Source organism: Ancylobacter sp. Lp-2 (assembly GCF_020523795.1).
GTDB lineage: Bacteria > Pseudomonadota > Alphaproteobacteria > Rhizobiales > Xanthobacteraceae > Ancylobacter.
Map to the genome: position 1 here is coordinate 1 of NZ_JAJALI010000001.1, position 56,277 is coordinate 56,277.

The following is a 56,277-nucleotide window of genomic DNA, read 5'->3' on the forward strand; positions in this document are numbered from 1 at the left end:
TTCTCTTTCTTCCGTTTTACCTGTCAAACAGCACGAGGTTCGAAAACCTCAGGACCCGAAAGTCCGTGACCCGAAGGTCTCGCCTCTCACCAGACCGACTTGCTCGTCGGCGGGAGCGGCTCTATATTCGCTGGCCTTTCGGCCGTCAAGTCCGCGTCCAAGTTATCCACTCGAACCCGAACCCCTCAACCTAAGGGCTCACACCCTTAGACCGTCGACAGTTTACCCTCCGGCGACTGCCGGTCCGAAGACCTCGTCTCTGTCGGGATCAACCAGAGGAGCGTCAGCACCGCGTCAGCGGCGCGCCCCGTCGATGAACGGGGTTATAGGGGGAGCCCCTCAGAGTGTCAACACCGATTTGGCAGGCCCTTCGAAAAAACGACATCGGTCTGTCGCCGGACCGACATGGAACCAGGCCGAAGCCTTGCGGTGCAAGGCTTCGGCCTGGGGATAAAAATCAGAGCAGGTAACCACGGGCCGTCAGATAGGCCACGATCTCGTCGGCCAGGGCCTCCGGCGCGCGCTCTCCCGCGGCCAGATGGATCTCCGGTTCCTCCGGCGCCTCATAGGGGCTGTCGATGCCGGTGAAGTTCTTGATCTCGCCGCGCCGTGCCCGGGCATAGAGCCCCTTGGGATCGCGCCGCTCGGCCACCTCCAGCGGCGTGTCGACGAAGATCTCGACGAATTCGCCCGGCTCCAGGATCTCGCGCGCCATCTGCCGCTCGGCACGGAACGGCGAGATGAACGAGGTCAGCACGATCAACCCGGCATCGACGAAGAGTTTCGCGGTCTCGCCGACACGGCGGATGTTCTCCACCCGGTCGGCGGCGGTGAAGCCGAGATCCCTGTTGAGCCCGTGCCGGACATTGTCGCCGTCGAGCAGATAGGTATGCCGGCCGATGGCGTTGAGCTTCTTCTCGACCAGGTTGGCCACCGTCGACTTGCCCGATCCCGACAGCCCGGTGAACCACAGCACCACCGGCTTCTGCAGCTTCATCGCCGCCCGCGACGCCTTGTCGACCTCCAGCGCCTGCCAATGCACATTGGTCGCCCGCCGCAGCCCGAAATCGATCATCCCGGCACCGACGGTGAGATTGCTCATCCGGTCGATGACGATGAAGGCACCGGTCTCAGGCACGTCGGCGAACGCATCGAAGGCGATCGGCTGCTGGGTGGCGAGATTGACCACCCCTACCTCGTTGAGCGCCAACTGTTTGGCCGCCAGCTTCTGGAAGCTGTTCACGTCGACCTTGTGCTTGATCTCGGTGACGCTGGCGCTCACCGTGCGGGTGCCGATCTTGATGAGATAGGGCCGCCCCGGCAGCAGCGCCTCGTCATGCATCCAGATCAGATGCGCAGCGAACTGGTCGGAGACTTCCGGACGGGCGGTGGCAGCGGCGATGATGTCGCCGCGCGAGATATCGACCTCATCCTCCAGCGTCAGCGTCACCGCCTCGCCGGCATCGGCGCGCGGCCGCGTCCCGTCCTTGGTGACGATCGCCTTCACCTTGCTGGTCCGCCCCGAGCTCGCCACCACGATGGCGTCGCCCGGCCGCACCGAGCCGCTCGCCACCGTGCCGGAGAAGCCGCGGAAATCGAGATTGGGCCGGTTCACCCATTGGACGGGCATGCGGAACGGCCGCGCCAGCGCATCGTCGGCCACCGGCACGCTCTCCAGATGCTCGACCAGCGTCGGGCCGTCATACCAGGGCGTGCGCGCGCTCCGCTCCAGCATGTTGTCGCCATAGCGGGCGGAGAGCGGCACCGCGACGAGGCTCTCAAAGCCGAAGCCGGCGGAGAATTCGCGATAGGCGGCGACGATGTCGTCGAACGCCTTCTGCGAGAAGTCGACCAGGTCGATCTTGTTCACCGCCAGCACCACATGGCGGATGCCGAGCAGCGACACGATGAAGGAATGCCGGCGCGTCTGGGTGAGGATGCCCTGCCGGGCATCGACGAGGATCACCGCGAGGTCGGAGTTGGAGGCACCCGTCGCCATGTTGCGCGTGTACTGCTCATGGCCGGGCGTATCCGCGACGATGAACTTGCGCTTGTCGGTGGCGAAGAAGCGATAGGCGACGTCGATGGTGATGCCCTGCTCGCGCTCGGCGGCGAGGCCATCGACCAGAAGGGCGAAATCGAGATCGTCGCCGGTAGTGCCGTGCTTGCGGGAATCGTTCGACAGCGTCGCGAGCTGGTCCTCGAACAGCAGCTTGGTGTCGTAGAGCAACCGACCGATCAGCGTCGACTTGCCGTCGTCGACGCTGCCGCAGGTCAGGAAGCGCAGCAGGCTCTTGTTCTCCTGCGCGGAAAGATAATCAGCGACCGATGTCGCCTCGGCGGCCAGGCTCATCTCAGAAATACCCTTCGCGCTTCTTCTTTTCCATCGAGGCGGCCTCGTCGTGATCGATGAGGCGGCCCGCCCGCTCCGAGGTGCGGGCGATGAGCATCTCCTGCACGATGCCCTCCAGCGTCGTCGCCTCGCTGTCGATGGCGGCGGTGAGCGGGTAGCAGCCGAGCGTGCGGAACCGCACCAGTCGTTCCTCGGGCGTCTCGCCGGGCTTGAGCGGCAGGCGGGTGTCGTCGACCATGATCATCTGCCCGTCGCGCCACACCACCGGGCGGCGGGCGGCGAAATACAGCGGCACGATCGGGATGCGCTCGGCGAGGATGTATTGCCAGATGTCGAGCTCGGTCCAGTTGGACAGCGGGAAGACGCGGATCGATTCCCCCGGCCGCACCCGCGTATTGTAGAGGTTCCACAGCTCGGGACGCTGGCTCTTCGGGTCCCAGGCATGGGTCTCGGTGCGGAAGGAGAAGATGCGCTCCTTGGCGCGGCTCTTCTCCTCGTCGCGCCGGGCGCCGCCGAACGCCGCGTCGAAGCCGTACTGGGTCAGCGCCTCCTTCAGCGCCTCGGTCTTCATCACATTGGTGTAGAGCGAGGAGCCGTGGTCGAAGGGGTTGATGCCCTGCTCGACGCCGGCCTGATTGGTGTGGACGATCAGGTCGAAGCCGAGCTCCTCCGCCATCCGGTCGCGGAAGGCGATCATCTCGCGGAACTTCCACGTGGTGTCGATGTGCATCAGCGGGAAGGGCGGCCGCGAGGGATAGAAGGCCTTCACCGCCAGATGCAGCATCACCGCCGAATCCTTGCCGATGGAATAGAGCATCACCGGCTTTTTGAACTCGGCCGCGACCTCGCGGATGATGTGGATCGACTCGGCCTCGAGGCGCCGCAAATGGGTCATGCGATCTGACGACACGACACTGTCCTTTCAAGATGCGCGCCCGGTGCGCTTCGAGGGAGCCGACCGAGCCGCGCCGAATTCATGACGTCGCCGCGTCCGGCAGCCGGGCGAGCCCCACTGCGAGCGCCGGATCGCCGAAGGCAACGAAATAGGGATTGGCGAAATCGGTATCCTCGGCCTGCGCGCGCTTGCCATAGCGCAGCGGCGCGCCGTCGAATGTCAGCACGGTGCCGCCGGCGGCGCGCAGGATCGCGTCCCCTGCCGCAGTATCCCATTCCATGGTGCGGCCATGGCGCGGATAGACGTCCGCCGCGCCTTCGGCGAGCAGGCAGAACTTCAGCGACGAGCCGGCCGAGACAAAGCCGTGGCCGGGAAAGCGCCGCAGCCATTCCGCCGTCTGCGGCGAGCCGTGCGAGCGGCTGCCGACCACCTGGAGAGGGGGAGCCGCGGCGCGCGCCGAGATCGCGACCGTGTCGGCCAGAGTCTCGCCATCGACCTTCGCCTTGAAGACGTGGCCCGGCTGGCCGGCATAGAGCAGCTCGAGCGCCGGGGCATGAACGACGCCGACGGTCGGCAGCCCGTTCTCTACCAGCGCGATGTTGACGGTGAACTCGCCGTTGCGCGCCAGGAACTCGCGGGTGCCGTCGAGCGGATCGACCAAGAAGAACCAACCGCCGATCTCCGGCACCCGGCCGGCGGCGTATTCCTCTTCGGCGACGACCGGGATCTCCGGCGCCAGGACCTGCAAGCCCTCGAGGATCACCGCTTCGGCGCGCCGGTCGGCCTCGGTTACCGGCGAGCGGTCGCCCTTCTCGGAAACGGCGAACTCCGTCGCATAGACGTCCATCACCACCCGTCCGGCTCGCAGGGCGAGGCGCACGAGAGCAGAAAGAAATTCTTCGTTCCGAGAAAAAACCGCTGCATTCATGTTGAGCTCTATAACTTACACAGAGGTTCAATGGAATATTTTTAATTACATCAAAAACACGTATTTATATCTCCCCGACCGCTCTCCGGAACCTGCGCCCGCACGCCCGGCGCTCGCTGGCCCCCGCGAGATGTGCTAGGCAGCGGGCCGATCGCAAAAGCCCGGCTTCACCGCCGACAAAAGCAAGAAAGGACAAGGCCGTGAGCAGCAACGCCAACCTTTATGCCGCGATTGAGGCGAGCGCCCGGCGTGCCGGCGATGCCATCGCGTTCTCACAGCCGGACGGGTCGACGCTCAGCTATGCCGAACTGCTCGCGCTGGTTGGCCGCTATGCCGATGCCTTGACCCAGCTCGGCGTCGGGCGCGGGGACCGGGTCACCGTGCAGGTGGAGAAATCGCTCGGCAATGTCGCGCTCTATCTCGCCACGCTGAAGATCGGCGCGGTCTACCAGCCGCTCAACACCGCCTACACGGCTGCCGAGCTCGACTATTTCCTCGGCGATGCCGAGCCGGTGCTGCTGGTCGCGGATCCGCGCAAAGCGGAGACACTGCGCCCCATCGCCGCCGCTCGCGGGGTGCGCCATGTCGAAACGCTCGATGCCGACGGGAAAGGTTCGCTCGCCGACCTCGCGGCCACCCTGCCGGGCACAGCGGAAACCGTCCTCTGCGCTCCCGACGATCTCGCGGCGCTGCTCTACACCTCTGGCACCACCGGCCGCTCCAAGGGCGCGATGATCACCCATCGCAACCTGTCCTCCAATGCCAAGGCCCTGCTGGAGATCTGGGCCTTCCAGCCCGGCGACGTGCTGCTGCATGCCCTGCCGATCTTCCACGTCCACGGATTGTTCGTGGCGCTGAATACCGCGCTGCTCAACGGTTCCGCGATCCTCTGGCTTGCGAAGTTCGATGTCGACACCGTCATCGCCCATCTGCCCCGCGCGACGGTGATGATGGGCGTGCCGACCTTCTATACCCGCCTGCTCGCCCATCCCGGTTTCACCTGCGAACTTGTCCGGGGCATGCGGCTGTTCATCGCCGGCTCGGCGCCGCTGCTGGCCGAGACTCATCGCGAGTTCGAGGCCGCGACGGGCCATGCCATCCTCGAGCGCTACGGCATGACCGAATGCGGCATGATCACCTCCAACCCCTATGACGGCGCCCGGCTGCCCGGCTCGGTCGGCTATGCGCTGCCCGACATATCCGTGCGCATCGTCGGCGAGGACGGCGCGGAGCTGTCGCGCGGCGAGGTGGGCATGCTGGAAACCAACGGCCCCAACCGTTTCCTCGGCTATTGGCGCATGCCGGAGAAGACCGCCGCCGAAATCCGGCCGGATGGCTTCTTCATCACCGGCGACCTCGCCAGCATGGCGCCGGATGGGCGGGTGACCATCGTCGGGCGCGGCAAGGACCTCATCATCTCCGGGGGATTGAACATCTATCCCAAGGAGATCGAGATGGAGATCGACCAGTTCCCCGGCGTAGTGGAATCGGCGGTCATCGGCGTGCCGCATGCCGATTTCGGCGAGGCGGTGGTCGCCGTGGTGGTAGCGCGGGCGGCGAATTCGCTCGACGACAAGGCGCTCGGTGCCTGGCTCGGCGACCGGTTGGCGCGCTTCAAGCTGCCCAAGCACATCGCCACCGTCGAGGAGCTGCCGCGCAACACCATGGGCAAGGTGCAGAAGGCAGCGCTGCGCGAGCGTTACAAGGGGCTGTTTCCCGCCGGCTGACGAGCGGGATGACGGTGGCCGGCCACCGGGTGCGACGAAAGTCGAAAAACCTTGGAACGACGGGGGTTCCACGGCGTTTTGCTGTCATCACCAATCCAAGAACGGGCCGCCTTGAACGCCCGAAAGGGAGATGCGCGCCATGGGTCTGCTGTCCAGGGATATCAAGTCGCTCGGCGATCTGCTGGTGCAGGGACTGGGCGAAGCACTCTACGCCGAACGACGCTGCGCCCGCGTCCTGCCGTCGCTGGTCGCCAAAGCCTCCGACCCACAGCTGAAAAGCGAGCTAAATGCGATACTTACGGCGAATCCGGCCTGCGTCGGCCGGCTGGAATCAGTGTTCCGCCTGCTGGCGCGGGCGCCGAAGGCGGCGGAAAGCCCGGCCATAGACGGGCTGTTCATCGGCGCCGAGGAGATCAATGGCGAGATCGACGATCCGCATGTGCTCGACGCGGCCATCGCCGCCGCGATCCAGGACGTCGCCGTCTTCAAGACCGCCCGCTACGCGACGCTGATCAGCTGGCTACAGCAGATCGGCCGCCCGGATGCGGCGCAGGTGCTGCAACCCAACCAGGCCGGCTGCCGGCGGCTCGCCGACGCCCTGTGCCTGCTCGCGGAGCGGCAGCTGACCCCGCGCGCCGGGGGCCACCCATCCGCCCCTCGCCTCGCCGGCTGAGGCCGGTGGGGTGGACGATGTGGCCAATGCCGGCCCGATAGACCGAGACCGGCCGATCGGCCGCCGCACACGGGTGCGCGACGGCCGGAAGGCAAAATGGCGGGCTCAGCCCCAGCCGACGATGCCCTTGATCTCCAGGAAATCGTGGATCGCCCAATCGGCATATTCGCGGCCGTTGCCGGACTGCTTGTAGCCGCCGAACGGCGCCATCGTGTCCCATTCCGGGTAGTTGAGATACACCGAGCCGGCGCGCATGCGGGCCGCCACCGCGCGGGCGTGCTCGATCTCCTGCGACTGGATGTAGGCGGCGAGGCCGTACACCGTGTCGTTGGCGATCTCCACCGCCTGATCCTCGCTGTCATAGGACAGCACGGAGAGCACCGGGCCGAAGATCTCCTCGCGCGCCACCGTCATGTCATTGGTGACATGGCCGAACACCGTCGGGCGGATGTAATAGCCGCGGTTCAGCCCTTCCGGACGGCCGGGACCGCCGGTGACCAGGGTCGCGCCCTCCGAAATGCCGGCCTCGATGAGGCGCTGGATCTTGTCGTACTGGATCTGGCTGACCACCGGGCCGAGATCGGTGCCCTCGGTGTTCGGATCGCCGGTCGCCAGCGCCTCGGCGGCACCCTTGGCGATCGACAGCGCCTCGTCATGGCGGGCGGCCGGCACCAGCATGCGGGTCGGCGCGTCGCAGGACTGGCCGGTATTGCCGAAGCAGGCGCGCACGCCCTGGGCGACGGCCTCGGCGAAATCGGCGTCCGGCAGGATGATGTTGGCCGACTTGCCGCCGAGTTCCTGCGCCACCCGCTTCACGGTATCGGCCGCCGTCTTGGCGACGATGATACCGGCGCGGGTCGAGCCGGTGAAGGACACCATGTCGACGTCCTTGTGGCCGGCCATGATCTGGCCGACATCCGGGCCGGTGCCGTTGACGAGGTTGAACACGCCCTTGGGGGTGCCGGCGGCTTCCATCACCTCGGCGAAGACGATGCCGCTGATCGGCGCGATTTCCGAGGGCTTCAGCACCACGGTACAACCGGCGGCGATGGCGGGCGCCACCTTGCAGGCGATCTGGTTGAGCGGCCAGTTCCACGGGGTGATCAGCGCGCAGACGCCGATCGGCTCCTTCACCACCATGGTGGCGCCGCGGTGCTCGGTGAATTCGTAGGTCTCGAAGGCCTTGATGGTGGCCTCGATATGCGCCCGGCCGGCCCAGGCCTGCGCATCGCGGGCGAAGGAGAGCGGGGCGCCCATTTCCTGGCTGACCGCGCGGGCGATATCCTCGAAGCGCTCGTTGTAGGCGGCGAGAATGCGGTTGAGCAGCGCCAGGCGCTCTTCCTTCGGCACCAGCGAGAAGGTCGCGAAGGCGGCCTTGGCCGCGGCGACCGCCTTGTCGACATCCGCCGCCGAGCCGATGGCGATCTGGGTATAGGCTTCCTCGGTCGAGGGATCGATGACATCGAGCAGGCGCGGCTCGACCGGGTCGACCCAGGCGCCGTCGATGTAGAATTTCTGGTGGTGGCTCATCTGCGCTCTCGTTTGAACGGACCGGCAAGGAAAGGATGGCCGGAGGCCATCCAGGCGGCGACGCGGTCGAACCGCGCCAGCCATGCCGATTTATGCACGCCCGGCGCCGGATGAACATGGTGCCCGAGGAGATGTCGCCCGAACGCGGCCGACGCCCGCGTTAACCAATCCCGTATAGCTAAGGTACGCGCGAGCGCGCGCGAGACGCGCCGGGCGATACGCCTCGAATCGGGAAGGGAGGCCGGCCGTCAGGCGACCCGATCGTCCCGCGTGGCGAGGCCCAGCAACTCGGCCCGCGCGGCAAGGCGTTCATGGATATGCCGGGGAAGCTGGCGGGCCGACTTCACGCGCGGCAGGTCGAGCTCAAGGATCGGCGCCTCCGGCGCTTCCTGCCAATTGTCGAAGCGCCGGCGCGTGACGTTGTCGACGAAGGTTTCCGCCGGCACCCCCTCGGCGAGGATGAGCGCGTGCTCGTCGAGCTCGACATGATAGTAGACGAAAATCTCCGGCATATCGGTCCGGCGCGCGATGCTGGCGGTGTTGACCAGCGCGCCGGCCTGCACCAGCACGCCGTCGATTTCCAGCGCATGGTCGGATGACACCGAGAGATCGCGGAGCGGCACGCCGTCGCCGAGCGCACCGGCGGCTATCCGCACCGGCATCACCTTCAGCGGATCGGCGAAAAGCGTGGAGACCGTCTGGCGGGCCAGCCAGCGTACCGGCTTGGCGGACCCGTCGGCGGTAAGCACCAGGTCGCCGGCCTCCAGGGTCTCGATCGCGACCTCGCCCGTGGGCGTCGCGATCATCGTGCCGGCGAGGAAGCAGACGATGAAGCTGTCGCCGTCCCGCTCCGCATAGGCATCGGCTTCCTGCTCGGTGTCGGTGAACCACCAATAGACGCCACTGCCGAGGCCGGCGACCAACCCGTCGCCGCTGGCATAGTAGAAATAGGCATTGCCCGACCCGCCATCGGGCGCGACATAGGCGAAGACCGGATTATCGGGATCAAGCTCGGGATCGTCGACCGTGCCGATGAGCACATCGACAAAGGGATTGTCGGCCTGTCCCGGATCGCTGCCGCCGATGACGTAGCCGTCGGCCGTCACGGCATAGGCATAGCGAAATATCTTGAGATCCATGCACTGCCCCATCGGCATCGACGGGCGCCACGGGCCCCGTCATGAGGGATCGTCTCCGCCAGACGCACCCTCATACGACGAAAGCAGTATCAAACCACCGGCATTCTGGAAATAGCCCGGAGACGGGCGACCCGCAGCGAGGGCCCCGGAATCGGCCGCTTCGCGGGATCGGCGATGCGCGGATCAGCGAGCGGCGGCCATTCGCGACCGGGAGGCGAGAACGGCACCCCGAGGCAATTCCCGGAGTGCCGCTCCCGAACACGTGCCGGCGGTATGGGGCCCCGCCGGCACGCTTGACGTATCAGGCCGCCTTGCCGGTGGTGACGCCGAGCTGCGTGGCGCGAACCGCCAGCCGAGCGGCGGTAACCGGCGAGAGCTGGCGGGCCGACTTGATGCGCGGCAGGTCGAGCTCGGCGAGCGCGGTCTCCGGGGCCTCTTCCCAATTGTCGAAGCGACGACGGGTGACGTTGTCGACGAAGGTCTCCGCCGCCACGCCCTCGGCCAGCACCAGCGAGTGGTCGTCGAGTTCGACGTGGAAATAGGTGAAGGTCTGCGGCATCTCGGTGTGGCGAACGACGGAGGCACCGTTCACCAGCGCGCCGGCCTGCACCAGCGCACCGTCGACGAGCAGGGCGTGATCCGTCGATACGTAGAGATCGCGCACGGGCAGGTTGTCGCCCAACGCGCCGGCGCGCACCAGCACCGGCATCACGCGCATCGGATCGGCGAAGCGGGTGGACACCGTCTGGCGGGCCAGCCAGCGCACCGGCCTGGCGGAACCGTCGGCGGTGAGCACGAGGTCGCCGGCCTCCAGCGTCTCGATGGCAACCTCGCCCGCGGGCGTCGCGATCATCGTCCCGGCCAGGAAGCAGACGATGAAGCTGTCGCCACTGTTCGGCGGCGTGGTGTTGCCGGTCTGGGTGGTGTCGGTGAGCAGGTAGGTGGCGCCATTATAGGAAATGACGATGCCGTCACCGCTGGCGTAGAGGAAGGTTGCCGTTCCGCTCGAAAAACCGGAAATCGTGATGGTGTCGCCAGATGTGATCGTCGCATCGCCACCGGAATTCACAGTCGTGTCCAGGTAGGGATTGCGCGCATGCCCAGCGGCATTGCCGTTCTGAACGCGTCCCTGATTGCTGAGCAGATAGGTATAGCTGAACGTATCGGTCGCCATCTCGACGAAACCCCCATTTTCGCATCCGAAAACCAGCGCGCTGCTTCACGCACCGGGCAGCAGCGCCCGTTGAAGGATCCACCGCACGGCCGAAGGGTTAACCGTCTCCACGAGATTTGGAAGGGTTTGAGAGTAAAAAAGAATGAAATTCAAACTAAAGATCATTTTTTAACAATGAAATTTGATTCTAAATAATTCTCATTTTTATCTTGAATTTTTGCGGACAACCGATTGGCACGGCAGAACGATTTGGCATCGAGATACCGACGCTATGGCGGCTGTCCGCGTCCCGCTGCCGATATATGCGGCAAATTGTCGCAGTTCGCAGCCGACAGCACCGCAACCACAGCGAGCGGACGAATCGCCGACTTCCTTCGCGCCGCCCCGGCCCGACGCCCAAGGATTGGGCATATGGCGCGCCGTGTCGTCCCGGCATACCCTTGCGTCAGACGAAACACCGCGCGGCTTCAGGCTTGGCGACGGATTTGCATGCCGGTCGAGCTCACGTTCCAGCCGGCCGCCGGCTGGAACAGCGCCCACCCATCGCCCGACCGGAGTGCTCAGCATGTCCTGCCCCGCCTCTCGCACCCTGCCGCCCCGCGCCGCCCGTCCGGCCGCGCCCGGCCCGCTGCGCCACCTCATCGCCGCGATGCGGACCACCGGTCGGCTCACCCGGACGGTCGGCGGAGCGTTGGGCATTGCGGCGGCCGTGACGCTGGGAGCGGCGAGCGCCGTGGCGCAGACGCAAGCTCCCGTTCCCGTGAAGTTCACCCTCGACTGGGTGTTCCAGGGGCCGACCTCGCCGTTCCTCGTGGCGCTCGACAAGGGCTACTACAAGGCCGAGGGGCTCGACGTGACCATGGACCCCGGCCAGGGCTCGGCGGGGGCGGTGCAGCGCGTGGCGTCCGGCGCCTACGACATCGGCTTCGCCGACGTGAACTCGCTGATCGAGTACAATGCCAAGAACCCCGGCAAGGAAGTGCTGTGCGTGTTCATGGCCTATGACTTTCCGCCCTTCGGCGTCTACGCGCTGAAGAAGAGCGGCATCGCCAAGCCGGCCGACCTCGCCGGCAAGAAGCTCGGCGCGCCGGTGTTCGACGCCTCGTTCCGGCTGTTCCCCGCCTTCGCCAAGAAGGTCGGCATCGACCCGAAGAGCGTCGAGCATGTGAACCTGACGCCGCAGCTGCGCGAGCAATCGCTGGTGCAGGGCACGGTCGACTTCATCTCCGGGCACTATTTCTCGTCGATCCTCGACCTCAACGCGCGCGGCGTGAAAACTGAGGACATCGTCGCCTTCACCTATAGCGACGCGGGCATGGACGTGTACGGCAACGGCATCATCGTCTCCCTCGCCTTCGCCGGGAAGCCGGAAGTGGTGAAGGGCTTCCTGCGCGCCACCGCGAAAGCCTGGAAGGAGGTCGCCGCCGATCCGGCCATCGGCATCGCCGCCGCCAAGGCGCGCGACCCACTAATCGATGAGAAGCTGGAGCTGGAGCGGCTCAACATGTCGCTCGCGATGAACGTGCTCACCCCCTATGTGAAGGCGAACGGCATGGGCGACGTCGACCCGGCGCGCTTCGCCCGCTCGGTGACGGCGGTGGCCGATGCCTTCGGCCTGCCGAACGCGCCGGCGCCGGACAAGGTGTTCACCAACGCCTATCTGCCGCCGAAAGAGGAGCGGATGGTGGCGCCGTGAGGCGACCGCCCGGCGCCTCCCCTCTCACCTGAATTGCGTGCCCGCATGACCGCTCCCCAAACCGCTCCCGGCGCCTCCCCGCCCCTCGTCGAACTGAATGCCGTCAGCCTCGCCTATGGCGAGGGGCGCGAGGCGACGCTCGCCCTGGCCGACGCCACCATGAAGATCGGCCAGGGCGAGTTCGTCGCCGTGGTCGGCCCGTCCGGCTGCGGCAAGTCCACGCTGATGAAGCTGGTCACCGGCCTGATCCCGCCGACCTCCGGCGAGGTGAAGGTGCGCGGCGAGCGCGTCACTCGGCCGATCAAGGGCGTCGGCATGGCGTTCCAGAACGCCACGCTGCTGCCCTGGCGCACCACCCGCGACAACATCATGCTGCCGCTAGAGGTGGTGCAGCCGCACAAGAGCCGCCTGCGCGCCGAGCGGGCCGCCTATTTCGACAAGGCGCAAAAGCTGCTCGCCTCGGTGGGGCTGGGCGAGTTCGGCGACAAATATCCCTGGCAGCTCTCCGGCGGCATGCAGCAGCGCTCCAATGTCTGCCGGGCGCTGATCCACGAGCCGCAGATCCTGATGCTCGACGAGCCGTTCGGCGCCCTCGACGCCTTCACCCGCGAGGAGCTGTGGGGGATCATGCAGGCGCTTTGGCTGGAGCGGCGCTTCACCGCCGTCTTGGTGACGCACGATCTGCGCGAGGCGGTCTATCTCGCCGACACCGTCTATGTGATGAGCCGGCGCCCCGGCCGTATCGTCAAGATCCGCAAGGTCGACCTGCCGCGCCCGCGCACGCTGGAGACCACCTTCCAGGCCGAGTTCGTCGACATCGTGCACGAGCTGCGCGAGCGCATCCAGATGGAGCACGGGTGATGGCGATGACCGCGCGCCAGCAACGCTATGCCCGCCTTGCCATGCCCTGGCTGACCCTCGCCGTGCTGCTGATCGCCTGGGAACTCGCCTGCCTCGTCTTCGACGTGCCGGAGATCGTCGCGCCGCGCCCCTCCCAGGTGTTCGCGGTCATGGTGCAGCGCTGGGACCTGCTGGTGCGCTTCTGCCTGGAGACGCTGTGGACGACGATGATCGGCTTCGTGCTGGCCATCGGCTTCGGGTTGCTGCTCGGCCTCGCCATCGGCGCCTCGCCCTTCGTCTATGCCGGGCTCTACCCGCTGCTGATCGCCTTCAACGCCATACCGAAGGTGGCGATCGTGCCGATCCTGATGATCTGGCTCGGCATCGGCGCGCTGCCGGCGATCATCACAGCCTTCGTCATCTCGTTCTTCCCCATCGTGGTGAACGTCGCCACCGGACTCGCCACCATCGAGCCGGAGATGCGCGACCTGATGCGCTCGCTCGGCGCCAGCAATTACGAGATTTTGACCAAGGTCGGCATTCCCCGCGCCATGCCCTATCTGTTCGCCAGCCTGAAGGTGGCGGCGACGCTCGCCTTTGTCGGCTCGGTGCTGTCGGAGACGGTGGGCGGCAATCGCGGCATCGGCTTCCTGATGCTGTCGGCGAGCGCGCGCAACGACAGCGCCACCACCTTCGCCGGGCTGTTCGCCATCGCCATCATGGGCGTGGCTGTCTATGCCGCCTGCGCGCTGGTGGAGCGGCGCATGACCCGCTGGGCGTTCCGCGGCGAGCTGGTGCGCTAGCCGCGCCGGCGAGACCGATGCGGCCCCTCCACGCGACGCCCGGAGGGGCGCGGGCTTCATCCAACTGACACATGCCGCCGCTAACCAGCCCGAAGGTCGCCCGCGACGCGGCGCGTCACCGCGCGGGGTCGTCGCGCTGGAAGCCCGCGCCGTGGCCGCGGGCGAGGCGGCCGCAGACGCCGCAGCCGAAGGAGCGCAGTCATGCCGATCCGCCGTCCGGCGTCCTTTCTGTCGACGCCATCCTTCTCGACATCGCCCCAGCTATCCCGGCGCCGGCTCATGCTCGCCGCCGCCCTCGGCCTGATCGCCGCGCCGGCGCGGGCGGCCGACCGGCTGAGCTTCGAGGAGCTCTATGGCAGCCAGGGCGTGTTCGGGCTCACCTTCTCGGACAAGACCAAGGGCCTTGCCGGCAAGCCGGTGGCGATGCGCGGCTTCATGGCGCCGCCGCTGAAGGCGGAGGCCGACTTCTTCGTGCTCACCGAAATCCCGATGGCGCTGTGCCCGTTCTGCTCCTCCGACGCCGACTGGCCGGACAATATCGTGGTGATCCGGCTCGACCGCGCCCAGACCTTCGAGCAGGCCAATGCGCTGATCGAGGTGACCGGCACGCTGGAGGTCGGCTCCTGGACCGATCCCGAGACCGGCTTCGTCAGCCTTTTGCGCATCGTCGGCGCCCGCTTCGGGCGGGCCTGACATGCCTGCCCTCACCGTCGACGCGCTGGAGGTCCGGTTCCCCGGCCTCGACACCCCCGCTCTCGCCATTCCCCGGCTGGACATCGAGGCCGGCGCCCGCATCGGGCTGACCGGCCCCTCGGGCTCCGGCAAGACCACGCTCATCAACCTGATCACCGGGCTGGAGCGCGCCCGCGCCGGCCGGCTGATCTGGGACGGCACCGACATTGCCCGCCTCTCCGAAGGCCGTCGCGACCGCTGGCGCGCCGCCAATGTCGGACTTGTGATGCAGGATTTCCATCTTTTCGACGGGCTCTCCGCCCGCGACAACGTGCTGCTGCCGCTGCGGCTGTCGCGCCTCGCCCTGCCGGCCGGCGCCGGCGAGGAGGCCGACCGGCTGCTCGCCCGCGTCGGCATCGAGCGGCGCGACCAGAAGGTCGAGACGCTGTCGCGCGGCCAGAAGCAGCGCGTGGCGGTGGCGCGGGCGCTGATCGCCCGGCCAGGCATCCTCGTCGCCGATGAGCCGACCGCCAGCCTCGACGCCGAGGCCGGGGCGGTGGTCGCCGCGCTGCTGCTGGCGCTGGCGGCGGAGGCCGGGGCGACGCTGATCGTCGCCAGCCACGATCCGCGCCTCATCGAGCGGCTCGACCGGGTGATCCGGCTGGAAGCCGGCCGCATCACCGCCAGCGAGGGCTGAGCCATGTTCCGTCTCGTCGCCGCCGACCTGCGGCGCAACGCGCTCGGCGCGCTCGCCATCGTGCTGATCGTCGCCTTCGCCACCGCGCTCGGCGTCGCGGTGACGCTGCAGGAACGGGCGCTACGGCTCGGCAGCGCCCGGGCGGCGGCGGCGTTTCCGGTGATCGTCGGCGCCGCCGGCAGCGAGACCCAGCTGATGCTCTCGGCGGTGTTCCTGCAGCCGGCGCCACTCGGCCTGGTGCCGGGCAAGGTGCTCGCCTCGCTCGCCACCGATCCGCGCGTCGCCTGGGCGGCGCCGGTGGGCTTCGGCGATTTCGTCGAGGACTACCCGATCGTCGGCACCACGCAGGCGCTGATCGACGGGCTCGGCGGCCTGCGCGAGGGCAAAAGCTTCGCCCGGCTCGGCGAGGCGGTGGTCGGCGCCGGCGTGGCGCTGCGCCCCGGCGACCGCTTCCACCCGCTGCACGGCCAGGCCTCCAGCGGCGGCCACATGCATGGCGAGACCACCTATGAGGTGGTGGGCCGGCTCGCCCCGACCGGCACGCCCTGGGACCGCGCGGTGCTGGTGCCGATCGAGGCGGTGTGGCGCACCCATGGGATGGAGGCGCATGCGGATGGCGATGAACACAACCACGACGCCGCAGAGGCCGCCGGCGGCGCGCAGGCGGAAGATGGAAAGGCGGAGAACGGGAAAGCGGAGGACGGGAAGGCCGGGGACGCGCATGACCACGCCGGATCGGCGGTGGACCCTGAGGCCGCCCTCGACGCCGCGCGGGCGACCGCCGCCGACGCCCCCGGCGTGCCGGCGATCGTGGTGAAGCCGCGCAGCATCGCCGACGCCTACAAGCTGCGCCAGGACTGGCGCACCGACACCACGCTGGCGCTGTTCCCCGCCGAGGTGCTGACCCGGCTCTATGCGACGCTCGGCGATGCCCGCCGCGTGCTCTCCGCCGTCGCCCTGGGCGCGCAGGCGCTGGTGGCGGCGGCGATCCTGCTGGTGATCCTGCTGCATGTCGGCCAGCGCCGGCGGCAGATCGGCGCGCTGCGCGCCTTCGGGGCGCCGCGCCTCGCGGTGTTCGCCGTGGTGTGGATGGAGGGGTTCGCGCTGCTCGGCCTCGGCCTCGCCACCGGCGTCGGCCTCGGCTATGCCGCCGCGCGGGCGATTGCCGCCCGGCTGGAGGCGCAGAGCGGGGTGGCGCTGCCGGTGCTGTTCGCGCCCGACGACCTGACGCCGCTGATGGTGCTGGCCGGTGCGACGGCGGTGCTGGCCATGGTGCCGGCGCTGCTGGCCTATCGCCAGTCCCCCGCCGCCGCCCTGCGCGGCTGAGCCACTGCTGGAAATGGGCGAAGCGGCAGCCGAGGCGCCGCAATTCACGGCACGGCGCTGGTGTCCCGGAAGGGAATCGAACCCCTGACCCCAGGTTTAGGAAACCTGTGCTCTATCCTGCTGAGCTACCGGGACGCAGCCGTCGCGGGCGCGGGCGCCCGCCGCAAGCGTATGGTCCGAACCGGACGCGCTTGCAAGAGGCCGGCGCCAACTTCGCCGGCACGCCGGACGCGCCTCCCCTCCGACCCGGTGGGCGTTGCGCGCCGCGATTCACGCACGCGTGACGGGAACTTTCAGCATTCATGCGGATTCACCCCAGGAACCGCATTGACCTCGTCCACAGATGTTCTAACTTTGTTCTCATGATGATCACGCTTCCCACCCTTAGCGGCGATTCGCTGCGCGACGACGGTCCGCTCACCGTCGCCGACGGCGTGCTCGCCCGACGCTTTCGGCTCTGGCGCGGCCCGGACGGGCGGCGGCAGGTCTTCTCCGTCTATGCCGTCGAGGACGCGCCGGACTATCCGGACGCCGTCGCCCTCGTGGTGCGCCGCATCGGCGGGCGCTGCGTGGCGCTGTGGAGCGGCCCGGCCGGCGCCAAGGCGCGCGTCGCCGCGCTGGCCAACGGTGGGCAGGAGATCCATCTGCGGATCATTCCCGAGACCGAGAGTGGCCCGCTGGCGCCGGAATGAGCCGGCCGGTGGCCCCCGACGGCTAGAGCCGCGCGGCGATCCATTCGAGTTCGGCGTCGGCGATGCCGAGATCGGCGAGATGCCGGGCGGTGGCGCGGACGTAATCGCCGTTCGGACCGCCGACGCCATGGCCCTGCCGCACCAGATGCAGCCGCTCCTCGCGGCCCATCGCCCCGGCATATTGCGCATGGCCGCGATCCACCAGGAACGCCAGCGCCGGCACGCTGCGCCGGCTGCCGTCGCGCAGCCAGACCCGGCGGGTGCTCTCGCGATAGATCATCGTCACCTGCTCGCGTTCGCGCAGATAGGCGATCGTCGCCTCCGCCCGCGCGGCGGCGACGCGGAAGGCGATGCCGATGCAACTGCCGCCACGGTCCAGCCCCAGCACCAGGCCGGGCCGCTCCGCCGTGCCCCGCCAGTGCACCGACAGCACGCAAAGCGAGCGATGCGCGCCGATCAGCCGGGCCGGCACGGCCTCCTCGTGCTCGAAGCCGGGATTCCACATCAGCGAGCCATAGCCGAACACCCACAGATCGCTCGCCGCCTCGTGAGTGGAAGACAGAAGGAGGTCCATGCGCCGTACGATCCGAGCCGCTCGCGGCGCCGGAGATGCGCGCCGATTCGCGGCATGCTGGCACCGGCGCCGGCGGGGCGGAAGTCCCTGATCGCAGCGGAGGGCCATGTATCTCGCCGGGTATCGATGGCACGGATGTCCGCGCGGATGGCGTCGGGGAGCCGACCGCCGGAAGTTGCGCGCCCGGGGGGCTTGGGGCTCGAATACTTGGGCGCTATGGGGCTTGGGGCTTGGGGCTTGGGGCTTGGGGGAGTATCCCGCCTCGACGCAGGGCAAGCCCGCCGGATCCTCGCGCGGTCACGGCTTCGTCGATCCACGCCCTCGTCGCCGCGGCACGGAACGGACCGAGCCCGACCGGACAGTCGCGGCTGCCCAGGACCAACCGTGCGGTGCCATCGACTGACGGCGCATCCGTCCCGGCAGAACCGCCTCAATGCAGCCAGCTAAGGCGCCACGGCTCGCGGCCCCTCACCGGCCGAGGAAGACCTTCGTGCACGGAAGGCCGGTTGAAAGGGCAAGCGACGCGGCCACCGTTTCGATGGCTTGGGCCGGCGGCAGGCGTCCCGCCGCGAAACATTTCACGGCAACCGGCCCCTCGACACGGCTGCGGCTTCGGCGCCCCTCCCCGGTCCGTCGCCACGGCACGGACCGAGCCTGACTATGCAGCCGGCGGTTACCGAAAGCCGGGCCATGCCACGTGATCGACGGACAGTGCATCTGTCGCGGTCGCGCCGCCCCGAGGTCGCCGGCTACATCGCCATGACCGACCGCCCCTCACCGGCCCACATTCCCCACCGCCTGCGGTGCCAGCGACGGGGTAATCAACGCAACAGCGGAGCCGCAGCGTGAACCTCGATGCAGGCACTCCGGCACGGCACCATTCATCCCAACAGGGTCCCCGATGCGGTCACCGCTTCGGCGCCCCTCCCCGGTCCGTCGCCACGGCACGGACCGAGCCCGACTATGCAGCCGGCGGTTACCGAAGGCTGGGCCATGCGACCTGATCGACAGACAGTGCATCTGTCCCGGTCGCGCCATCCCGAGGTCGCCCGCGACGGCTCCGTAGCTGACGGCCCCTCACCGTCCCACATTCCCCACCACCTGCGGCGCCAGCGACGGGGTAATCAACGCAACAGCGGAGCCGCAGCGTGCACCTCGATACAGGCATTCCGGCACGGCACCATTCGTCCCAGCGGTGTCCTCGACGCAACCACCGCTTCGGCGCCCCTCCCCGGTCCGCCGCCACGGCACGGACCGAACCTGGGTGTGCAGCCGACGGACACCGAAGGCCGAACAATACGACCTGATCGACCGACAATGCATCTGTCGCGGTCGCGCCGCCCCGAGGTCGCCGGCTACATCGCCATGACCGACCGCCCCTCACCGTCCCACATTCCACACCGCCCGCAGCGCCAGCCACAGGGGTAATCGACACAACAGCGGATGCTGCAGCGCGGATCTCCATACAGGCATCATCGACGCGGTCGCCGTTGGGACGGCAGGCCGATATCCGGGAGGACTGGGACGGTCGGTCGGGCACCATTCCGCGCGCCTGGGACAAGGCACGGCAATGAGTTCCGACATCGCATCCGTTGACGACACGACGTCAGACAGTGGCGCGATAAGGATGTGGTGAGCCGTCGGACAGCGCCGCGACGAGGGCATGGCCGGCGCCCTCGGCCAGCGGCACGGGCTTCGCCCCATGTGCGGACCCCAGACCGGCAATCGACATCCGTCCGTGCCGCGTCCGCCCATGCCGCGACGGGCGCGGCGCGCTTCCTCGCGGCGTCATAGCCGCACGGCCTTGAACCCCCCGCGATGAACGGCACGGCACCGTGGGATCGCGCGGAGGCGACCAACGGGACCTGGCCGGGCACCCACGCAGCCGGGCGAACGACCAGTGGGGCCGCGACAAGGGTGCTGTCGGCGGGACGTCGGCACGGCGGCGCCGCAATCACGCCCTTAACGTGGCCGGTGGAACGCGATATCCGGTCCGTGGCATCCGTCGACGACCGGTCGGTCGCCGCACCGGTGACGCAATGGCAGGCCAAAGGACGGTGATGCCGGGCCCGCGCAGGAGACTTTACCGATGACCGATCCCGACCATGCCGCCTCGCCCGCCGAAACACCGGCCGTGACCGGGCGCCGCTCCTCGCTCTGGGTGGTGCTGCCGCTGGCGCTGTTCGTGATTGCCGGCCTCGGCTGGACCGCTGCCTGGTTCTATGCCGCCGGCCGCGCCGAGAAGGAGATCGACAGCTGGATCGCCAACGAGGCGGCGGCCGGGCGGCAATGGAACTGCGCCGACCGGCGGCTGACCGGCTTTCCGTTCCGCTTCGAGCTCGCCTGCGCCCAGCCCAGCGTCACCTTCACCGGCTCGGACCCATGGCAATGGTCGGCCGCGCGCGCCCACGCCGTGGCGCAGGTGTGGGACCCGCAGCACATCATCGCCGAGTTCCAGGGGCCGTCGGTGCTGAAGGAGCCGACCAGCGGCCGCAGCATCGAGGCCAACTGGTCGCTGCTGCAGGTGAGCGCCGTCGGCTCCGGCGGCGTGGTCGACCGCGTCTCCACCTCGGCCAACGACTATGTGCTGAGCGAGGGCGGCCGGCCGCTGTTCTTCGCCCGCCATGCCGAGTTGCACGCCCGCCATCACCCCGGCGCCGACGGCAACACGCTGGACGTCGCCATCGGCCTGAAGGGAGCGGGCAGCGGCGCGCTCAACGGCGGCACCCAGGCGGCGGCCGACGCCGAATTGCAGGCGACCATCTCGCAGGTGCCGCCCTTCCAGGCGATGCCGGTCGCCGAGCGGCTGCGACTGTGGCAGGAGGCCGGCGGCAAGGTGAAGGTCGAGGTCGCCAAGCTTTCCGCCGGCGGCGGGGCGATGAACGCCACCGGCGATATCGGCCTCGACGGCCAGCGCCGGCCGGCCGGCGCGCTCACTCTGGCGGTGGCCAATCCGCAGGGGCTGATGGGCGCGCTGGGCGGCTCCGGCCTGCTGCCGGAGCAGGCCGCCTCGCTGGCGCCGCTGCTGATGGCGGCGGGCATGCCCACCACCCTCGACGGCGCCAAGGCCAGCGCCTTCCCCTTCGTGTTCCGCGACGGGCGGGTGGCGCTGGGCCTCATCCCGCTCGGCAAGATCGGGCCGCTGTACTGAGCGGACAGCCCCCGGAGGACGCTTAGTAGGCGTGAGGTTGCTCCCTCTCCCGTCGGGGAGAGGGATGGGGTGAAGGATATTCGACACGTCCCGATCGCGTCGCCCCTCGCCGACCCGCGGAGCCTGTCCTTGGGCTCGCCGGAGACGAGACCCGGGGGCGTGCCACCTTTCCGCCGAAGCCGGATGCTTCAGGATTCGGCCTTGCCGGAGCCGAACGCGGCAACGGCCGAGTTCGGGGGGAGAGGGAAACCAGGCCGAGATTCGGCGGCTTCGCCGAATCTCTCCTCGGCCCCGGATCAGCGCTGCACGGCGGCAGCGAGTCCGGGGGAGTAGGAGGCAGCGGTCTACGCCACCGCGAAGATAGTGGCGCCGGTGTCAGCGGTGCCCACCGCCGCCCGGAACGAGCCGAACAGCTCGCGGCCGACGCCCCAGTGACTGACCGTGAGATCGGTGGTCGCCGGGCTGCGCGCCGCCCATTCGGCCGGATCGACCTTCACCGTCAGCGTGCCGGCCACCGCATCGACGCGCACGATGTCGCCCTCGCGGATCAGCGCGATAGCACCGCCATCGGCGGCCTCGGGCGTGACGTGGATCGCCGCCGGCACCTTGCCGGAGGCGCCGGACAGCCGGCCATCGGTGACGAGAGCCACCTTCTGGCCGCGGTCCTGCAGCACGCCGAGCGGCGGCATCAGCTTGTGCAGCTCCGGCATGCCATTGGCCTTCGGGCCCTGATAGCGCACCACCGCGACGAAATCGCCGGTGAGCGTGCCGGCCTTGAAGGCCTTCTGCAGCTCCTCCTGCGAGTGGAACACCTTGGCCGGCGCCTCGATGACATGGCGCTCGACAGCGATCGCCGAGGTCTTGATGACGGCGCGGCCGATGTCGCCGGAGAGCAGCTTGAGCCCGCCGGTCGCCTGGAACGGCCGCGAGGCGGGGCGCACCACGTTCTCGTCGCCGCTGTCGCGCGCGCCGTCGCGCCAGTCCAGCGTGCCCTCGGAGGTGAGCTTCGGCTCCAGCGTATAGGCGTCGAGGCTGGAGCCCCACACCGTCTCGACGTCGCGATGCAGCATGCCGATGCCGAGCAATTCGCGGATGACCAGGGCCATGCCGCCGGCGGCGTGGAAATGGTTCACATCCGCCTTGCCGTTGGGATAGACGCGGCACAGGAGCGGGGTGACATCGGCGAGGTCGGAGAAATCGTCCCAGGTCAGCTTGATGCCGGCCGCCGCCGCCATCGCCACCACATGCATGGTGTGGTTGGTGGAGCCGCCGGTGGCGTGCAGCCCGACAATGCCGTTGGCGAAGGCGCGCTCGTCCAGCATCCGCCCGACCGGCCGGTAGTCATTGCCCAGCGCGGTCATCTCCATCGCCCGCTCGGCGGCGGCGGTGGTGAGCGCGTCGCGCAAAGGCGTGTTCGGGTTGACGAAGGAGGCGCCGGGCAAATGCAGGCCCATGATCTCCATCATCATCTGGTTGGTGTTGGCGGTGCCGTAGAAGGTGCAGGTGCCCGGCCCGTGATAGGCTTGGCTCTCGGCCTCGAGCAGCGCGTCGCGGCCGACCTTGCCCTCGGCGAAGAGCTGGCGGATCTTCGCCTTGTCGTCGTTGGACAGGCCGGAGGTCATCGGGCCCGCGGGGATGAACACCGCCGGCAGATGGCCGAAGGACAGCGCGCCGATGACGAGGCCCGGCACGATCTTGTCGCAGATGCCGAGATAGACCGAACTGTCGAAGGTCTGGTGCGACAGCGCAACGGCGGTAGACAGCGCGATGACGTCGCGCGAGAACAGCGACAACTCCATGCCGGCCTCGCCCTGGGTGACGCCGTCGCACATCGCCGGCACGCCGCCGGCGACCTGCGCGACACCGCCCATCGCCCGCGCCGCGGCACGGATGAGGTCGGGATAGTGCTCATAGGGCTGGTGGGCCGAGAGCATGTCGTTATAGGCGGTGACGATGGCGAGATTGGCGCCGGCGCCCTCGCGCAGCATCGCCTTGTCGCCCGGCCCGCAGGCGGCGAAGCCGTGCGCCTGGTTGGCGCAGCCGAGCTTTTGCCGGCTCGGTCCCTTTTCGGCGGCGGTGGCGATGCGCTCGAGATAGCGCGCGCGGGTATCGTGCGAGCGGCGGACGATGCGCTCGGTGATCTCGCCGAGGCGGGCGCTCACGCCGGACGTCTCAGGGGCTTCGGCCATGCGGATCTCCTCGGGCTAGCGAATGCGGACCGGCGCCATCAGGGGCACCAGAAGATATCGGGCGGACGGGAGGCGCGCAGCACGGCACGCACCGGCATCTCCTCGACGGGGCCATCGGCCAGCGCCGCCTGCAGCACCGGGCGCTTGCCCTCGCCCTCGATATGGAGCGCCAGGGCGTCCGCCGCCAGCAGCACCGGCAAGGTGAGGGTGATGCGCGGCTCGCCGGCACCGGGGGCCCGCATCGGCAGCAGGCCGAGGGTGTTCTCCGGGTCCAGCACCTCGGACAGCCTATCACCGCCGGGGAAGAACGAGGCGGTGTGCCCGTCCTCGCCCATGCCGAGCACGGCGCAGGCCAGTGGCCAGTAAAGGTCCTCCAGCGCCTCGTTGATGGCGAACAGGCCATCTTCCGGCGTCGGGGCGTCATTGGCCAGCGCCACGAAGCGCGCTGCCGCCGCCGGCCCCTTCAGTAGGTGCTCGCGCACCAGCCGGGCGTTGGAGCGGTCGGAGGTTTCGCGCACCCAGCGCTCGTCGACGAGGGTGATGCCGATCTTCGACCAGGGAAGGTTACGGCCCGACAGCGCCTCGAAGAAGCGGGTCGGCGTGCGTCCGCCGGAGACGGCGAGGCTGGCGCCGCCGTCGCGGGCGACGCGGGCGGCGAGCTTGCCGGCGACGAAATCGGCCAGCGCCTCGGCCAGCGCGGGACCATCGGCGAAGACGTGCATGGGGAGAGCGGCGCTCACGCGCCGTCCTCCAGCCAGGTGCGGCCGTCGCGCTCGATCAGCGCGATGGCGGCCGACGGACCCCAGGTGCCGGCGGTATAGGGCCGCGGCGGCTCCTTGGCGTTGCGCCAGGCCTCCAGGATGGGGTCCACCCATTCCCACGCCGCCTGCACCTCGTCGCGGCGCATGAACAGCGTCTGGTTGCCGCGCACCACGTCGAGGATCAGGCGCTCATAGGCGTCGGGGTTGCGCACCTTGAACGCCTTGGCGAAGCTCATGTCGAGCGGCACATGGGTGAGTCGGATGCCGCCCGGGCCGGGATCCTTGATCATCAGCCACAGCTTCACGCCCTCGTCCGGCTGCAGGCGGATGACCAGCCGGTTGGATTCGATGGGGCCGACATTGGCGTCGAACACCGAATGCGGCACCGGCTTGAACTGGACCACGATCTCCGAGACGCGCGAGGCGAGGCGCTTGCCGGTGCGCAGATAGAACGGCACCCCGGCCCAGCGCCAGTTGCTGACCTCGGCCTTGAGCGCCACGAAGGTCTCGGTCTGGCTGCGGGTGGAGCCCAGTTCCTCCAGATAGCCCGGCACCGCGCCGCCCGCCGAGGCGCCGGCGCGATACTGGCCGCGCACGGTGAGGGTGCCGGCGTTCTGGTCGTCGACGGGCTTGAGCGCGCGCAGCACCTTGAGCTTCTCGTCGCGCACCGCGTCGGCATCGAGCGAGGAAGGCGGCTCCATGGCGACGAGGCACAGCAGCTGCAGGATGTGGTTCTGCACCATGTCGCGCATGGCGCCGGCGGTGTCGTAATAGCCGGCACGCTCCTCAACGCCGAGCGCCTCGGCCACGGTGATCTGCACATGGTCGATATGGGCGCTGTTCCACAACGGCTCGAACAGCGCGTTGGCGAAGCGCAGCGCCATCAGGTTCTGCACCGTCTCCTTACCGAGATAGTGGTCGATGCGGTAGACGCGGTCTTCCGGGAAGATGCGGCCGATCTCGGCGTTCAACGCCAGTGCCGAGGCGAGGTTCTTGCCGATCGGCTTCTCGATCACCACCCGCCCGTCCTCGGCGAGGCCGAATTTGCCGAGCTTCTCGCAGATCGGCCCGAACAGCTCCGGCGCGGTGGCGAGGTAATAGACCTTGATGCGCTCGCCCGCCGCCTTCATGTGTTCGGCGAGCTTGTCCCAGCCCTCCTCGCGCCCGGCATCGGCGGAGATATAGGTGATACGGGCGAGGAAGCGCTCCACCAGCTCGGGGGCCAGTTCGGCGGCCGGGATATGGTCGTTGAGCGCCTGCAGCGCGAAGGCGCGGAAATCCTCGTCGCTGAGCGGACGGCGCGACACGCCGACGATCGCCGCGTCGTCCGGCAGCTGGCCGTCAATATCGCGGTGGAACAGCGCCGGCAGCAATTTGCGGCGCGACAGGTCGCCGGTGGCGCCAAACACGGCAATGACGAAAGGCGCCACGGGAATCACGCGACTGGTCATGAAATGGACTCTCCCTCAACGTTCATCCGGATGCGGCGCCACGCAGCCGGCTCTGTACACCACTCGTAGCAAAAACGATTCCGCCCGGCGACGCTATCGCCACCGGGCGCCATGCTGCCACGCGGCCAACGCAGGGCAGTGACAAGCGGCGACGCGGCAAAGGTTGGAACGCTTCGGAAAAAAGTTGCTGCGTCGCAATAGGAACGGCGGGATTGTGCCCACAATCGGGCGGAAACAAGGCTTCAGCAAAGGAAGGCGGGCATGTTCGAAAAACAACCTTTCCCGCCGACCCGTGTCGCGCTGTGCCGCCGCTGCGGAAACGTGCCTCAAGGGAGACGGATGAAACACGTGCCTGCGCAACGGGTTACTTAATAAGATATTCCAGAACAAAATATGAATTATTACGTATACCAGAATTGGCATACCAGATGCCTGAATATTGGATATGTAATTCCCTCTTACCTTGCGTCGCACCATGCAACTTTAGAATTATCTCTTGGCATTACAGTCATCTTGGTACAACTTATTCCACAGACAGACCGCCCCAGAGCATAAGGAAAACAGCCGGCTGTCGATGCGCTGCGCACCGCTGGTTTCGACCTCTCGCCAAAGTCGTCGATAGCCCGAAGATGCACGGAGCCAAGTAAAAATCAGCAAGCAAGAATGCCGACAAGAATGGAACGGCAAGAGACCAAACCCCGTGGGAAGGAACGCCAAATGAAGAACTTCCATGCTCTCGGCCTCGGGACGCTGACCGCGCTCGGCCTGGCCGCGATGTCGATACTGCCGGCGGCGGCGGAGTGGAAGCCGACCAAGCCCGTCGAGTTCATCGTCCCGGCCGGCACCGGCGGCGGCGCCGACCAGATGGCCCGCACGCTGCAGGGCATCATCGCCAAGCACGAGCTGATGCCGACCCAGCTGATCGTGATCAACAAGTCCGGCGGCGCCGGCGGCGAAGGCTTCCTGGACGTCAAGAACTCCAAGGCCAATCCGCACAAGATCGTCATCACCCTGTCCAACCTGTTCACCACCCCGCTGGCGACCGGCATTCCCTTCAACTGGAAGGACATGACGCCGGTGGCGATGCTGGCGCTCGACGAATTCGTGCTGTGGGTGAACGCCCAGGATCCCTACAAGACCGCGCAGGAATACGAGGCCGCGATCAAGGCGGCGCCGGACGGCACCTTCAAGATGGGCGGCACCGGCTCCAAGCAGGAAGACCAGATCATCACCGTCGCCATCGAGAAGGCGCTCGGCAAGAAGATGACCTACATTCCCTACAAGGGCGGCGGCGAAGTCGCGGTGCAGCTGGTCGGCGGCCACGTCAACTCGACGGTGAACAACCCGATCGAGGCGGTCTCCCAGTGGCGCGGCGACAAGGTGCGCCCGCTCTGCGTGTTCGATGGCAAGCAGCTGCCCTACACCGACAAGATCCTCGGCGACCTGTCCTGGTCCTCGATCCCGACCTGCAAGTCGGCCGGCCTCGACGTGGAATATGTGATGCTGCGCGGCATCTTCATGCCGCCGGGCGTTTCCGAGGAGCAGGTCGCCTATTTCGTTGACCTGTTCAAGAAGGTCCGCGAGACCCCTGAATGGCAGCAGCTGATGAAGGACGGCGCCTTCAACCAGACCTTCATGGCCGGCCCCGAATTCAAGGACTGGCTGACCAAGGCCGAGGCGACCCATAAGGGCCTGATGCAGGAAGCCGGCTTCATCGCCGCCGCCAACTGATCCCGCGAGCTCCCGCCCCGCGCCCGGCGCCTCGGGCGGGAGCATCGCCGGCTAACAAGGCCGCTTGCCAGCATCCCTGCCCCCGTCGCCGCGACGAACCGGCGACCCCGGGCAGCTTCGCCGGCCCGGCGCACAGAACATCGCGTCAATCGAGAATGCGTCGATCCGGCACCGGCGGGAGTGATCCCGCCGGACGGCTGGATCGTGACAGGAGCGCGGAACCCATCATGAGCGAAACATCCCACGGCACCGGCACGGGCCCCACGCAGCGCAACGCCGAGATCGGCGTCGCCCTGCTGACCCTGCTGTTCGGCCTGATCGTCGTCTATGGCAGCTACCTCGTCGGCTTCGGCTGGGGCGCCGACGGCCCGCAGGCCGGCTTCTTCCCCTTCTATGTCGGCATTGCCATCTGCGTCTGCAGCCTCATCAACCTGGCGCAGGGACTGCGGGAAAACCCCGCCGACCTGTTCGCCGAATGGAGCCAGCTCCGCCAGGTGCTGAAGGTGCTCGTTCCCACCACAATCTACTGCCTGATGGTGGAACCGCTCGGCATCTATCTCCCCTCGATCCTGCTGATCGCGGTCTTCATGAAGTGGCTGGGCAAGTACAGCTGGCCGCTGACCGCCGCCATCGCCATCGGCGTGCCGGCCGCCTTCTACCTCGTCTTCGAAAAGTGGTTCCTCATCCCACTGCCAAAAGGTCCGGTCGAAGCCCTGCTCGGGCTGTGACGCCACCATAAACCGGAACGGGAGCACGCGCGGGCGAGCTCCCAGGGGAAAGCGCTCATGTTCGACAATTTCGTCAATCTCTGGCACGGCTTCGCTGTCGCCGGCGATCCGTTCAACATCCTCCTGATGGTGGTCGGCATCCTGCTCGGCGTCATCATCGGCGTGCTGCCCGGCCTCGGCGGCGCGAACGGCGTCGCCATCCTGCTGCCGCTCACCTTCTCCATGTCGCCCACCTCGGCGATCATCCTTTTGTCGTGCATCTACTGGGGTGCGCTGTTCGGCGGCGCCATCACCTCGGTGCTGTTCAACATACCGGGCGAACCCTGGTCGGTGGCCACCACCTTCGACGGCCATCCGATGGCCCGGCAAGGCAAGGCGGGCGAGGCACTGACCGCGGCCTTCACCTCCTCCTTCGTCGGCGCCTTCGTCGCCATCCTGATGATCACCCTCGTCGCCCCGCTGGTCGCCGCCTTCGCGCTGCGCTTCGGGCCGGCAGAGAAGTTCGCGGTGTACTTCCTCGCCTTCTGCTCCTTCGTCGGCATGAGCAAGGAGCCGCCGGCCAAGACCATCGTGTCGATGATGATCGGCTTCGCGCTCGCCGCCGTCGGCCTCGACATGGTGACCGGCCAGTTGCGCCTCACCTTCGGCTCCGAGGAACTGCTGAACGGCTTCGACTTCCTCATCGCCGTCATCGGCCTGTTCGGCATCGGCGAAATCCTGCTGACCATGGAGGAAGGCCTCGAATTCCGCGGCAAGTCGGCGAAGATCGACGCCAAGGTCGTGCTGCGGACCTGGGCGAGCCTGCCGCGCTACTGGGCGACCTCCATCCGCTCCTGCATCATCGGCTGCTGGATGGGCATCACCCCGGCGGGCGCCACCCCGGCCTCCTTCATGGCCTATGGCATCGCCAAGCGCGTGTCGAAGAACGGCAAGAACTTCGGCAATGGCGAGATCGAGGGCGTTGTCGCCCCCGAGACCGCCGCGCACGCCGCCGGCACCTCGGCCCTGCTGCCGATGCTGGCGCTGGGCGTGCCGGGATCGCCGACCGCCGCGGTGCTGCTCGGCGGCCTGCTGATCTGGGGCCTCCAGCCCGGCCCGATGCTGTTCGTCGAGCAGAAGGACTTCGTCTGGGGCCTGATCGCCTCGATGTATCTCGGCAACGTCGTCGGCCTGATCGTCGTGCTCACCACGGTGCCGCTGTTCGCCGCCATCCTGCGCATCCCCTTCTCGATCATCGCCCCGGTGATCCTGGTGATCTGCGCCATCGGTGCCTACACGGTGAACAACAACGTGTTCGACGTGGTGATGATGCTGGTGTTCGGCGTGCTCGGCTACGTGCTGAAGAAGACCAACTACCCGTTGGCACCGCTGGTTCTGGCCATCGTGCTGGGCGACAGCGCCGAGGAAGCCTTCCGCCAGTCGCTGCTCGCCTCCGGCGGTTCGATCGGGATCTTCTGGTCCAACCCGCTGGTGTCGACCATCATGGGCCTCGGCCTGGTCGCCGCCCTGTACCCGATGATCTCCAACCTGCTCAGCCGGCTGCGCTCGCCGCAGCCCGCCTGAGCCTCGGGCACCACAACACGGCCCGCCGCGCCCACCGCGCGGCGGGCTTTCGATCCGCCGGAACCGGATCGACCGCATCCCGCCGTGACACGCCGACAAGGCGGCCGGCCCGGCCTGCGGACCACACCACGCTTCAGGGGATTGGGAGGGCAACGCCAATGACCACCGCCAACACCACCGCCATGTCGGCATCTCAGTTGCGCAGGCGAGCCGGACGATGAGCATCGAAACCAGCATCCAGCGCGTCGGCACAGGCGCCGCCAAGCTCGCGGTGGCGCCCCTCGAGGACACCTCCACCTTCAAGAACCGCGCCTATGCCGCGCTGAAGGACGTCATCGTCTCGCTCAACATCTACGATCAGCCGCACGAGGTCCGCCTCGACGAGCGCCAGCTGGCCCAGAGCCTGGGGGTGAGCCGTACCCCGGTGCGCGAGGCGATGGCGCAACTGGAGCGCGAGGGCTTCGTCCACTCGGTGCCGCGCCGCGGCATCTATGTGGTGCGCAAGACCAAGCGCGAGGTCATCGAGATGATCCAGGTCTGGGCGGCGCTGGAGAGCCTGGCCGCCCGGCTGATCACCCAGAACGCCAGCGACGAGGAGATCGCCACGCTGCGCGCCATGTTCGCCACCTTCGAGGACGGCACACCACACGCCAAGCTCGATGAATATTCCGAGGTGAACATCCAGTTTCACCAGGCGATCATCGCCATGGGCGGCAATGGCATCCTCGTCAATCTCGCCGAGAACCTGTTCACCCATATGCGGATGATCCGCCGCAAGACCATCGTCGAGGAAGACCGCGCCGATCGCTCCATCCAGGACCATTTGGCCATCATCCAGGCGCTGGAGGCGCGCGAGACCGACACCGCCGAGGTGCTGGTGCGCAACCATGCGCTCGGCCTCGCCGGACATGTGTCGCGCTACGCCACCTATCTCGAATAGGCGACACAGCCACATCCTCGCAGGGCTCAGGCCCGCTCCGGCCACCGGAGATACCGAAGACTGCGCCCGGCGGGTTCCTCGACCTCGTCGGGCTTTTTTCGTTCCGCACGCTCAAGGTGTGGCACGGCTGCACGTTCGCGCGAGGATCGACCGGACGCCGCCCGGGGAAGATTGCACCGCCCCGGCAATTCCGATACGCAAAATGCGAGGTTGGCTACCGGCCTCGCCGCACCCAAATGTCCCTCGATCGAACGGGGTTCCTGGAACCTCGCCGCTGGAGCCTTGCGCCGGCATGCTGCGCAGTTTGACCGATTTCATCGCCGAGATCGCCGGCGGCGTCCGCGAGCCGGAGTTCGCCGAGAACGATTATCGTCTCGCCGCCGCCGCGCTGCTGGTGCATGTGGTGACCATCGACGGGATCATCGGCGATGCGGAGATGGAGAAGCTGCGGCACATCCTCGCCTTCCGCTTCAGCCTGAAGCCGGAGGAGGCCGAGCATCTGCTCGAGGCCGCCATCGCCCGCGACGCCGAGGCGGTGGATCTCTACGCCTTCACCAGCGTGCTCAACCGGGCGATGGACGAGGAAGGCCGCAAGCGGGTGATCGAGATGATGTTCGAGGTCGCCTATGCCGATGGCGGGCTGACCGAATTCGAGGACAACCTCGTCTGGCGCGCCGCCGAGCTGCTGAACATCTCCTCACGCGACCGGGTGGAGATCCGCAAGCGTATCCGCGAGACCTTCGACGAGGCGTGAACGCCGGCCGCACGGCGCCGGCATGGTTCCCATATCGCGCACTCACGGCGCCAAATCACGGACCGGCGCTGGGTTTTCATGCCGCCGCGCCTTGAAACCGCTCGAAAATCATGTCGTGATGGCTGACATATGCCGCAGCGCAGCGTTGCGGATTCGCGCCGACGACGAAAAGCATGGGTCAGCAACTCGCCTCCGACGTCCTGATCGTCCTGCACCAGGAACATTCCTCGCCCGGCCGCGTCGGCCGGCTGCTGGTCGAGCGCGGATACCGGCTGGATGTGCGGCGCCCCTGCCTCGGCGATCCCCTGCCCACCACGCTGGCCCGCCATGCCGGCGCCGTCGTCTTCGGCGGCCCGCAGAGCGCCAATGACTGCCACGACTATGTGCGCGCCGAGATCGACTGGATCGGCGTCGCGCTGAAGGAAGCCAAGCCCTATCTCGGCATCTGCCTGGGCGCGCAGATGCTGGCCCGCCACCTCGGCGCCCGCGTGGCGCCGCATCCCGAGGGGCTGGTGGAGATCGGCTATTATCCGCTGCGCCCAACCCCCGCCGGGCGCGCGCTGCTCGACGACGGCCGCGACGAGGCGGGCGACGCCGCCACGACCGCCCCCGACGAATGGCCCAACCATGTCTATCATTGGCACCGCGAGGGCTTCGAGCTGGCGCGCGGCGCTGAATTGCTGGCCTCCGGCGACGCCTTTCCCAACCAGGCGTTCCGCTACGGGCCGGCGGCCTATGGCCTGCAGTTCCACCCGGAAGTGACGCACCACATGATGTGCCGGTGGACGATACGCGGCAATGAGCGGCTCTCGCTGCCCGGCGCGCGCCCGCGCAGCGCCCATTTCACCGACCGGCTGCAGCATGACGGGCGAGTGCGGCTGTGGCTGGACAGCTTCCTCGACCGCTGGCTCGGCGGCTCGGCCGCCGGAGCGTTCAGCGCACCGCTTCAGACGGCAGCACAGTGATCTCGAGCCCGCGCAGCCGCGTGTAGAGCACGCGGTCGCGGGCATAGGGCCACCAGTCGAACAGCAGGATCTCGATCGGCCGCCACAGCCCGACCCAGCCGGCGATAATCGCGCCCTCGCTCAGCAATTCGCCGACCAGCATGTCGTCCAGCGCCGAGCTGCTGATCAAGGTCGCGACGCCGATGCACAGAGCGAGGAACACCACGCCGACCGCCAGCGTGCGCAGCCCCTCGCGCCGGGTCTCGCGCAATTTGCGCTCGGCATAGTCACGATTGGTGTCGCAATAGCGCGCCAGCGCCTCGGGAAGGCGCGGCGCGAGCTCGGCATTGCCCGGCGTCGGCGCCACATGCAGCCGCAGCCGCACCGGCCGGCGACGCCAGCGACGCTCGGCCGTCACCAGATCGATCAGCCGGTCGATGCCGGATTCGTCAATGCTCTCGCCGGCGAAGGGATCGATATCCGGCGTGGCGAAGAAATTGCGCAGGTCGCGCAGGCGGATGTCGATCTCGATCGGCACGGCGTCCATGGGTGGCGACTCATGCAAGCGGTTTTACCACCGCGGGTCATAGCAGCGGCCGACCGTCCCGTCTCCCGTGCCGCGCTCAGCGCTGGAGCGCCGCGCGCAGGCGGGCGATGTCGGCACGCATCCGTTCCACCGAGGGGCGGTCGAGCCCGGTGGCGGCGGCGATGGCGGCCGGCACCGCCGCGCCCTTCGCCCGCAACGCCTGCCCCTCGTCGGTGAGATGGACGTGAACCTGCCGGGCGTCGGCGACGCTGCGCCGCCGCTTAACCAGGCCCTGTGCCTCCAGCCGCTTGATCAGCGGCGTCAGCGTGCTGGATTCGAGCGCGAGATGGCCCGCAAGGTCGCCCACCGTCTGCCCGTCGGCGCGCCACAGGCTGACCATGACCAGATATTGCGTATAGGTCAGGCCCAGTGCGTCGAGCAGCGGCAAGTAGGCGCGATTGAAGGCGTGATTGGCGGAATAGACCGCGAAGCAGAGGAAGTCGTCGAGACCGGCCTCGCCGGCACACGACCCGGCAGCGTTGAGCTCCGTGGTGGCCAGCGCCGTCCGCGCGGCGGCCTCATCAGCATGTCCCTTCATGGCGGGTGTCCTCTCGGCGCGATGGCGCCCACCCCTAAAATAATCGTATGCGATCTAATCGCAAGTGATCGACCGTCGCAGATCTGCCGTCCTAGGCCTGCCGCCTCGCAACCGCCGACGTCGATCCCGCGTGTGCGGGGCAAGCGGACGCCCCGATGCGGCCCGCCCGAAGGAGGCACCCGGCACGCCGACGCGCGATCAGGCCGCCATGGGCGCAGCGGCGCCGCTGAGCTCGCTTTCCTCGGCGGCCTGGGCGGCGCGCAGGCGGCGCTCGGCGGCCGCGTCGGCCCGACGCTTCCACAGCTCATAGGCGATGGCGCCGACGATCGTCACCCCGACGATGATCACCGCCAGCGCGCTGATCGCCGGGGTGGAGCCCTGCCGCACCCGTCCGGCGAGCACGGTGGTGAGCGTCTTCTCCGATAGGATGGCGAAGGTGGTGGTGTTGTAGTTCTCGAAGGAGGACAGGAAGGCGAGCACCGCCGCCGAGAACAGCGCCGGCTGCAGGAAGGGCAGCAATATGTGGCGGAACACCTGCGGATAGGAGGCGCCGAGATCGAGCGCCGCCTCCTGCTGCGCCTGGTCGAAGCGCTGCAGCCGGGCGAGGATGATCAGCATGCAATAGGCGGAAATGAAGCTCGACTGGCCGATCACCGTGAGGATGATGCCGTCATAGAGGAACTTCGTGCCGGTCAGCGTGGTGAATTCGCGCCAGAACACCACGGTGGAGATGCCGATGATGATGCCCGGCGTCAGCACCGGCGACACCACGACGAGGTAATAGGCCGAGCGCACCCGCGGCTGGATCTGCGTCATCACGATGGCGCCGGCGAGCCCGATCGGCACGGAGATGGCGACCACCAGCACGCCGATCCACAGGCTGGTCCGCAGCCCGTACATCATGTCCTGATCGGCGAAGAGTTGGGAGAACCAGTCGAGGGTCAGCCCCTCGATCGGCCAGACCTGCGGGTATTGCGGGGTGTTGAAGGCCGAGACGCCCATCACCATGAGCGGGCCGAGCAGATAGAGGAAGAACACCGCGATATAGACGGCGAACAGGATGCGCTGGAGCGGCCCGGATGTCATCGCGTGATTTCTCCAAGGCTCAGCCGGAACATCTTCAGCACCAGCAGCACGAAGACGACGCAGGTCACTAGCAGGATGAAGGCATAGGCCGCGCCCTGCGGCCAGTTGAACGCCTGGTAGAAGCGGTCATAGACGATGGGCGTGAACCACAGCGTGCGCGGACCGGCCAGCACCAGCGGCGCGGCGAGCGCGCCGGCGCACAGCATGAACACCAGCGTGCAGCCCGAGGCGATGCCCGGCTTGGCATGCGGCATCACCACGAAGAGGTGGATGTGCCACCACGGCGCGCCGAGGTCCCGCGCCGCCTCGATCTGGTTCTTGTCGAGGCTCTCGATGGCGCTGTAGAGCGGGAACACCATCATCAGCAGATAGGCGTAGGAGAGGCCCATATAGAGGCCGACATCGGCGCCGAGGAAATCGATCGGCTCGCCGATCACGCCCGCCCCCAGCAGCAGCTTGTTGATGATGCCGCCGGAGGACAGCAGCACGCGGAAGGCGAAGGCGCGCAGGATCTCGTTCACCCAATAGGGGATGATCAGCAGCAGCAGCAGGATGCGCAGCCGCGCCGCCCCCGCCGACTGCGCCATGTGGAAGGCGATCGGGTAGCAAAGGGCGAAGTTGAACAGGGTGATGGCGATGCTCACCCCGATGGTGAGCAAGAAGGCCTTGATGTGGATCCAGTTCCAGCTCGACGTCGAGGTGGTCGAGCCGAACAGGAAGTAGCGGTAGTTCTCCAGTGTGAACACGTCCTTCGGCCCGCCCATCTGCGAAGGCGGCAGTTTCGGGCGAAACGACATGTCCACCATCGAGAACTGCGGAAGCACGATGACGAAGAACACCCAGAAGCCGACCGCCAGCACCAGATAGAGCCCGACCGCGAGCCCGTTACGCTGGAAGAAGCCCGGGCCGTTGGCGAGGCCCATGCGCCGCTCATAGGCGGCGAGCCCGAAGAAGAACAGCGCTACCGCCAGCGGTAGCCCGAAGACGAGGGTGAGGCCGCCGGTCGCTCCCATGCCGCCCTCCCCTCAATGGCTCGCCGGGCGGGCGAGCAGCAGGCCGTCCTGCGGCTTGAAGCCGATATGCAGCGTCTCGCCGCTCACCGGCACCACGCCGCCGCCGACCGTGGCGGTGATCTTCTGGCCGGTGCGGACCCGGAGCGTCACGTGGGTGACGCTGCCCTCATAGGCGACGTCGAGCGCCTCGCCGTCGAAGCCGACCGTCGAGCCGTTCGGCGTGCCCGTGGGCACCAGCGACAGCACCTCCGGCCGGACGAACAGCAGCGCCTCCTCGCCGGCCTTCAGCCCGACCGGGTTGCGCCCGGAAAGCGTGCCGAGCGGCGTGTCCAGCGTTGCCATGCCGTCGGCGACGGCGGTGACCCGGCCGCGGATCTGGTTGTTCTCGCCGACGAAGGCGGCGACGAAGGGCGTGCGCGGCTCGGCATAGACGGAGCGGCCATTGCCGACCTGCTCGATCACCCCGGCATTCATCACCGCGATGCGATCCGACATGGTCAGCGCCTCGCCCTGGTCGTGGGTGATGTAGATGAAGGTGATGCCCACCCGCTTCTGGATGGCACGCAGCTCGGCGCGCATGTGCTGGCGCAGCTTGAGGTCGAGCGCCGACAGCGGCTCGTCGAGGAGCAGGACCGAGGGCTCGACGGCAAGCGCCCGGGCGATGGCGACGCGCTGCTTCTGGCCGCCGGACAGCTCCGACACCTTCTTGTGGCCGTGCTCGCTGAGCGCGACCTGGATGAGCAGGTTCTTCACCTTCTCGTCGCGCTCATGCTTGGGCACGCCGCGCACCCGGAGGCCGTAGCCGATATTGTCGGCCACGCTCATCATCGGGAACAGCGCGAGGTTCTGGAAGATCAGCGCGGTGGGCCGCTTGTTGGGACCGATGCCGACCATGTCCCGGCCGCCGATGCGCACCTGCCCGCGCGTCGGCTCGATGAAGCCGGAAATGGTACGCAAAAGCGTGGTCTTGCCGCATCCGGACGGGCCGAGAAAGGAGAAGAACTCCCCGGCCTCGATGGTGAGGTTGGCATCACGGACGGCGACGAAATCTCCGAACGTCACATTGACGCCCTCGAGCTCCACGGCTGCGGCCATAGGGTCTCCGGTTGCTTGTCGACTGGCCGCCAGATCGCGGGACATGGCGGCGGGAACGCGGGCGGACGGTCGCCCCGCGCGCGGACCCGGGCCGGCGAACCGGCCCGGGAGAGCAACGGACCGGAGCCGGCGAGCCGGCTCCGGCGGGATCGTCGCGCGATCAGGCCGCCTTGAACTTCTCGGCGTACTGGGTGCGCAGCTCGGCGTACCACGACGGCTCCGGCGGGCGGCTCCACAGCTTGGAGAGCGCGTCGCCCGGATAGGCCTCGGAGAAGTTCTTCTTGGCGGCCTCGGACAGGAAGGCGTCGGCGCCCTTGACCACCGGGTTGTAGCCCGAGCCATCCGCCACCTGCGCCGAGACTTCCGGCGAGTGGATGTAGTTCAGCCACTCATAGGCCTGGTCGATGTTCTTGGCGCCCTTGGTGATCGCCCAGCCGTCGACCCAGGTGATCGCGCCTTCCTGCGGCGCCATATAGGTGACCGGCTTGCCCTGCTTCTTCAGCGACAGCGGCGGGCCGTCCCAGGTCTGGCCGATGGTGCAGCCATTCTCCATGAAGCCGGACTTGGTGTTGTCCGAGGAATCCCAGAACTGCTTCACCTGCGCCTTGTTCTCGATCGCGTAGGCGAGGATGACGTCGTAGATCTTCTTCATCGTCTCCTCGTCCTTGAACGCATCGAGCATGCGGTTGGACGGGAGCTTGCCGTTGGCGTCCATCCACAAGCCGATGCCGAGCAGCAGCGAGTGGGGGCGGCCCTGCATCTTGCCCTTGAACTCCGGCGCCCACAGCGTGCCGTAGCTGAGCTTGTCATAGGTCAGGCCGGGCGCGAGGTCGGTGCGCCAGGAGATTGCCTCCGAGCCCCAGCAATGCGGCACGTGGTAGAGCTTGCCGTCCCAGGTCCACACGCTGGTGGAAGCTTCCAGCATCGAGGGCAGCAGGTTGTCGAGATGCAGCTTGTTGGTGTCGAACGGCGCGAGGACGTCGAGCTCCTTGAACTGCGGGGCACGGTCGCGGGTGGGCTCGCACAGGTCGAAGCCCTCGCCGGCGGTGGCCTGCAGCTTGTTGATCTGCTCCTCGTTCTGCGAGAACGGGGTGGTCTTCACCTTGATGCCGGTCTTCTTTTCGAAGTTCGGGATCACCGGGTTGGGCAGTTCGTCGTCCCAGTTGAGCAGGCTGAGCTCGCCGGACGAGGAGAAGGCATCGCGCACCAGCCACGGGCCGGAAGCGGCCACCGCGCCGGCGCCGAGCGCGCCCTTGAGCAGGGTGCGGCGCGTGAACCCTCGCGCGGCCAGAAGGGTCAGGTTCGTCGAGTTGCGAAGGTCGGTCTGCTTCGTCACGTCCTTGTCCTCGCTCTGGGCCGCCTTTCTGGCGGACTGATGCGAGGGGATCAGCAGGAAGCATGCCACAGGTCGGAGCGGCCGCGATTCGCCGCGCCGCGCCGGGGCGCGACCGCGCTCCCGACCGGAAGGTCAACCGCCGGTGGCGCTGTTTTCAGCAGATTTTCGCCCGTGCATGCACGCGGATTAAGCGCGGATTGAACAGCGGCGAAATAAATCCGGTTTCATACCCCGCCGAACCGCAAGCGGATTGAACCACGGTTCAACCCGGGCCGACAGCTTCGATGAGCGCGCTCGCCAGCGCGTGCAGGTCGTCGCGATGACCGGAACGGCCGGCGGGCGCGTCGGTGGCCGAGGTCATGGCGAGGGTGAGGCCGCGCTCGGGCACCACATAGAGCATCTGCCCGCCATAGCCCCAGCCATAGGCGACATCCGCGCCGCCGAGCGTGCGGCGGAACCAGCCATAGCCGTAGCCGTCGCCGGTGAAGCGCGACTGGGTGCGCACGCGCCAGCTCTCGTCGATCCAGGCCTGCGGCAGGATGCGGGTGCCGTCCACCGTCACGCCGCCGCGCCGGTAGAGTTCGCCGAAGGCCAGCAACGAGGTGGGGCGCATCGCCATCTGGTTGCCGCCGAAATAGATGCCCTGCGGGTCGCGGTCCCAGGAGGCGATGGCGAAGCCCTCCACCGGGCCGAGCCAGTCGCGCGCCAGCGCCAGTGTCGGGCGGCCGGTGGCGCGGGTGAGGATGGCGGAGAGAAGATGCGTCGAGCCGGTGGAATACAGCATCGGCCCGCCGGGCTCGGCCTCGAACGGCTCTGCGAGCGCCGCGCGCACCCAATTACCGGAGGCGATCCAGCGTCCGTAATTCGGCCCGGAGGTGCGGGCCAGCCCGGCCTGCATGGAGAGGAGGTTGCCGACGGTGACTCGGGCGAGGCGCGGATCGGGATGGGCCGGCAAGTCGCGGACGAGCAACGGCGCGACGGGTTGGTTGACGCCTTCCAGCACGCCCTTGTCAATGGCGACGCCGACGAGGGCCGACATCACCGATTTCGAGGCGGACTTGATGTTCGCGGGGGCATCGAGCCGGGCGCCGTTATAGGCGCGGGCGTCGGCAAGCCAGCTGTCGTGCGCGATGTGGACCGTGCGCAATGGGGTCAGCGCGGCGGCGGCATCGAGGGCGGGGGTGAAGGGGGATGGGGCGGGCGACGTGGGTGCAGGCTGCGCCGGGGCGGAGCGTGGGGTGAGGAGCAGGAACGGGGCGGCGAGCAGGAGAGTGCGGCGGTTCATGCCGGGGAGGATAGGGGGATCGGTTGGGTGGTGGAGTCACAATGGGGAGAGGGGCCACGATCGGATCGCCACGAAATTTTAGAGTTTCGCCGCTATTGATTGAGCAGAACAAAGAGGGTACGTTTTTTTGGGAGGCGATCATGCCTTATGATGTTCGAGAGATTGCAAATTTCATTTTGGATTTTGTTGAAAAACGTGAAAAGAAAATCACGAACATAGATATTAATAAGATTATATATTTTATCCATGGATGGTATTTAGCCAAAAATAATAAACCTTTGGTTTCGGCAAAGATTGAAGCTTGGGATTACGGTCCAGTATTCAGAGAAATATATCACGAATTCAAACAACACGGCAGCGATCCCATAACATCTCGAGCACATCGACGCTCACCCATCACTGCCAGACTTGAAGAATGTACACCGAACATTGATGCAAGTGATGAGGCATTCATATCCCCGCTGATCGAACATTATACCCGCATATCCACATACAGGTTGGTTGAACTATCTCACGCAAGTGGCGGCCCATGGGATCAAGTGTATAATCACGACGGCGACTCAAACCCGGGAATGCGAATTTCCGACGAGCAGATAAGTGCGTACTTTAAGGAGCAGACGCGGCATTAGAGGGTTAATAAATGTCCGTTACGAAGCTTGAAAGACCGCCTTACGTCCACAACTGGGTTCGTTACAATTACGCAGATGAGGTCAAGACAACTAAGGCACTGGTAAGCTTTGTAAGGGCAATACCACAAACGACCTATGTGGCCGCTTCACCCATTGTCCGGGATAGGATAATTTTTGGCCTCGACCGGGAAACCGCAATGATAGCGGCGATGTCGAAAGGACCTCCGAAAAGTCGCTCTCACGTAGCCAAATTGGTTTCCGCATTTTATGATTATGACCAAGGACGAAAATACTCAGGAAGCCCTTCATACGACCAATTTGTTCATCCGTTCCCTGTCAGTCGGACCATCCAAATCCCTGTCAAACCGCTGCTTATAATAGCGGAAGGCGGGCAGCTTAAGCCGCTATTTCTGTTTGGCTGGAGCACAATGCCTTTGGACACATTCCAAAGGCGACTTTTGATGACTATTGTAGAAGACACCGTATTTTCGTTGACTGACTTTCAGAATTCGGACGGTGAATTTATTTGTTTTCCGAAGAATGAACACGGCATCAGGGCGCCGGAAGTTTGGCACCGCGGTGATTATAATTCATTATCTCCGCAGGAGCTGAAGCAGAAAATTGAGATATATCTAACAGCCCTCAAAAGGGCCAAGTTGATTTTGGCAAACTCTGCTAAGATTGACAAAGACGCCCCTACGAAAGAACCGGCACATGCGGATCAATACATTCTAAAATTAGAAAAATAGAGACGCCGCTCACCCTCCACCCAGCACCAGATCATCCCGGTGCACCATCGCGGACCTGCCCTCGAACCCGGTGATCCCGACGATCTCGTCGGATGACCGCCCCTTGATCCGTTCCGCGTGGTCGTGGTCATAGGCCACCAGCCCGCGGCCGATCTCGGCGCCGTCAGGGCCGCGCAGCACCACCGCGTCGCCGCGGGTGAACTCGCCCTCGACCTTCTTCACCCCCGCTGGTAGCAGCGAAGAGCCGCGCCGCAGCGCCGCCACCGCTCCGGCGTCGAGATGCAGCACGCCGCGCGGCTCCAGCGAGCCGGCGATCCAGCGCTTGCGCGACGCCACCGGATTGGCCGGGGCGAGGAACCAGGTGCAGCGCGCACCGTGCTCGATGGCGCGGATCGGGTTCTTCACCTTGCCCGAGCCGATCACCATATGCGCGCCCGCCGTGGTGGCGATCTTGCCGGCCTCGATCTTGGTCTTCATGCCGCCGCGCGACAATTCGGTACCGGCGCCGCCCGCCATCGCCTCCACCTCGGCGGTGATGCGCGGCACCACCGGGATCAGCTGCGCGTTCGGGTCGTCATTGGGCGGGGCGGTGTAGAGGCCGTCAATGTCGGAGAGCAGGATCAAGAGATCGGCGCTCGCCATGCCGGCGACGCGGGCCGCCAACCGGTCATTGTCGCCGTAGCGGATCTCCGAGGTGGCGACGGTGTCGTTCTCATTGATCACCGGAACGGCCTTGAGCTCCAAGAGCTTGTGCAGCGTCGAGCGGGCGTTGAGGTAGCGGCGGCGCTCCTCGGTATCGCCGAGCGTGAGCAGGATCTGCCCGGCGGTGACGCCCTCATGCGCCAGCGCTTCCGACCAGGCGCGGGCCAGCGCGATCTGGCCGATGGCGGCGGCCGCCTGGCTCTCCTCCAGCTTCAGCGGGCGCTTGGGCATCTTGAGCAGGTTGCGGCCCAGCGCGATGGCGCCGGAGGACACCACCAGCACCTCCTTGCCAACCCGGTGCAGCGCACCGACATCCTCGGCCAGCGCGGCGAGCCAGGCATGGCGCAGCTGGCCGCGGGCGCTATCGACCAGCAGCGCGGAGCCGACCTTCACCACGATGCGGCGGAAGGAGGCGATCTGCGGCACGCCCGTCAGGCCGGCGGCGGAAGGGGTTGCGGTGGTCGAGGCGGCGGGGTTCGAATCGGCGGACATTGGCGGTCTCGCAGGCGGGCGATGAAAGGACGGGCTTATAGGCCAAAGCATGCCTGCCGTCTTCCCGCCATCCGGCTCCCACCCTCGCCACCCGAACCGTTCCCCAGTCGGCGGCACACGGGCAGAAACCGGATCAGCACGCTCCCGATGCGAGACCGCGCTCGATGGCAGCTCGCCGCACCTACGCCGAGGATGACGCTCGTGGAATCGGGGGAAGATGGATGCTCAGGCAGTCAGGCGGCGAGACGGCGTCACGGTCGCCACGCTTCCTGAACCTCCTGCGCCTCGTCCTCGCCCCGGCTCTCGTCGATGATGTGGGCGAGCGCACGCAGCGCCTGCGTCACGCCCTCCCCCGTCGAGGCGGAAAGCACCAGCGGCTTCTTGCGGGCGGCGCGCTGCAGGCGGGCGACCTGCTGCTTCAGCTGGTCGGGATCGAGCGCGTCGGCCTTGGACAGGGCGACGATCTCCGGCTTGTCCTCCAGCCCGGCGCCGTAGAGCTCCAGCTCCTTGCGCACGGTCTTGTAGGTCTTGCCGGCATGCTCGCTGGTGCCGTCGACGAGGTGCAGCAGCACGCGGCAGCGCTCGATATGGGCGAGGAAACGGTCGCCGATGCCGACGCCCTCATGCGCGCCCTCGATGAGGCCGGGAATGTCGGCGAGCACGAATTCGCGCCCGTCCACCCGCACCACGCCGAGGCCGGGATGCAGGGTGGTAAAGGGATAGTCGGCGATCTTCGGCTTGGCGGCGGTGGTGGCGGCGAGGAAGGTCGACTTGCCGGCATTGGGCAGGCCGACCAGGCCGGCATCGGCAATGAGCTTCAGCCGCAGCCAGATCCACCGCTCCTCGCCCTCCTGGCCGGGATTGGCCCGGCGCGGCGCCTGGTTGGTGGAGGTCTGGAAATGCGCGTTGCCGAAGCCGCCATTGCCGCCCTTGAGGAAGCGGATCTTCTGGCCGACCTCGGTGAGGTCGGCGATCACGGTCTCGCCCTCCTCGTCCAGCACCTCGGTGCCGGCGGGAACCTTCAGCACCACGTCGTCGCCCTTGCCGCCGGCGCGGTTCTTGCCCATGCCGTAGCCGCCCTTCTTGGCCTTGAAGTGCTGCTGGAAGCGGTAGTCGATCAGCGTGTTGAGGCCATCGACGCATTCGATCCAGACGTCGCCGCCGCGTCCGCCATCGCCGCCGTCCGGGCCGCCGAATTCGATGAACTTCTCCCGCCGGAACGACAGGCAGCCCGCGCCGCCATCGCCGGAGCGGACATAGATCTTGGCCTGGTCGAGGAATTTCATGACGTGTCAGCTCGGCGGATCAGCGCGGTTCGGAACGAGTCTCCCCGCTCCGGCGAACCGGAGCGGGGAGGATGTCATCATAGCAAATCACGACCGCGATTGCGGCGCGCTCAATGCGTTATTTGCACGTGCCGGGTCGCCGAGGCGGTAGCGCCCCAGGACCGCAGCGAGGCCCATAGCCGCTTTTCGAGGCGGAACCGGTCGACGGGAACCGAGGCACCGATCGCGCGCACCCGCGTCAGTCCCACGCCCGTCCACTGGAAGCCGCACTTCTCAAGCACCCGCCGCGAGGACGGATTGACCACGCGCGCCGCCGCGTTGAGCGCCGGCAGGTTGAGGTCCTCGAAGGCGTGGTCGAGCAGCGCCCGCGTCGCCTCCGTGGCATAGCCGAAACCCCAATAGGGCTCGCCCACCCAATAGCCGATCTCCGGCACCGCCTCGTCGCGCGGGGAAAAGCCGCACATGCCGATCGGGATCGGCGGGCCGAGCGGGTTGGAGCCGTCATTCTTCATGAACATCGCGAAGGTCGCGCAATCCGGCCCGACCAGCAGGTTGGCGACGAAGGCCGCGGCATCCGCCATCCCGTAGGGATGCGGAATGTTCGACGTCATCTCGGCGATGCGCCGGTTGTCGGCGAGCTCGGCGATCCAGGCCATGTCCTCGATTCGCGGGGCGCGCAGGAAGAGGCGGCCGGTCTCGAGGACGGCGGTACTGCTCTCGGCAAGGGCGGACCCGAGGGTCGCTTCGACGATGGTCATGGCTGGCTCCTGGTGCGTGGAACGACGAAGGGGAGGCGGTCTTCCTCGCCTCCCCTTCGGGCACCCGGAGCGTTGACAGTGGCTCCAGAAATCCTACCGGTCGGGCGAGACCGGTGGGATTTCAGGAAATCTCACCGGCTTTATTCGGCGGCCTCGGCGGCCGGAATCACGGATACGTAGGTTCGGTCATTGGCTTTATTGCGGAACTCGACGCGGCCTTCGACGAGGGCGAAAAGGGTATGGTCCTTGCCCATGCCGACATTGGTGCCGGGATGCCACTTGGTGCCGCGCTGACGCAGAATAATGTTGCCCGAGATGACGGCTTCGCCACCGAACTTCTTCACGCCGAGACGACGGCCGGCCGAATCACGACCGTTGCGCGAGGAACCGCCTGCTTTTTTATGAGCCATGGTGCTCTCCTAAATCCTGCTTGCGGTCTCAGGCGCCAGTGATGGCGGTGATACGGACCACGGTGAAGTCCTGCCGGTGGCCGATCTTGCGGCGCGAATTCTGCCGGCGGCGCTTCTTGAACGCAATGACCTTGTCGCCACGGGTCTGCTTGACCACTTCGGCGGTGACGGAAGCACCCTCGACCAGCGGAGCGCCGACCTTCGGGGCATCGCCACCGAGCATCAGCACCGGGAAGGTGACGGTCGCGCCGTCCTCGGCTTCGATCTTGCCGAGGGTAATGACTTCATTGGCGACAACGCGATACTGCTTGCCACCCGTCTTGATGACCGCGAACATGTTATGTCCTTTCGTTCGAGCCCGGACTGCGCGCCATCAGGCACGTGACCGGCTTCTTTCGGTCGGCTACGGATCATGGCACGAACCCACTTCGCGCCAAGGCAGCGCCTATAGGGGCTCGGGCGGAGCGAGTCAAGGTTTTCCACCGGCTGCCGCGACCGGAAAAGAGCGAGCGGGCAGCATCGGTCGCCCTGCCGCCTGAACCTTCGACGCGCTGCGGCGTTATCCGGCCGGATGACAGCCCGGTACGGTTTTGGCTGTCGAAACAGCGAGGACGAGATGAACAGGAATCGGATCACCGGTGCGGCCCGCGATCTGGCGGATGAAGTCGGCGGCCGGCTGCGCAGCGTCGCCGGCGGCGCCCGTCGTCAGTCCGCGGCGCAATTCGACGAGCTCTATGACGACGCGGTGGCGGTCGGCCAGCGCGCACGCGGGCAGGCGGTCCATCTCGCCGACGACGCGTTCGAGCTCGGCCGCTCGGCCTATGGGCGCGGCATGCGGGAGTTGACGCACCATGCCGGCCGGCATCCGGTCGCGCTGATCCTTGCCGCCGGTATTGCCGGCGCCGCGCTCGCCTGGCTCTGCAGTTCAGCCTCGCGCCGCTGAACGGCGTGGATTGCCGACGGGCGGTCCACTTCGTGTCGGCACGGGTCTTGTGCCCGACCGACTCCTCGGTTATTGAGCCTGCGCTCCACGACGCGGCGGCCGCCGTCGCGTCCCGTGCGCGGAGAGGTGCCGGAGTGGTCGATCGGGACGGTCTCGAAAACCGTTGTGCGTGCAAGCGTACCGTGGGTTCGAATCCCACCCTCTCCGCCAGCCTATTTTAGCAACCACTTGGTTTTGCATCGCTTTTAGCGTCATCGCTGACGTGATGTCGCCATTTCACCCCACATTTTTGATTTGCTGTCGCTGCCTTTGACATCCGAATGATGCCCTGTCGTGGGTCGACCTTGAACGGCGACGAGTCACTGTCTCGGTGCGCCAGAAGCGGTCGTTGGGCGTCCGTCCGAAAGCCGACATCAGCCCGAAGCGTGTACCCATCAAGCCCTTCACAAAGAAGCCTTTCGCATGAAATGAAGACCGGGCAGCAATGCCGTGAAGCCCCACTTGGCATAGAAGGGTATCATTTCCTCCAGGCAGTACAGCTCGCGGTGCTTGATGTGGACGATGGCGGGATCGTTCATCACGGTCTCCATCAGCAGACCGCCCAGCCCCGTATTGCGCCATGTGCTTTTGACGATGATGTCGAAGATCATCGCCTTGTAAACACCGTCGCTCAGGACGCGGGCGAACGCGACGAGGTCGTCGCAATGCGGATCGATGAAGGCGAAGATGGGCCCGCCGGATTGCAGGATCTTCTCGACATCCGTTTTGGTGCGCCCCTTGGTCCACCACTCTGCTTGAAAGAGGCCTACCAACTGATCGACCTGCGAAGAGGTCAGGGATCGATGAAGAGCCAGTCGGCCCTTGTCATGCGAAACGGCGTTCACAGTGCCCTCCCGAAACGGACTGTCTGAAACGGAATGCGAAGTGCTGGCGTGGTCACGTGCCGTTTGCCGCTAGGGCCTTCAGATGAAAAAGCTTCTCTTCCGAAATCGGAACGCCGAAGCGCTCTGCATTGGCTCGGTTCCTGTACCTGCGCTCGCCGGGCAGACGTTCCTGCCCGGCGTCGAGAAGCCGGCCACACAACAGCGCGACACGCTGCGCGAACTGCGAATTTCCTCCGCGCCGGGGATCGATGACGATCAGCAATTGCCCGGCTTTTGGCGTCTGGGCTCCGACGCAATCGCCGAAATCGTTTTCGAACGAGAGCTGCCCACCGGTCAGGGCCCCCGCCATCAGCTCGACCATGAGTGCGATGGAGGATCCCTTGTAGCCGCCAAAGGCGTTCAACGCCCCGCCGGCCAGAACCGCGTGGGGATCCGTGGAAGGGTTGCCGTCGCTGTCCACTCCCGTGCCGGGAGGAAGGGGAGTGTTCGCCAGGGCATGGAGCCTGACTTCGCCATTGGCCATCACACTTGTCGCCTGATCCACCACGAGCGGTTCGGCACCGGCGACCGGCGTCGCAAACGCCATGGGGTTCGTGCCGTAGACGGGCGATCGACCGCCATGCGGCACGACATTGGCGAGGCCGTTCACGAAGCTGATCGCCACAAGGCCCCGGCGCGCAAACGGTTCGACATCAGGCCACAGCGCGCTGAAATGATGGGAGTTGCGCGTGGCAACGATGGCGACCCCTGTGCTCTCCACGGCGCCGTCGATCGCCCTCGCGGCGGCTGCCAGGGCCGGCTGGGCAAATCCGTTCCGGGCGTCCACGCGAATGAAGGAAGGGCTGACGCCGACGATGTCCGGGACCGCCGTGCCATCGACCCACCCCGTTCTCAGCGATGCCACATAGCCGGGAATGCGGAATATGCCGTGACTGATCGCACCGTCGCGCTCGCAGCCGGCGCAGTTGGCGGCGAGAATATCGGCGGTTGAAGGCGATGTTCCATAGCGGGAGAAAATATCGCTCAGAAGCGATTTCAGAGCGTGGAAATCCACACGGATCTCAGCGTGCTCGGCGGTCATTCCTGTCATCGCTAATTGGACCTGGGGTTGATCACCGCGGAACAGCTGGGTCGGTGTCGACATCGGGCGCTGTTTCGAGAAATTTGCGGAGGCAGTTTTCCAGAAGGCGGGACACGTTGTTCTCGTAGCCGTCATGAGACAGGCTGCCGCAAAACGTGATGGAGCCGACCGAAAACAAACCTCCGCCATTCCCGGCGAGGCCGTAGACGATGTTTGATCGGATGCCGCCGTAAGGTCGCGGACCGCCGTCGAAGACGCCGGGAAGCAGCAATTCTTCAAAGCTCGTTTCGAAGCTCGGCCCATGGCCTTCAGACGCGGCAACCACGGTGACGAAATCCGGCGTCCCAAGATCCGGGCTGGCCTGGTCGATCTCGAAGCCGGCAGCACCGCCGCCTGAAAGGCCGAAATCACCTATTCTCTGATCGGGCGGAATGCCCTCGAACAGAAACGCCAGCTCCGGTCGGAACGACCCTTCGGTGCGGAGGTAGTAGGTGCCCTCGAATGCGCCTTCCGCCGTGAACCCGACGCCGGCGACCTTTTGCGGGGGGATGCCGTTTCGACGCCAGAGCCCGCCATATTCGCCATCGAGCTGATTGTAATATTCGCCCGGCTGGCTGGCCCAGGTCCTGCCGCCTCCCTCCGCCCGGCGGATCTCGATGAGGTGGGGCTGACGCGGATCGCGGCCGATCTTCCAGTAGAAGCCGTTGCCGCCGAGGTACATCAGCCTGCCGCCCCCCTCCCTGTAGGAGATGAGAGCCTCGATCGTCCGGCGCGTATGATATTCAGGGTGGGTGCCCGTCAGAACGACGTCATAAGGGGTAAGAGCCGCCACACCCTCGCGGTCCAGATCTTCGTCGGTCAGGACGTCGAACCCAAAACCTTTGGCTCTCAGCCAGTCCGTGAGATGGGAATCCGCCGGGAAGCCGCGCATGCCGGAACCCTTCTCGTCGTGATAGACCAGATAGCCGGGGCGCATCGTCATGATCGGGCGCAGCCGGGACGACAGCGTTATGCCCGATCCGTCCGGGTGGCGGTTATAGGTCGAATAGCCGTAGGTACCGACGACATCCGGGTTATGGGGATAGGCTCCCCACTCTTTCACCCGCGCCTCCAGCGCACCGGCAAAATTGCCGCGCGCATGGTTGGCATAGGCCATGTAGGTGAAGGTGGGCGCCAGAAAGACGATCCTCTGCCGGGGCAAGGCAGGGTTGGGACCCACATAGAACGGGATCGTGTCCGCGCCGACCTCGTTGTCGATCGCGAGACCGTAGACGCCCGATGGCACTCCCGCCGGCACGTCGACGGCGATGGTGGTTTCCCACTTGCAGTCGCTCAGATCGTCCGAATGAAAGGCGATGGCGGCATATTCATCGGGTGCGGTTTTCCAGTCCATGTTGCGGCCGGTCCAGCCGGATGAGCGAACCGCGCGCATCGGCATATTGATCAAGGTGAGGCGGCGCGAGGGGTCGATCTCGTCCGCCACCCACTCGCCGTCGCCGGGGCCGCTGAACCGCCAGCGTGCAAGTTCGCGAGTATCGGAGCCTGCTCCCTTCCGCGACCGGCATACCAGACGCGGCGCTTCGATCGAGCCGTTGAAGCACGCGTACGGATGACCGTTCCAGCCCGCCGCGAAACAGATGCGATCCACCTCACCGAGGAGATCCCGGAGCCCCTCCGGCGCCGCGAACCATTGCGAATTCTTCTGGACTCCCACGACACAGACACGGGCGAAGACGCCCTCGTCACCGAAGTTGACCTCCAGCCTCGACCATTCATTCAGGTCGAGAGCGAGATCCAGCGCGACACGGGTGGGGTGCGGCCGCCGCGTTTCGAGGAACAGCGCTCCGCCATTGAGGACCAGGGCGACGCCTTTCGCGTCGTCGGAGTCCTGAAGCGAGAACACGGTCTGGTCGGCGGAACAGAGGAATGTCGGCCTGACGACAAGCTCCACCGTCAGGTCCCGCGCTTCCGGGATCGGCGGGATGGGCCCGATCGCGCAGGAGCCCAGATGGGCCTTCTGCTCCTTGGCGGCATAGCGCGGCGTCAAGCCGAATTCCACGTCTTCGCTCTTCATGCCTTGGCCGACCGGATTGGGGTCGCAGCAATCCAGCCTCACGACCTTTGCCGTAACGTCGCGGTCGCCGATCGATGAAATCTTGAACTCGAGCCGCTCTCCCGCTTTCGCACCGAGCGGGGCGACATAACCGATGAGCGCCGGCTGAGGGAATTCCGGAGTAGGCATGTTCCACCACGGTAAGGCGTTGAACGAGGCTTGCCGACGGGAAGGCCGCGCGAAAATCGCCGACGCACCGCCGCCGCGAGTCATTCGTCAAACATCGAATGAAATAGAATATCGTATACGTTTCTGGCACCTGTCAAGTTGCGGATCTCCGGTCGCGCGCCCATCTTAGCGCCACGAACGACGCCCGCGCGGCTCGCTGCCCATGGCGTGACCTTGCGATCCGATATCGAATACGATACTCGATCGCTGCCCTTCCAAGGCAGGCTGGGAGATGTAAGTGCCACTTACCGCAATAGATTTGCCATCTCTCGGTTCGGCGCCGACCGCGTCCGACATTATCGCCAAGCACATTCGCGAAGCGATCGTCAGCGGAGCTTTCGACGAGGGAGAGCCTATCCGACAGGACGACGTCGCGAAGCTGTTCGATGTCAGCAAGATCCCTGTGCGGGAAGCGCTGAAACGGCTGGAGGCGGAGGGGCTTGTCGAGTTTCACCGCAATCGCGGAGCTGTCGTCGCGAGCCTTTCCGAGCCGGAGATCGCGCAGATCTTCGAGGTGCGCGCCATGCTGGAGTCAAGCGCACTGAAGCTTTCCGTGCCGCGCATGACCGAGAAGACCTTCCAGCGGGCCGGAGAATATTGCGAGGCCTTCGCGCGGGAGACAAATGTGGCGCGCTGGGCCGAACTCAACTGGCAGTTCCACTCCTCTCTCTACGAGGATGCGGATCGACCATTTCTCATGAATCTCATTCGATCCGTCAATGATCGGATCGAGCGCTATCTGCGGATACAACTCACGCTTTCGGGCGGAACCGGCGTCGACGACAAGGAGCATCGCCAGATACTCGCGGCCTGCCGGGAGAAGAATGCCGACAAGGCCGCCGCGTTGCTGCATCACCACATATCGAATGCCTGCGACTCCCTTCTGAGCCACCTGAAGAAATAACCTGTGCGCCCAGGCGCTTGCATCGAGCGTAAGGCGCATCTCGGCCATAGGCCGCCCCTTCGCATCCGGCGATGGATGGCGCTAGCGATCCGTCAAGCTCGGGCCGCCGGCCAGTCCAGAACGATGGCGCATCTTGAAATTCTCCGCGCCTGACATTTCTGCGGTTGACGCCTTCGCATGATCGTATACGATATCTGAAATTCTTCAGTCAGGAATGAGGGTGGCCGCTTTTCGGTGCTTCGGAAGCCCGATGGGCCGCGCCGGTATGACTGGGCCCGCTTTGCAGCGTCCTTTTTGAGACAAAGCCCGATAGGGAGTTGGAGATTCCGCATGCAGTACGAGAGATCGTTGAGCACCGTTGAACTGCATACGTGCGGTGAAACATTCCGACTGGTGACTCAGGGGCTTCCGAAAATTCCCGGAAACACCATCGTCGAACGTCGCGCCTGGCTGCAGCAGAACGCAGATCAATATCGTCGCGCCGTCATGCTCGAACCTCGCGGCCACAAGGATCTGTATGGCGGATACCTTACAGAGCCAGTGAGCGAGGACGCGGACTTTGGCGTGATCTTCCTGAACAACATGGGCTACAGCCCTCATTGCGGCCACGGCGTGATCGCCCTCGCGACGGCGGCCGTGGAACTGGGATGGGTCGAGCGCAGCTCACCTGAAACGCGGATCGGCATCGACGCTCCGTGCGGCTTCATCGAAGCCTTTGTCGAATGGGACGGGAAGAAAACCGGATCCGTGCGCTTCGTGAATGTGCCTTCATTCATCTTCAAGCGGGACGTGACGGTCGTCACGCCGAGCTTCGGCAAGGTAACGGGCGATATCGCCTATGGCGGCGCGACATATTTCTATGTCGACGGACATCCTCACGATATCGCCATTCGTGAGACGGATGTTCAGAAGATCATGCAGTTCGGATACGAAATCAAAACGGCGGTGAATGCGGCAATGCCCGTCGTCCACCCGGAAATTCCCGAATTCAACGATGTTTACGGCGTCATGGTCTATGGCGCTCCGCGTCACGAGGGATCGACCCAGGCCAATTGTTGCGTCTATGCCGACCGCGCGATCGACCGATCGCCGACAGGCTCGGGCACGGCGGGCCGGGTCGCCCAGTTGTATCTTCGTGGTGAGCTTTCGGCGTCAGAAACTTTGATAAATGAATCCATTATCGGGACAGTGTTCAAAGGACACGTCCTCAGTGAAACAAAGGTCGGCGAGTTTGATGCGGTGATCCCCGAAATCAGCGGCAACGCCTATATTTCGGGATTTGCAAACTGGATCATCGATGAAGAGGATCCTCTCGCTTACGGGTTTCTTGTCCAGTAATCATTGCCGTTCATCGGGCGGAATACGATAGCGTCGGAAGGCAATTCCAGCCACTTCATTATCGTATACGATATCTCAGATACGCTTTTCCGTAAGCAGGGTCTGATTTCAATCAACGAGAAGGGAACAGAAATGCGCGTCACCACACTTGCCTTCGCCGCGGCTTTGGCCGTATCGGCCGCCGCGACCGCCCACGCCGACAAGCTGGACGACATCATCTCGGCCGGCACGCTTCGCTGCGCGGTCGTGCTCGATTTTCCGCCGATGGGCTCGCGGGACACCAGCAATAACCCGATCGGCTTCGACGTCGACTATTGCCTCGATCTCGCCAAGGCGCTCGGCGTGAAGGCGGAGATCGTCGAGACGCCCTTCCCGGACCGGATTCCGGCCCTCGTCTCGGGTCGCGTGGATATCGGCGTCGCCTCGACCTCGGATACGCTGGAGCGTGCCAAGACCGCCGGCTTCTCCATTCCCTACTTCGCCTTCACCAATGTCATCCTCACCAAGGCGGGCATCGGCATCGACAGCTATGAGACGCTGAAGGGCCGCAAGGTCGGCTCGACCGCCGGCGGCTACGAGGCGCTGGCGCTGGAAGCCGACGTCAAGAAGTGGAACGATCCGAAGGGTTCGTTCCGCGCCTATCAGACCCAGGCGGACGTGTTCCTGGCACTGGCGCAGGGCCAGATCGAGGCGACCGTCGTCACCTCCACCGTGGCCGCCGCCATCGTGAAGGAAGGCAAGTACAAGGGTCTCGTCATGGCCGGCGACGCCCCCTATGACATCGACTATGTCGGACTGATTGCACTGCGCCAGGAACAGGGCCTCCTCAATTACCTCAACCTGTTCGTCAACCAGCAGGTGCGTACCGGGCGCTACAAGGCGCTGTACGACAAGTGGATCGGCGGCGGACAGGTGCCCAATCTGACGGTTCCGGGCGTCTATCGCTGATCAAAAACTCCGGCGGCGGGCGCGAGCGATGAACTACACCTTTCATTGGCGCCCGGCCTTCCGGGCCCTGCCGGATATGCTGTGGGGAGCCTTGGTGACGCTTGAGGTCGCCGTGCTCTCCATGGTGCTCGGCGTGTTCTTTGCCGTGCTTCTGGCACTGGCGTCCGGCTCGCGCTTCCGTGCGCTCCGGGCGTTCGCCACGAGCTGGGTGGAACTCGCCCGCAACACGCCGGCGCTGTTCCAGATCTACATGGCCTATTTCGGCCTCGGCTCGCTGGGAATTTATCTCGACAGCTTCCCCGCGCTGCTCGCAGGCATCACCTTCAACAATGCCGGCTATCTCGCGGAAACCTTTCGCGGCGGCCTGCGCGCCGTGCCGCCGACACAGGTGCGCGCCGCCCGCTCGCTCGGCATGGGACCCGTCCAGGCGTTCCGGCTGATCGTTCTGCCGCAGATGTTCCGTGTGGTGTTCCATCCGCTCACCAACCAGATGGTGTGGGCAATCCTGATGACGTCGCTGGGCGTGGTGGTCGGATTGAACAACGATCTGACGGGCGTCACCCAGGATCTCAATGTCAAGTCGTTCCGGTCTTTCGAATTCTTCGCCATTGCCGCGGTCATTTATTACCTGATCGCCAAGTTCGTTACCGGCTCGGCCCGCCTGATGGCGTGGCGGCTGTTCCGCTACTGAGGGAGGCACGGATGTTCGACACCTCCCTTTTCGAGACCTCGTTCACTCTCAGCGACCTCTGGTTCATGCTGAAGGGCGCGGGCGTCACCCTTTCCATCACCTTCTGGGCGGTGCTGGGGGGAACGCTGCTGGGGCTGCTGTTTGGCTTGGCACGGGCCAGCGTGCCGTGGTGGCTGAACGCGCCGATCGGCTTCGTGCTCGACATCTTCCGCTCGGTGCCGCTGATCATCCAGTTCGTGCTGGCGAACTCGTTCAAGTCGATCGTCGGGCTGAACGTGTCGGCCTTCACGGTCGGCTGTGCGGTGCTGGCCGTCTATACCGCCGCCTTCTGTACCGAGATTGTGCGCGCGGGCATTCTCGCCGTGCCGGCGACGACCCGGCGGGCGGCTCGCTCGCTCGGCATGAGCTGGCGGCAGGACCTGACCTCGATCGTGTTTCCGATCGCGCTGCGCGTCGCGCTGCCAAACTGGATCGGCCTGACGCTCGGCGTGATGAAGGACACCGCGCTGGTGCTGTGGATCGGCATCGTGGAGCTACTGCGGTCCTCGCAGATCATCGTCACCCGGATCCAGGAGCCGCTTTTCGTGCTCTCCATCGCCGGGTTGATCTACTTCCTCATGAGCTTCCCCATTGCCCGCCTCGGCGCACGGTTGGAGAAGAGGTGGCGCGAGAATGATTGAGATCGAGAACGTTCATAAATCCTTCGGTGCTCTCGAAGTGGTCAAGGGCGTCACCATGACCGTCGAGAAAGGCGAGGTGGTCTCGGTGATCGGCGGCTCCGGCTCGGGTAAGTCGACACTGCTGATGTGCATCAATGGACTGGAGCCGATCAATTCCGGCCACATACTAGTCGACGGCACCGACGTGCATGCGCGCGGCACCGACATCAACAGGCTGCGCCGCAAGATCGGCATCGTCTTTCAGCAGTGGAACGCTTTCCCTCACCTCACGGTGCTGGAGAACGTGATGCTGGCGCCGCGCAAGGTGCTCGGCAAGCCGAAGGCCGAGGCCGAGGCGATCGCCGTCGAGAAGCTCTCCCATGTCGGACTGGGTGAGAAGCTGAAGGTCTATCCCTCCAAGCTTTCCGGCGGCCAGCAGCAGCGCATGGCGATCGCCCGCGCGCTCGCCATGTCGCCGGACTACATGCTGTTCGACGAAGTCACCTCCGCGCTCGATCCGCAGCTCGTCGGCGAGGTGCTGGATACTATGCGCATGCTTTCCTCGGAGGGCATGACGATGATCGTCGTCACCCACGAAATCGCCTTCGCCCGCGAGGTGTCGGACCGCGTCGCTTTCTTCCACAAGGGCAAGATCCACGAGATCGGTCCTCCGGCCCAGGTGATCGGCAATCCGCAACAGCCGGAAACCGCTACCTTCCTCAAATCCGTCCTCTGAGGTCAGAAAAAATCTTTGGGGCTAATCATGCGGTAAGGGTTTCCGGCCGCCGGTTCGGCAAATGCGATCGGTCGCGATATCAAAGCCGATCAGACCTACTGCTCGATCCCATTCGGCTGCTCTTGGCTAAAGGAAACACGCTGATCGTCTTCGTGGGAATAGTGGCCACTGACGACGCAACCAACTATTGCCGATGCGACGCCATCTCGCGACGGAAATCGGATGTGCGAAAGCGCCAAAAAAGGACCTTGCCGAGTTCGTGTCCGAACGCCTGCTATGGGGCCGAGAGTGGACTGGCAGGTTTTGGCTGCCGCAATGCAGATAGCCGCCGTTACGACCCCGTCGCGGTCGTACAAGTGGTCGGAGAACACTTCTAAGAACGGACGCTATCCAGCTAAGGTGGCAACCACCGGCAAGTGTGGCGGGCAGTCTTCTAGGCTCAGGACTCATAGCTAGTAGAGCACGGTGGCCGCAAGACCGATGGCGGACATGAAGACGGTCGGGCATCGATCGTAGCGGTTGGCGACGCGCCGCCAGTCCTTGAGCCTTCCGAGCATGATCTCGATGCGATTGCGTCGTTTGTAGCGGCGCTTGTCATATCGGATAGGCTGGGAGCGGGATTTTCGCCCTGGGATGCAGGGTTTGATACCCTTGGCCTGCAAGGCGTCGCGGAACCAGTCGGCGTCATAGCCCCGGTCGCCCAGGAGCCATTGAGCCTTGGGAAGGCTGTCCAGTAGAGCGGCGGCGGCGGTGTAGTCGCTGACCTGGCCCGCGGTCATGAACAGGCTGATCGGGCGTCCATTCGCATCCGTCACGGCGTGAAGCTTGGTGTTCATGCCGCCCTTGGTGCGTCCGATCAGTCGCCCGACATCCCCTTTTTACGCGCTGGCTCGAAGCCGTGCGGTGGGCCTTCAGATAGGTCGCGTCGATCATAACCGTTCGCCGTTCGCTCCCTGCGGCGGACAGGCCCTCCATCATACGGATGAAGATGCCTGCATCGCTCAAGCGTTTCCAACAATTATAAAGCGTCTTATGCGGCCCATAGGCCGCCGGGCGTCGCGCCAGCGCAGCCTGTTGCGGTTGACGAAAATGATCCCGCTTAGAACCCGACAATCATCCACGCGGGGCTTCCCGTGGCTCCTAGGGAAATAGGGCTGAAGCCGAGCAATCTGCTCGTCTATCAGCCAATACAGGTCGCTCATGTTCAAACTCCTGCGGAGTCTGAATCAGATCATGCGCCTCGTATCAATGGGTCCTGAGCCTAAGGGACCGACAGCGGACGGGATGAAGTGCAATAAACCGCTGTAGGCGACAGCCAGCACGTGCTTTCGTACTCAAGTCATCTGCCGTTTACAAGGTCGGCCGCACGGAGGGTATTGAGGTCACTGTGTTCAGCTTATAACGCTTTATTGCAGCCGTTGTGCGCGGATAGGAAAGTAAATATTTCTATACAACAAGTAATGTCTTGATAATTCAAGATCCTCGTCAGGATGACCATTGTACGACATCCCAGCTTGAACATTTGAGAAAGCTTCTTTTATCAGCCCAGCGTGAGATCATTTCCGCTGCAGCATCATCCTGCGTCATGCCTTCAGATAATGCGTTGAGGAAGATCGCTGACCTCGAAGTCGCGATCGGTGCCGTCGAGACGATGACGGAGAACAAGCGAGGAGCGTGATGCGCTCCTCGCAAGATGGGCGATTTCAGGCGGTCTCCTGATCCGCAGTGTCTGAACTCGCGGGCGAGCCTTCGGTGGGTTGCGGCTCCACAGCATCGATTGTGGGGGGCGGCTCTCCCAAGGGTCGTCCCAGCCCGCTCTCCGGCGTGAGCTTCGAGCGCTGCTCAGAATAGTTCGGCGCAACCATCGGATACCCTCTCGCTGTCTACCTCAGGGGCGCGCATTCCAAACGCACCGC

General features: G+C 66.0%; 50 protein-coding genes, 2 tRNA genes and 1 pseudogene. 26 read left to right on the forward strand and 27 right to left on the reverse strand.

The features are described 5' to 3' along the window. Window positions 1-457: 457 nt before the first annotated feature. The 3 genes from cysN to cysQ form a co-directional block, all read right to left on the reverse strand. The gene (cysN, locus tag LGR54_RS00005; protein ID WP_230359948.1) at window positions 458-2,353 is read right to left on the reverse strand and encodes a sulfate adenylyltransferase subunit CysN; all 1,896 of its coding nucleotides are present in this window, start codon (window positions 2,351-2,353) and stop codon (window positions 458-460) included. Window position 2,354: 1 nt separating this feature from the next. Further along, a complete protein-coding gene (gene cysD / locus LGR54_RS00010; protein WP_230360755.1) occupies window positions 2,355-3,248 on the reverse strand; it encodes a sulfate adenylyltransferase subunit CysD in 894 nt (297 codons plus the stop codon). Between the two features lie 79 nt (window positions 3,249-3,327). Next, window positions 3,328-4,176 carry a 3'(2'),5'-bisphosphate nucleotidase CysQ gene (cysQ, locus tag LGR54_RS00015; RefSeq protein WP_255607128.1) on the reverse strand — a complete coding sequence of 283 codons (849 nt, stop codon included), beginning with the start codon at window positions 4,174-4,176 and terminating at the stop codon, window positions 3,328-3,330. A gap of 200 nt (window positions 4,177-4,376) precedes the next feature. On the opposite strand from cysQ, the gene LGR54_RS00020 reads away from it, so the two are divergent. Then, window positions 4,377-5,903: a malonyl-CoA synthase gene (locus tag LGR54_RS00020; RefSeq protein WP_370638097.1), complete on the forward strand. Its 1,527-nt coding sequence runs from the start codon at window positions 4,377-4,379 to the stop codon at window positions 5,901-5,903. A gap of 139 nt (window positions 5,904-6,042) precedes the next feature. After that, a complete protein-coding gene (locus LGR54_RS00025; RefSeq protein WP_230359950.1) occupies window positions 6,043-6,576 on the forward strand; it encodes a ferritin-like domain-containing protein in 534 nt (177 codons plus the stop codon). 105 nt (window positions 6,577-6,681) lie between these two features. Here the strand turns inward: LGR54_RS00025 and LGR54_RS00030 are convergent, their stop codons facing one another. The 3 genes from LGR54_RS00030 to LGR54_RS00040 all read right to left on the reverse strand — a co-directional run bounded on the left by LGR54_RS00030 (window position 6,682) and on the right by LGR54_RS00040 (window position 10,419). Continuing rightward, window positions 6,682-8,106: an aldehyde dehydrogenase family protein gene (locus tag LGR54_RS00030; RefSeq protein WP_230359951.1), complete on the reverse strand. Its 1,425-nt coding sequence runs from the start codon at window positions 8,104-8,106 to the stop codon at window positions 6,682-6,684. A 248-nt stretch (window positions 8,107-8,354) separates the two neighbouring features. Continuing rightward, window positions 8,355-9,245: a Hint domain-containing protein gene (locus LGR54_RS00035; RefSeq protein ID WP_230359952.1), complete on the reverse strand. Its 891-nt coding sequence runs from the start codon at window positions 9,243-9,245 to the stop codon at window positions 8,355-8,357. Window positions 9,246-9,546: 301 nt separating this feature from the next. Beyond that, on the reverse strand, window positions 9,547-10,419 hold the full coding sequence (locus LGR54_RS00040; RefSeq protein ID WP_230359953.1) for a Hint domain-containing protein: 873 nt from the start codon (window positions 10,417-10,419) through the stop codon (window positions 9,547-9,549). 565 nt (window positions 10,420-10,984) lie between these two features. On the opposite strand from LGR54_RS00040, the gene LGR54_RS00045 reads away from it, so the two are divergent. The 6 genes from LGR54_RS00045 to LGR54_RS00070 all read left to right on the forward strand — a co-directional run bounded on the left by LGR54_RS00045 (window position 10,985) and on the right by LGR54_RS00070 (window position 16,453). Further along, window positions 10,985-12,115: an ABC transporter substrate-binding protein gene (locus LGR54_RS00045; protein ID WP_230359954.1), complete on the forward strand. Its 1,131-nt coding sequence runs from the start codon at window positions 10,985-10,987 to the stop codon at window positions 12,113-12,115. A 45-nt stretch (window positions 12,116-12,160) separates the two neighbouring features. Then, entirely contained in the window at window positions 12,161-12,976 is an 816-nt protein-coding gene (locus LGR54_RS00050; RefSeq protein ID WP_230359955.1) for an ABC transporter ATP-binding protein, read from the forward strand. Next, window positions 12,976-13,758 (forward strand): ABC transporter permease, encoded by a 783-nt coding sequence (locus LGR54_RS00055; RefSeq protein WP_230359956.1) that lies wholly within the window; start codon window positions 12,976-12,978, stop codon window positions 13,756-13,758. The genes LGR54_RS00050 and LGR54_RS00055 overlap by 1 nt, the downstream gene beginning before the upstream one ends. A gap of 279 nt (window positions 13,759-14,037) precedes the next feature. Further along, window positions 14,038-14,451: a hypothetical protein gene (locus LGR54_RS00060; RefSeq protein WP_230359957.1), complete on the forward strand. Its 414-nt coding sequence runs from the start codon at window positions 14,038-14,040 to the stop codon at window positions 14,449-14,451. A gap of 1 nt (window position 14,452) precedes the next feature. Next, window positions 14,453-15,127, forward strand: a complete 675-nt coding sequence (locus tag LGR54_RS00065; RefSeq protein ID WP_230359958.1) for an ABC transporter ATP-binding protein — start codon at window positions 14,453-14,455, stop codon at window positions 15,125-15,127. Between the two features lie 3 nt (window positions 15,128-15,130). Further along, window positions 15,131-16,453, forward strand: coding sequence for an ABC transporter permease (locus tag LGR54_RS00070; protein WP_230359959.1), 1,323 nt, complete (start codon window positions 15,131-15,133; stop codon window positions 16,451-16,453). 58 nt (window positions 16,454-16,511) lie between these two features. On the opposite strand, the gene LGR54_RS00075 is transcribed toward LGR54_RS00070, so the two are convergent. Then, a tRNA-Arg gene (locus LGR54_RS00075) sits at window positions 16,512-16,588 on the reverse strand. A 227-nt stretch (window positions 16,589-16,815) separates the two neighbouring features. Between LGR54_RS00075 and LGR54_RS00080 the strand changes: the two genes are divergently transcribed. Then, window positions 16,816-17,145 carry a hypothetical protein gene (locus tag LGR54_RS00080; RefSeq protein WP_230359960.1) on the forward strand — a complete coding sequence of 110 codons (330 nt, stop codon included), beginning with the start codon at window positions 16,816-16,818 and terminating at the stop codon, window positions 17,143-17,145. A 22-nt stretch (window positions 17,146-17,167) separates the two neighbouring features. Here LGR54_RS00080 and LGR54_RS00085 read toward each other — a convergent pair whose 3' ends face one another. Then, window positions 17,168-17,719 carry a gamma-glutamylcyclotransferase gene (locus LGR54_RS00085; protein ID WP_230359961.1) on the reverse strand — a complete coding sequence of 184 codons (552 nt, stop codon included), beginning with the start codon at window positions 17,717-17,719 and terminating at the stop codon, window positions 17,168-17,170. Window positions 17,720-19,808: 2,089 nt separating this feature from the next. On the opposite strand from LGR54_RS00085, the gene LGR54_RS00090 reads away from it, so the two are divergent. After that, entirely contained in the window at window positions 19,809-20,870 is a 1,062-nt protein-coding gene (locus tag LGR54_RS00090) for a DUF2125 domain-containing protein (protein ID WP_230359962.1), read from the forward strand. Between the two features lie 344 nt (window positions 20,871-21,214). On the opposite strand, the gene edd is transcribed toward LGR54_RS00090, so the two are convergent. The 3 genes from edd to zwf are packed head-to-tail and all read right to left on the reverse strand — an operon-like array spanning window position 21,215 to window position 25,271. Further along, on the reverse strand, window positions 21,215-23,059 hold the full coding sequence (gene edd, locus LGR54_RS00095; protein WP_230359963.1) for a phosphogluconate dehydratase: 1,845 nt from the start codon (window positions 23,057-23,059) through the stop codon (window positions 21,215-21,217). 38 nt (window positions 23,060-23,097) lie between these two features. Then, window positions 23,098-23,781 carry a 6-phosphogluconolactonase gene (pgl, locus tag LGR54_RS00100; RefSeq protein ID WP_230360757.1) on the reverse strand — a complete coding sequence of 228 codons (684 nt, stop codon included), beginning with the start codon at window positions 23,779-23,781 and terminating at the stop codon, window positions 23,098-23,100. Window positions 23,782-23,795: 14 nt separating this feature from the next. Then, complete coding sequence (zwf, locus tag LGR54_RS00105; RefSeq protein ID WP_230359964.1) at window positions 23,796-25,271, reverse strand: glucose-6-phosphate dehydrogenase; 1,476 nt, start codon at window positions 25,269-25,271, stop codon at window positions 23,796-23,798. A gap of 717 nt (window positions 25,272-25,988) precedes the next feature. On the opposite strand from zwf, the gene LGR54_RS00110 reads away from it, so the two are divergent. From LGR54_RS00110 to LGR54_RS00135, 6 genes are all read left to right on the forward strand, one after another. Further along, window positions 25,989-27,002, forward strand: coding sequence for a tripartite tricarboxylate transporter substrate binding protein (locus tag LGR54_RS00110; RefSeq protein WP_230359965.1), 1,014 nt, complete (start codon window positions 25,989-25,991; stop codon window positions 27,000-27,002). Window positions 27,003-27,229: 227 nt separating this feature from the next. Next, window positions 27,230-27,730 carry a tripartite tricarboxylate transporter TctB family protein gene (locus tag LGR54_RS00115; protein ID WP_230359966.1) on the forward strand — a complete coding sequence of 167 codons (501 nt, stop codon included), beginning with the start codon at window positions 27,230-27,232 and terminating at the stop codon, window positions 27,728-27,730. Window positions 27,731-27,787: 57 nt separating this feature from the next. Further along, window positions 27,788-29,293: a tripartite tricarboxylate transporter permease gene (locus LGR54_RS00120; protein ID WP_230359967.1), complete on the forward strand. Its 1,506-nt coding sequence runs from the start codon at window positions 27,788-27,790 to the stop codon at window positions 29,291-29,293. Between the two features lie 217 nt (window positions 29,294-29,510). After that, window positions 29,511-30,233, forward strand: coding sequence for a GntR family transcriptional regulator (locus LGR54_RS00125; RefSeq protein WP_230359968.1), 723 nt, complete (start codon window positions 29,511-29,513; stop codon window positions 30,231-30,233). 292 nt (window positions 30,234-30,525) lie between these two features. Beyond that, window positions 30,526-30,987 carry a TerB family tellurite resistance protein gene (locus tag LGR54_RS00130; RefSeq protein WP_230359969.1) on the forward strand — a complete coding sequence of 154 codons (462 nt, stop codon included), beginning with the start codon at window positions 30,526-30,528 and terminating at the stop codon, window positions 30,985-30,987. A 173-nt stretch (window positions 30,988-31,160) separates the two neighbouring features. Further along, window positions 31,161-31,952 carry a glutamine amidotransferase gene (locus LGR54_RS00135; RefSeq protein WP_230359970.1) on the forward strand — a complete coding sequence of 264 codons (792 nt, stop codon included), beginning with the start codon at window positions 31,161-31,163 and terminating at the stop codon, window positions 31,950-31,952. Here the strand turns inward: LGR54_RS00135 and LGR54_RS00140 are convergent. From LGR54_RS00140 to LGR54_RS00170, 7 genes are all read right to left on the reverse strand, one after another. After that, the gene (locus LGR54_RS00140; protein WP_230359971.1) at window positions 31,921-32,478 is read right to left on the reverse strand and encodes a hypothetical protein; all 558 of its coding nucleotides are present in this window, start codon (window positions 32,476-32,478) and stop codon (window positions 31,921-31,923) included. The genes LGR54_RS00135 and LGR54_RS00140 overlap by 32 nt on opposite strands. A 76-nt stretch (window positions 32,479-32,554) precedes the next feature. Then, window positions 32,555-33,055, reverse strand: coding sequence for a MarR family winged helix-turn-helix transcriptional regulator (locus LGR54_RS00145; protein WP_230359972.1), 501 nt, complete (start codon window positions 33,053-33,055; stop codon window positions 32,555-32,557). A gap of 198 nt (window positions 33,056-33,253) precedes the next feature. Further along, on the reverse strand, window positions 33,254-34,141 hold the full coding sequence (locus tag LGR54_RS00150) for an ABC transporter permease (protein ID WP_230359973.1): 888 nt from the start codon (window positions 34,139-34,141) through the stop codon (window positions 33,254-33,256). After that, on the reverse strand, window positions 34,138-35,154 hold the full coding sequence (locus tag LGR54_RS00155; protein WP_230359974.1) for an ABC transporter permease: 1,017 nt from the start codon (window positions 35,152-35,154) through the stop codon (window positions 34,138-34,140). The genes LGR54_RS00150 and LGR54_RS00155 overlap by 4 nt, the downstream gene beginning before the upstream one ends. A gap of 12 nt (window positions 35,155-35,166) precedes the next feature. Continuing rightward, entirely contained in the window at window positions 35,167-36,249 is a 1,083-nt protein-coding gene (locus LGR54_RS00160; RefSeq protein WP_230359975.1) for an ABC transporter ATP-binding protein, read from the reverse strand. Window positions 36,250-36,409: 160 nt separating this feature from the next. Then, complete coding sequence (locus tag LGR54_RS00165; protein ID WP_230359976.1) at window positions 36,410-37,585, reverse strand: extracellular solute-binding protein; 1,176 nt, start codon at window positions 37,583-37,585, stop codon at window positions 36,410-36,412. A 262-nt stretch (window positions 37,586-37,847) separates the two neighbouring features. Further along, window positions 37,848-38,870: a serine hydrolase gene (locus tag LGR54_RS00170; RefSeq protein ID WP_230359977.1), complete on the reverse strand. Its 1,023-nt coding sequence runs from the start codon at window positions 38,868-38,870 to the stop codon at window positions 37,848-37,850. Between the two features lie 140 nt (window positions 38,871-39,010). Here LGR54_RS00170 and LGR54_RS00175 point away from each other — a divergent pair, with 140 nt between their 5' ends. Together LGR54_RS00175 and LGR54_RS00180 are read left to right on the forward strand one after the other, a co-directional pair. Continuing rightward, window positions 39,011-39,499 carry a Panacea domain-containing protein gene (locus tag LGR54_RS00175; protein WP_230359978.1) on the forward strand — a complete coding sequence of 163 codons (489 nt, stop codon included), beginning with the start codon at window positions 39,011-39,013 and terminating at the stop codon, window positions 39,497-39,499. An 11-nt stretch (window positions 39,500-39,510) separates the two neighbouring features. Then, on the forward strand, window positions 39,511-40,248 hold the full coding sequence (locus LGR54_RS00180) for a hypothetical protein (RefSeq protein WP_230359979.1): 738 nt from the start codon (window positions 39,511-39,513) through the stop codon (window positions 40,246-40,248). Between the two features lie 9 nt (window positions 40,249-40,257). On the opposite strand, the gene proB is transcribed toward LGR54_RS00180, so the two are convergent. The 5 genes from proB to rplU form a co-directional block, all read right to left on the reverse strand. Continuing rightward, on the reverse strand, window positions 40,258-41,442 hold the full coding sequence (gene proB / locus LGR54_RS00185; protein WP_230359980.1) for a glutamate 5-kinase: 1,185 nt from the start codon (window positions 41,440-41,442) through the stop codon (window positions 40,258-40,260). A 251-nt stretch (window positions 41,443-41,693) separates the two neighbouring features. Then, a complete protein-coding gene (obgE, locus tag LGR54_RS00190; protein WP_230359981.1) occupies window positions 41,694-42,728 on the reverse strand; it encodes a GTPase ObgE in 1,035 nt (344 codons plus the stop codon). A gap of 110 nt (window positions 42,729-42,838) precedes the next feature. Next, complete coding sequence (locus tag LGR54_RS00195) at window positions 42,839-43,486, reverse strand: GNAT family N-acetyltransferase (RefSeq protein ID WP_230359982.1); 648 nt, start codon at window positions 43,484-43,486, stop codon at window positions 42,839-42,841. Between the two features lie 140 nt (window positions 43,487-43,626). Further along, window positions 43,627-43,896 carry a 50S ribosomal protein L27 gene (gene rpmA, locus LGR54_RS00200; protein WP_213352509.1) on the reverse strand — a complete coding sequence of 90 codons (270 nt, stop codon included), beginning with the start codon at window positions 43,894-43,896 and terminating at the stop codon, window positions 43,627-43,629. A gap of 28 nt (window positions 43,897-43,924) precedes the next feature. Continuing rightward, window positions 43,925-44,233 (reverse strand): 50S ribosomal protein L21, encoded by a 309-nt coding sequence (rplU, locus tag LGR54_RS00205; RefSeq protein WP_230359983.1) that lies wholly within the window; start codon window positions 44,231-44,233, stop codon window positions 43,925-43,927. A gap of 279 nt (window positions 44,234-44,512) precedes the next feature. Between rplU and LGR54_RS00210 the strand changes: the two genes are divergently transcribed. Together LGR54_RS00210 and LGR54_RS00215 are read left to right on the forward strand one after the other, a co-directional pair. Continuing rightward, complete coding sequence (locus tag LGR54_RS00210) at window positions 44,513-44,839, forward strand: hypothetical protein (RefSeq protein ID WP_230359984.1); 327 nt, start codon at window positions 44,513-44,515, stop codon at window positions 44,837-44,839. Window positions 44,840-44,959: 120 nt separating this feature from the next. Beyond that, window positions 44,960-45,049: transfer RNA gene (locus LGR54_RS00215), tRNA-Ser, on the forward strand. 233 nt (window positions 45,050-45,282) lie between these two features. Here the strand turns inward: LGR54_RS00215 and LGR54_RS00220 are convergent. From LGR54_RS00220 to LGR54_RS00230, 3 genes are read right to left on the reverse strand one after another with little or no spacing between them, the layout of a single operon-like run. Next, window positions 45,283-45,723 carry a GNAT family N-acetyltransferase gene (locus LGR54_RS00220; protein ID WP_230359985.1) on the reverse strand — a complete coding sequence of 147 codons (441 nt, stop codon included), beginning with the start codon at window positions 45,721-45,723 and terminating at the stop codon, window positions 45,283-45,285. Between the two features lie 52 nt (window positions 45,724-45,775). Then, window positions 45,776-46,867: an Ldh family oxidoreductase gene (locus tag LGR54_RS00225; protein WP_230359986.1), complete on the reverse strand. Its 1,092-nt coding sequence runs from the start codon at window positions 46,865-46,867 to the stop codon at window positions 45,776-45,778. After that, a complete protein-coding gene (locus tag LGR54_RS00230) occupies window positions 46,836-49,046 on the reverse strand; it encodes a N,N-dimethylformamidase beta subunit family domain-containing protein (RefSeq protein WP_230359987.1) in 2,211 nt (736 codons plus the stop codon). Before LGR54_RS00230 ends, LGR54_RS00225 begins: the two co-directional genes overlap by 32 nt. 277 nt (window positions 49,047-49,323) lie before the next feature. Between LGR54_RS00230 and LGR54_RS00235 the strand changes: the two genes are divergently transcribed. The 6 genes from LGR54_RS00235 (at window position 49,324) to LGR54_RS00260 (ending at window position 54,361) form a co-directional block, all read left to right on the forward strand. Continuing rightward, entirely contained in the window at window positions 49,324-49,989 is a 666-nt protein-coding gene (locus LGR54_RS00235) for a GntR family transcriptional regulator (protein WP_230359988.1), read from the forward strand. Window positions 49,990-50,319: 330 nt separating this feature from the next. After that, window positions 50,320-51,327 carry a trans-3-hydroxy-L-proline dehydratase gene (gene lhpH / locus LGR54_RS00240; RefSeq protein WP_370638098.1) on the forward strand — a complete coding sequence of 336 codons (1,008 nt, stop codon included), beginning with the start codon at window positions 50,320-50,322 and terminating at the stop codon, window positions 51,325-51,327. A gap of 132 nt (window positions 51,328-51,459) precedes the next feature. Continuing rightward, window positions 51,460-52,275, forward strand: coding sequence for a transporter substrate-binding domain-containing protein (locus LGR54_RS00245; protein ID WP_230359990.1), 816 nt, complete (start codon window positions 51,460-51,462; stop codon window positions 52,273-52,275). A 28-nt stretch (window positions 52,276-52,303) separates the two neighbouring features. Continuing rightward, a complete protein-coding gene (locus LGR54_RS00250) occupies window positions 52,304-52,966 on the forward strand; it encodes an amino acid ABC transporter permease (protein ID WP_230359991.1) in 663 nt (220 codons plus the stop codon). Window positions 52,967-52,977: 11 nt separating this feature from the next. Further along, complete coding sequence (locus LGR54_RS00255) at window positions 52,978-53,646, forward strand: amino acid ABC transporter permease (RefSeq protein ID WP_230359992.1); 669 nt, start codon at window positions 52,978-52,980, stop codon at window positions 53,644-53,646. After that, window positions 53,639-54,361 (forward strand): amino acid ABC transporter ATP-binding protein, encoded by a 723-nt coding sequence (locus LGR54_RS00260; protein ID WP_230359993.1) that lies wholly within the window; start codon window positions 53,639-53,641, stop codon window positions 54,359-54,361. The genes LGR54_RS00255 and LGR54_RS00260 overlap by 8 nt, the downstream gene beginning before the upstream one ends. Window positions 54,362-54,813: 452 nt before the next feature. Here LGR54_RS00260 and LGR54_RS00265 read toward each other — a convergent pair. Further along, window positions 54,814-55,563 (reverse strand): annotated as a pseudogene (locus LGR54_RS00265) (IS5 family transposase). Window positions 55,564-56,277 lie beyond the last annotated feature (714 nt).

Excerpts from the sequence above, each read along its gene's own strand:
- cysN (WP_230359948.1), bottom strand. The coding sequence starts at position 2,353 with ATGAGCCTGGCCGCCGAGGCGACATCGGTCGCTGATTATCTTTCCGCG.
- cysD (WP_230360755.1), bottom strand. The coding sequence starts at position 3,248 with ATGACCCATTTGCGGCGCCTCGAGGCCGAGTCGATCCACATCATCCGC.
- cysQ (WP_255607128.1), bottom strand. The coding sequence starts at position 4,176 with ATGAATGCAGCGGTTTTTTCTCGGAACGAAGAATTTCTTTCTGCTCTC.
- LGR54_RS00025 (WP_230359950.1), top strand. The coding sequence starts at position 6,043 with ATGGGTCTGCTGTCCAGGGATATCAAGTCGCTCGGCGATCTGCTGGTG.
- LGR54_RS00030 (WP_230359951.1), bottom strand. The coding sequence starts at position 8,106 with ATGAGCCACCACCAGAAATTCTACATCGACGGCGCCTGGGTCGACCCG.
- LGR54_RS00035 (WP_230359952.1), bottom strand. The coding sequence starts at position 9,245 with ATGGATCTCAAGATATTTCGCTATGCCTATGCCGTGACGGCCGACGGC.
- LGR54_RS00040 (WP_230359953.1), bottom strand. The coding sequence starts at position 10,419 with ATGGCGACCGATACGTTCAGCTATACCTATCTGCTCAGCAATCAGGGA.
- LGR54_RS00045 (WP_230359954.1), top strand. The coding sequence starts at position 10,985 with ATGTCCTGCCCCGCCTCTCGCACCCTGCCGCCCCGCGCCGCCCGTCCG.
- LGR54_RS00050 (WP_230359955.1), top strand. The coding sequence starts at position 12,161 with ATGACCGCTCCCCAAACCGCTCCCGGCGCCTCCCCGCCCCTCGTCGAA.
- LGR54_RS00055 (WP_230359956.1), top strand. The coding sequence starts at position 12,976 with ATGGCGATGACCGCGCGCCAGCAACGCTATGCCCGCCTTGCCATGCCC.
- LGR54_RS00060 (WP_230359957.1), top strand. The coding sequence starts at position 14,038 with ATGCTCGCCGCCGCCCTCGGCCTGATCGCCGCGCCGGCGCGGGCGGCC.
- LGR54_RS00065 (WP_230359958.1), top strand. The coding sequence starts at position 14,453 with ATGCCTGCCCTCACCGTCGACGCGCTGGAGGTCCGGTTCCCCGGCCTC.
- LGR54_RS00070 (WP_230359959.1), top strand. The coding sequence starts at position 15,131 with ATGTTCCGTCTCGTCGCCGCCGACCTGCGGCGCAACGCGCTCGGCGCG.
- LGR54_RS00080 (WP_230359960.1), top strand. The coding sequence starts at position 16,816 with ATGATGATCACGCTTCCCACCCTTAGCGGCGATTCGCTGCGCGACGAC.
- LGR54_RS00085 (WP_230359961.1), bottom strand. The coding sequence starts at position 17,719 with ATGGACCTCCTTCTGTCTTCCACTCACGAGGCGGCGAGCGATCTGTGG.
- LGR54_RS00090 (WP_230359962.1), top strand. The coding sequence starts at position 19,809 with ATGACCGATCCCGACCATGCCGCCTCGCCCGCCGAAACACCGGCCGTG.
- edd (WP_230359963.1), bottom strand. The coding sequence starts at position 23,059 with ATGGCCGAAGCCCCTGAGACGTCCGGCGTGAGCGCCCGCCTCGGCGAG.
- pgl (WP_230360757.1), bottom strand. The coding sequence starts at position 23,781 with ATGCACGTCTTCGCCGATGGTCCCGCGCTGGCCGAGGCGCTGGCCGAT.
- zwf (WP_230359964.1), bottom strand. The coding sequence starts at position 25,271 with ATGACCAGTCGCGTGATTCCCGTGGCGCCTTTCGTCATTGCCGTGTTT.
- LGR54_RS00110 (WP_230359965.1), top strand. The coding sequence starts at position 25,989 with ATGAAGAACTTCCATGCTCTCGGCCTCGGGACGCTGACCGCGCTCGGC.
- LGR54_RS00115 (WP_230359966.1), top strand. The coding sequence starts at position 27,230 with ATGAGCGAAACATCCCACGGCACCGGCACGGGCCCCACGCAGCGCAAC.
- LGR54_RS00120 (WP_230359967.1), top strand. The coding sequence starts at position 27,788 with ATGTTCGACAATTTCGTCAATCTCTGGCACGGCTTCGCTGTCGCCGGC.
- LGR54_RS00125 (WP_230359968.1), top strand. The coding sequence starts at position 29,511 with ATGAGCATCGAAACCAGCATCCAGCGCGTCGGCACAGGCGCCGCCAAG.
- LGR54_RS00130 (WP_230359969.1), top strand. The coding sequence starts at position 30,526 with ATGCTGCGCAGTTTGACCGATTTCATCGCCGAGATCGCCGGCGGCGTC.
- LGR54_RS00135 (WP_230359970.1), top strand. The coding sequence starts at position 31,161 with ATGGGTCAGCAACTCGCCTCCGACGTCCTGATCGTCCTGCACCAGGAA.
- LGR54_RS00140 (WP_230359971.1), bottom strand. The coding sequence starts at position 32,478 with ATGGACGCCGTGCCGATCGAGATCGACATCCGCCTGCGCGACCTGCGC.
- LGR54_RS00145 (WP_230359972.1), bottom strand. The coding sequence starts at position 33,055 with ATGAAGGGACATGCTGATGAGGCCGCCGCGCGGACGGCGCTGGCCACC.
- LGR54_RS00150 (WP_230359973.1), bottom strand. The coding sequence starts at position 34,141 with ATGACATCCGGGCCGCTCCAGCGCATCCTGTTCGCCGTCTATATCGCG.
- LGR54_RS00155 (WP_230359974.1), bottom strand. The coding sequence starts at position 35,154 with ATGGGAGCGACCGGCGGCCTCACCCTCGTCTTCGGGCTACCGCTGGCG.
- LGR54_RS00160 (WP_230359975.1), bottom strand. The coding sequence starts at position 36,249 with ATGGCCGCAGCCGTGGAGCTCGAGGGCGTCAATGTGACGTTCGGAGAT.
- LGR54_RS00170 (WP_230359977.1), bottom strand. The coding sequence starts at position 38,870 with ATGAACCGCCGCACTCTCCTGCTCGCCGCCCCGTTCCTGCTCCTCACC.
- LGR54_RS00175 (WP_230359978.1), top strand. The coding sequence starts at position 39,011 with ATGCCTTATGATGTTCGAGAGATTGCAAATTTCATTTTGGATTTTGTT.
- LGR54_RS00180 (WP_230359979.1), top strand. The coding sequence starts at position 39,511 with ATGTCCGTTACGAAGCTTGAAAGACCGCCTTACGTCCACAACTGGGTT.
- proB (WP_230359980.1), bottom strand. The coding sequence starts at position 41,442 with ATGTCCGCCGATTCGAACCCCGCCGCCTCGACCACCGCAACCCCTTCC.
- obgE (WP_230359981.1), bottom strand. The coding sequence starts at position 42,728 with ATGAAATTCCTCGACCAGGCCAAGATCTATGTCCGCTCCGGCGATGGC.
- LGR54_RS00195 (WP_230359982.1), bottom strand. The coding sequence starts at position 43,486 with ATGACCATCGTCGAAGCGACCCTCGGGTCCGCCCTTGCCGAGAGCAGT.
- rpmA (WP_213352509.1), bottom strand. The coding sequence starts at position 43,896 with ATGGCTCATAAAAAAGCAGGCGGTTCCTCGCGCAACGGTCGTGATTCG.
- rplU (WP_230359983.1), bottom strand. The coding sequence starts at position 44,233 with ATGTTCGCGGTCATCAAGACGGGTGGCAAGCAGTATCGCGTTGTCGCC.
- LGR54_RS00210 (WP_230359984.1), top strand. The coding sequence starts at position 44,513 with ATGAACAGGAATCGGATCACCGGTGCGGCCCGCGATCTGGCGGATGAA.
- LGR54_RS00225 (WP_230359986.1), bottom strand. The coding sequence starts at position 46,867 with ATGTCGACACCGACCCAGCTGTTCCGCGGTGATCAACCCCAGGTCCAA.
- LGR54_RS00230 (WP_230359987.1), bottom strand. The coding sequence starts at position 49,046 with ATGCCTACTCCGGAATTCCCTCAGCCGGCGCTCATCGGTTATGTCGCC.
- lhpH (WP_370638098.1), top strand. The coding sequence starts at position 50,320 with ATGCAGTACGAGAGATCGTTGAGCACCGTTGAACTGCATACGTGCGGT.
- LGR54_RS00245 (WP_230359990.1), top strand. The coding sequence starts at position 51,460 with ATGCGCGTCACCACACTTGCCTTCGCCGCGGCTTTGGCCGTATCGGCC.
- LGR54_RS00250 (WP_230359991.1), top strand. The coding sequence starts at position 52,304 with ATGAACTACACCTTTCATTGGCGCCCGGCCTTCCGGGCCCTGCCGGAT.
- LGR54_RS00255 (WP_230359992.1), top strand. The coding sequence starts at position 52,978 with ATGTTCGACACCTCCCTTTTCGAGACCTCGTTCACTCTCAGCGACCTC.
- LGR54_RS00260 (WP_230359993.1), top strand. The coding sequence starts at position 53,639 with ATGATTGAGATCGAGAACGTTCATAAATCCTTCGGTGCTCTCGAAGTG.